Source organism: Brenneria uluponensis (assembly GCF_032395385.1).
GTDB lineage: Bacteria > Pseudomonadota > Gammaproteobacteria > Enterobacterales > Enterobacteriaceae > Prodigiosinella > Prodigiosinella aquatilis.
On the sequence record NZ_CP135917.1, the window covers coordinates 3,225,231 to 3,282,901 of the forward strand.

The window sequence follows — 57,671 nt, forward strand, 5'->3', positions numbered from 1 at the left end:
AACCAATGGATGTGCGGTGACGACACCACGCGGGATGTGCTCTGCGCGGGAATCCAGTAACAGGGTGTTATCAGCAAATACCTGCTGTTCAGCCATGAATTTCTGCATTGCGTTACCTCATCGACGGAAAAATATCTGTGCTTATGTAATAAGCGCATTCTGCTGACGATCGGGATCACCGTATCAACAGCATTACCTATTGATTTCAAGGGTATTTGCGTAGGTTATTTCAGAGCACACTGCACGAATGGAGCCGATGACAGTGGCAGATCAACGGCTAATATCCCTGTTGCCGGTCAATCAGCCCGACCATCGTTTCACCTCGCTCAAAACGGACGATATTCTCCAGCAATGCCTCAACCGCTCCTTCAGCCTGAGTCTGACTGGCAATATGCGGCGTCAGCCATAATGCCGGGTGGGACCAGAAAGGATGTGCGGCCGGCAAAGGTTCAGGATCCGTCACATCTACCACCGCCGCGCGCAAATGGTGGCTATCCAGCGCCCGCAATAAGTCCTGATGATCAAGCTGTGCCCCCCTTCCCACTTGAACCAGCGATGCCCCTGCGGGAAGTTGTGCAAATAATTGGGCATTCAGCATGCCAGTCGTCGAGGATGTTAACGGCAGCAGGCAAACCAAAATATCCGTACGTGCCAGAAACGTGTCGAGTTCAGCTTCACCACACCAGCAGCGCACGCCTGGTAACGCCTTCGGCGTACGGCTCCAACCGCCACAGTCAAAACCGAACTGTTGCAACTGCGCCAGCACCGCTTTTCCCAGTATGCCCAGCCCCATCACGCCGATGCGGCGTTGCGGCGCAGGAATCAATTGATGTTCTTGCCAGCGAGCTTCACGTTGTTGTTGCAGATAACGCGGCATGTCACGGTGCAATCCTAAAACCGAAAACGTGACATATTCCACCATTCCACGGGTAATGCCCGGTTCGACCATACGCACCACCGGTAATGACCGCGGCAACCTGTGAAAATCGAATTGATCGGCCCCCGCCCCCACTGAAAACAGCACGTTGAGATTCGGTAAACGCGCAATCAATTCTGCTGGCGCATCCCAGGCCACCAGATATTCCACCGCGGCGGGATCCGGGATCTCCGGCCACTGACGAAAGATCGCTGTTGGCTGTTGTTGGGCAATTAGCGCCGCCCATTGCCGACCACGTTCCGGCGTGGATTTAAACAGAATGTTCATCAGGACAACGCCTGCGTCATCAGAGCAAAAGAGTGCATGCCCGCCAGTGTTGGCCGCCAGGGCGTACCACGATTCATAATCACCGACGTATCCACCTGTTGCAGACCACAATCCCTTAACCAGCTTCCCAGACCCAGTGTTGGATCGCTGTCGATGCGCACAAATTCCCCGCGCCGTGATGACATCAAGGCACTGATCAGCTGTTGCGCCGCCATCGCACTATCAGCGATAACTGGGCCGATCACGCATCCGCGGCCGAAATGGTGTATGGCCGCGAAACCCACGGTTTTGCCATCCTGCACCAGCATTATCACTCTGGCCGTCGCCAGCAAATGCTCAAACAGCGCCGGGCGATACAACCCATGAGCTTGCTGATCCAGCGAGGTCAATAACGCTGTGTCATCAGGTAACGCCAGACGCAATTGTTGCCCCGGCAGCAGTGGGATCGCCGCTATCGGCCTCAGTCGCGAACATTGATACTGGTGAATTTCTCCAGTGGCAGCGAATCCCAGCCGGGCATATAGCGTCTGACCCGCGACAGTCGCATGCAGACGGACATTGTATCCCGGTAACCCATCCAACAGTCCGTCCATCAGCAAACGTCCAATCCCCTGCCCTTGTCGTGCCTTATCCACCACCACCAGACCGATAGTGGCCCGTTCATTCCCCCAGCGCCAGCACAGTGCGGTGCCGACGGGTTGACCATCCGCTTCCGCCATCAGACCCGAACCAAGCTTCAGCGCATCCTGCCAGTCTTCCCGGCGATGCGGCCAATCCATCTGCTGTGTTAACCCCCAACCACAGTCAGCATCTGCGGTAGTCATCGTGCGCAATCTCAGACTCATTTTTTCCTCACATCATGCCCGGTGCATCAAGCCCGGAACCATCCACCAGTCGTGAATAACGAAACGGGGCCGGGTCAACAATCGGCGTATCACCCGCGATCAAGTCCGCTGCCAGGCGCCCGGCACCAGGGCCGATACCAAAACCATGGCCACTGTAACCAGCCGACAGTAACAGACCCGGTAATTTTTCCACCGGAGAAATAACCGGAATGGCGTCCGGCGTGCTGTCGATCATCCCGCCCCAGGCTTGTACCGCCCGTACAGTAGCCAACGCAGGATACTCTTTCCGCATCGCTGCCAGACCTTCCTGCACCATCGACATATCCGCCGCCGGATCAAGGATACGCACATTTTCAAACGGTGAACGTGCATCAAATTGCCAGGATGTGAAAGCTTCCGGGCCAGTGAAGAACGGCCTGAACCCGATACGGAGTGAAAGATTTTTGCGGCGCGACTTGAATGTTGGATAGAACTGTCGGGCATAGCGCAAGCTCTGGATGCCCGGTTCCAATCTGCCCCGACCAGAAACGGAGACCGTATAGCTGCCATCCATCTGTGGTCGACAGGCAAATGCCGCGGTATAGAAAGGCATGCTGATCACTTGTTCAATCGGCGCGGTACGAAACGCGGTCCCGATGACGTTGCCCAGCGGCAATTTGATACCGTGACGGTGGCAAAACATTGAGGTCCACACGCCACCTGCACAAACCACACGGGTAGTTTTAACCAGCCCGCGCTCCGTCCACACCCCACTTACCTTGCCTGCGGAAATATCCAGCCCGCGCACCGCGCACTGCTGGATAACATCGGCACCCAGACGTTGTGCAGCGATCACCAGTCCGGCACAGGCCAGCGCAGGTTCAGCATAACCGTCCGTCGGCGATGACACCCCCCCTAACCAACGAGTGGTGCTGCCCGGCGTCATGGCTTTGGCCTGCTCGGCGGTCAGAATATCGCTGTGTACACCATAGGCTTTAGCCATTTTTCCCCAACGATCCCAGGCATCAATCTCAGTCTGATCCTGCGTGGCATACAGTAAACCAGAGCGACGGAATCCCAGTTCCTCGCCGGTTTCATGCTGCATCTCTTCCCAACGCTGCAAAGCATAGATAATTAACGGCAACTCCCGCTCATCCCGGTTCTGCTGTCGACACCAGCCCCAGTTACGGCTGGACTGCTCCGCCCCGACCAACCCTTTCTCCAGCAACAAGACACTGATCCCTTTTTTGGCCAGTTCGTACGTCGCTGCGGCACCGGCAATGCCGGCACCAATCACCACCACATCCACGGCTTCCGGTAAGTGACCGCTATCCTGAACATATCTGATCGGTGCTGGCATCTGTTTTCCTCTGTTTAACCTGTCTTGCCCGGTATGCGGGCTTATTGCTGTAAGGTAGTTGTGTCATCCGACACTATTCCGCTTTTAAAATCTCGATAGGCAGTGCTTCGTGCTCTTCCAGCCAGCCTTGTCGTAATTCCGGCACCGCCCGTTTCAATCGCTCATAATACAAATCAGTAGAGGGTTTATCGTAATCGGCCCGCACTACCTGCGTCACTTTGCGACCACCCTGCATAACAATAATCTCATCGCACACGGCGCGTACCGCATGCAGATCGTGGCTGATAAATATCACCGTCAACCCGAGTTCCCGACGCAGGTCGGTAATTAAATCCAGTATGGCGGCGGCCACCACCGTATCCAGCGCCGAAGTGACCTCATCACACAAAATCAGATCAGGTTCGGCAGCCAGCGCCCGCGCCAGATTAACTCGCTGTTTCTGACCACCGGACAGCGCGGCGGGACAGCGATGCAACACATCATGCGGCAGCTTGACCAGATCGAGTAATTGCCGCACCCGCCGTTCCAGCGCTACACCGCGCAGCCCGTGAAAAAGCATCAACGGGCGTTTGATTATGGTGCCAATGGAGTGTGCCGGATTCAGCGCTGTATCCGCCATCTGGAACACATACTGGATGCGCCGCAGCTCATCCTGTGAACGTTGTGACAAGCTGGCGGCAATGTAATGACCATTAAACAGAATGTGACCGTCACCCGGCACATTGATACCGGCAATCGCATGTGCCAGCGTGGTTTTCCCCGATCCGGATTCACCGATAATCCCCAGTGCCTGACCGCGATATAGCCGGAAATTAAAATCGTCCAGTATTTTGACCCGCGGCTGCCCATCCGCCCCCGTTGGCCCATAACCTGCTACCAAATCACGCACTTCCAGCAGTGGCTGCACCGTTGATTCTTGCGGCTGCCATACGCTTTCACGTTGATGTTGTCGGGCCGCCGCCAGCAAGGCGCGGGTATATTCCGCCTGCGGTGCCGTCAGCAATTGGTTGGTGGTGCCATATTCCGCGATATTGCCATTGAGCAAGACCAGAATACGGTCTGCCATCTGGGCTACCACCGCCAGATCGTGACTGACGTAAACCGCCGTCATGCCGCGCTGGCGCACCACACGCCGGAACACTTTCAGCACCTCCACTTGCGTGGTGACATCCAGCGCGGTGGTGGGTTCATCCAGAATCACCACCTCCGGATCACTCATCAGGGCCATCGCCGTCATCAACCGCTGCAACTGGCCGCCGGACACCTGATGCGGATAGCGCTGACCAATACTTTCCGGTTCAGGCAGCGCCAAATCGCGGAACAGCGTCTGTGCTTTGGCTTGTGCCTCTTTACGCCGCATCAGACCGTGGATCAGTACCGGCTCAATCACCTGTTCCATAATCCGCATCGCCGGATTAAACGCCGCAGCGGCGCTCTGGGGAATATAGGCCACACGGTTGCCACGGAACTGACATAACCGGGATGGCGTCAACGAGCGGACATCCGTACCAGCAACGTGGATGTTACCGTCGGCAATCCGGCAACCGTGACGGGCATAGCCCATCAGCGCCAGTGCGATGGTAGTTTTGCCGGAACCGGATTCGCCAATCAGCGCCAACACTTCGCCTTTCTGTACCGTAAAGCGAATATCGGAGACCAGATTCACCTCCTGTCCCTCATCAGTCTGAGCGACAATACGCAGGTTCTCTACCGAAACCAGCGGCCGTGCCGTATGCGCTGTCACGTTCATGCACTCCCCCTGGCCAGCGTAAGTGGACGCCGTGTTTGCAGACTGTCAATAAACAGATTGGCGCCGATGGTCAGGCTGGCGATAGCGATGGCAGGCATCAGCACCGCCGGAGCACCATCAAACAGTCCTTGCATGTTTTCCCGTACCAACGTACCCCAGTCAGCATAAGGTGGCTGCACTCCCAGCCCGAGGAAACTCAACCCACTGAGCAGCAGGACGATATAGACAAAGCGCAGACCCAGATCAGTCAACATCGGGTGCAGCATATTCGGCAGGATATCGTGCACGGCGATATACCAGCGACTTTCCCCCCGCAAGCGGGCCACCTGTACATAGTCCATTGAGCGCAGACTGCTGGCCATCGCGTAGGCAATACGATAAGCACCGGGCCAGTAAGTCACCACCGCAGTGAGAATCAGCATCGGTAGCGACGATCCGAACACCGCCACCAGCATCAAGGCCAGAATCTTGCCGGGCATAATCAGCATCGCATCATTGATGCGGCCAATCACCTCCTCCAGCCAGCGTCCTGCCAATGCGGCAAACAACGCCAGCGCCGTTCCCAGCAGACTTGCCAGCAACGCGGCCATCAGTGCCAGCCCGATGGTATAACGCGCGCCATACAGAATCCGGCTTAGCATATCCCGGCCGAGATAATCGGTACCCAGCCAGAAGTGGCGGCTAACGTCGCCGAACAGATCGCCACTGCCGATATCCTCCAGACTGTGCGGAGCCAGGCTGTTGCCACACAGCGCCATCAAGATCCAGAACAGGGTGATCGATAAACCCACCCGTCCGGCGATCGACAGTGATAAAACAAAGCGCCACGGTAACAGGAGTTGGTTCATCAGCCCCTCCACTTAGGATTGAACGCAATAGTGATGATGTCCGCCACCAGCAACAACGACAGATAACAGACCGAGAAAAACATCACGCAGATCTGTACTACCGGCAGATCACGGTTGCTGACCGCATCCACCATCTGGCTGGCCAGACCGGGATAGCTGAAAATGGTTTCAATGATCAGCACCCCGCCGAACAGATAGGACAGACTGAGCGAGACGGCGTTGGCAATCGGCCCTACTGCGTTGGGTAAAGCATGACGCAGGATGGCGCGCAGCGGTGAAACCCCTTTGAGCAACGCCATTTCAAGATAAGGGCTGTCCATCTGATTGATGATGGCCGAACGCGTCATCCGCGCCATCTGTGCCACCAGCACACAACACAGAGTTATCACCGGCAGCGCGTAGGTACGTAAAAACCCCGCCAGATCCTGATTCGGCGACCCCAGAGACATAGCGGGAACCCAGTGTAACTTCACCGCAAAAATCAATACCGCTACCGTCGCCACCAGAAACTCCGGCACGGCTACTACGGACATCGTGCCGATCATCAGTACGCGATCCAACAGAGAACCACGTTTCATGGCCGCAGTAATACCAATCACTAGCGACAGTGGGACAGATACCAGTGTGGTAACGGCTGCCAGCTCAAACGTGGCCGGAATACGTTGCGCGATCAATTGCGTGACCGGAACATTACTGGCGAAAGAGGTACCAAAATTCCCGTGCAATATACCGGTAATCCACAAGATATAACGTACCGGCAAGGGCTGATCTAACCCCAGTTGCTGACGCAGCGCTGCCACAGTTTCCGGCGTGGCGGACTGCCCGAGAATCATCTGGGCCGCATCCCCCGGCAACAGACTGGTGATGAAAAACACCAGTGCCGAGATAATCAGTATCATCAACAGACCAGCGCCACAGCGCCGGGCGATCAGTGTCAACATGTACCGGTTCATTACGCTTCTCCTTGATCAGGCAGACAACCAGGCAAATTCATGGAAGCGATATCCCATCAGCAGACCTGACGGCCAGGCTTCAATTCCTTTCACCTTACGGCTGTAACCATCAAGAGAACTGATGAACAACGGAATGAGTGTGCTGTTATGCTCATAAATCAGCTTCTGCATATCACCGTACATCTGCTTGCGTTTTGCCGTATCACGCTCACTGCGCGCTTGCATCAGCAACTGGTCAAACTGCACATTCTTCCAGCCGGATTCATTCCACGGCGCATCAGAGCGGTAAAACTGAGAGAACAGCATATCCAGCGTCGGGCGCGGATTAATGGAGCCGTAACCGATGGGATCTTTCATCCAGTGTGCTGACCAGTAGCCATCATAGGGTACGCGTCGTACCTGCAAATTCATCCCCACCGATTTCCCAATTTGTTGTAATAACTGACCGCCTTCCACCGCCCCTTCAATATTCGGCGTGGTAACAATTTCGGCTTTGATGCCCTGTAGACCAGCCTTTTTCAGATGAAAGCGGGCTTTATCCAGATCGTAGGGCCGCTGAGGCAGATCCTTGTTGTACATCGGATGCCAGGGGGGAACCGGCACATCGTTGGCAATGTCGCCATAGCCCTGCAACACGGTTTTCAACAACATTTCTCGCGGTTGCATGTACTTCATGGCCAGAACAAAATCAGGATTGTTTCCCGGCGCATGATCAGCGCGGATGATCAGGTCACTGTACATACCGGACTTACTTTCCAGAATGCCGAACTGATTGCTCTGGTTGAGGCGTTTTACATCCCGGGCCCCAATGGTCGCCACGACATGCAGGTCGCCAGACAATAGTGCGTTAACGCGGGCCGCCTGATCAGTCACGCCCAGCAGTTCGACCTCATCCAGATGCGGCAGTCCCGGTTTCCAGTAGTTTTTATTGCGGATCCCCACTGAACGCACACCCGGTGAAAATTCCTGACAGACATAAGGGCCAGTGCCCACGGCTTTGGTGAAGCTTTTGGTGCCGTCCTGCAGGATCAAGAACGGGCTGGTGGCAAGGATGGATGGCAAATCAAAGTTGGGCTGTACCAGCACAATCTTTATTTCTGTCGGGCTGATCGCCGTTGCCAACTGAATCTGATCCACCAGCTTGATAGCCACTGAACCGACTGCCGGATCTTTATGCCGCAGCAGGGAATAAACCACATCCTGTGCTGTCAGCGGCTTACCATCGTGGAACGTGACGCCGGAACGCAGTTTGAACTGCCAGATGCGACCATCGGTAGTTTCAATACTTTCTGCCAGGGCTGGCTGAGGGATCAGGTGTTTGTCCAGCTCGGTCAACCCACTGTAAAACATGAACTGGCGTGTGTAGTCGCCATTATTACTGCCTTTAGCCGGGTCGAGGGTATCGGTAGCCGAGGCATTGGACACCGCTGCGCGCAGTTTTCCGCCGTTGACCGGGGTTTCGGCGGCGAAGCTCAGATCCGGGAAACCGAACAGCCCGGTACTCATCACCACACCAGCGGACAGCAGCTTGATGACGCCCCGTCGGGAAAACGACACATCCGTGATGGCTTGCGTCAGCGGCGAAATTTTTACCTGGTTATCTTTATCAAATTTACTCATCTGTCTACCCTCAAAATGATAACGTTGTAGAACTCAGGAGAACCGATCCCTGGCTTTGTAGTAGAGACCCGCTAGTGGTAAAAACCAGGGCTTGCCGAAATAACCGGGTATCGCTGGCCAGTGCTTGCGCATCCACGGGTTATCGCCGGTATGGCCAGTAACACAGTTCGCCATAACGTTTCCCATCCATACCGACATCTGGGTACCGTGTCCGCTATAACCTACCGAATAGAACACGCCATCATGTTCACCAGCCCGAGGTAAACGATCGGCGGTCATATCTACCTGCCCCCCCCAGCAGTAATCAATCCGGGCCTCTCGCAATACGGGGAATAGCGCACTCATGCCCGCTTTCAGTACCTCGCCACTGCGCTGATCCGAGGTCGGGTTGCTCATCGCAAAGCGAGCACGGCCGCCGAAAATCAGCCGTTGATCTGCCGTAGTACGAAAATAATTGCCGATATTCATCGACGTCACATAAGTGCGTGTCGTCGGAAACAGCGCGGCCAACAGCCCGGCATCCAATGGCTCCGTAGCCACGATAAAACTGCCTACGGGAATAATGCGGCGCTGGAACCAGCGGAACGGGCCGTGATTAGAACAACCGGTCGCCATCAATACCCGGTCGGCATCGATTTCACCACGCGGCGTTATTACCCGGTGGCGATAGCCTTCCACCCGATGCAGCCCCGTCACGGGAGTCTGTTCAAAAATACGTGCGCCATGACGAGCCGCCACATTCGCCAACCCAATGCCAAACTTGCCCATGTGCATCTGTCCGCCACGGTGTTGAATCAACCCGCCATGAAAACGGTCGCTACCGATTTCATGGCGGACATCCGCCGCACTCACCAGCTCAACGTCTGGATCAACCGTGTTACGCATCATTTCCCAGGCTGCCTGCAACGCCGGGAAATGAGACGGTTTACTGGCCAGTTTCAGCTTTCCGCAGCGCAGGAAATCACACTCGATCTGCTCTTCCACCACCAGCCGCTGCACATAATCGACGGCATCGGCATAAGCACGGTAATAGCGACTGGCCTGCTCCAGCCCCTGACGGGCAACCAGTGAAGAAAAGTTTTGCGCCACACCGGTATTGCAATGCCCCCCGTTGCGACCTGACGCCTGTCCCAGCACCGTTTCCGCTTCTAACACCACGACTTGCTGTCCGCTGCGGGCCAGACTTCTCGCCGCAGACAACCCGGTAAACCCGGCACCGATCACCACCACATCAGCCTGTGACGGCAGTGCATCCTGATCCCCGCCAGTGAAAGCCGGTGCTGTTGCCTGCCAGAAGGATTCCAGTTTCATTACCCGCCCCTTTTCGTTACGGCGTAATTTGCGGTTTAAAGCCCGACGATGGCAGCCAGCCCACCGATATTGCTAATTTCGGTGTAGCCATAATATGGATTGGCGGCATCATGCCCGCGGTTTACAAAAACCTTATGGGTAATCCCCATGTCGTGGGCAGTCATCAGGTCATAACGCAGGCTAGAAGAAACATGCAGGATCTCTTCCGGGCCACAGTTGAGCTGCTCGAGCATATATTCAAAGGCCCGCATCTGCGGTTTATAAGCGCCAGCCTGCTCGGCGGTGAAAACCTTGTGAATCGGCGCGCCCAGGCGCGGCACGTGATATGTGATCAAGTCATCCATAGAATTGGTCAGCAGCACCAGCGGGAATTCACGTGCCACGGTTGCCAGCCCGGCGGGAACATCCGGATGCGGTCCCCAGGTGGTGACAGCGGTATTGATGGTGTCACAGTCACGTTCGTCACAATGGATATGCCATTTGGCACAGGTGCGTTGAAGCGCGTTACCCACTACCTGCGAATAGGGTTTCCACGCGCCCAACACTTCATCCATACGGTAGGCCGAGAAATCGCTGATGAATCCAGGCATATCCGTTTCGCTGACCCGATCAGCAAATCTGGCGGCAGCAGCACCGGCCATATCAAATTTGATCAGAGTGCCATAGCAATCGAACGTGATGTATTTCGGTTTAAACACAGCCATTTGCTACCTCAAAAAGTCAAAAATGGAAAACACCGTGATGATTCAAAAATCAATCAATACACTTTTATCGCGACGACAGCTTTCAAATGCCTGGCGACCTAAATCCTTGCCAATCCCCGAGCCATGAAAACCACCAGTAGGAATAATGAAGTCACCGGAACGGCCATAACGGTTGATCCACACTGTGCCCGCAGCGATACCCCGCATGGCACGTAAGGCTCGCTGAATATTCAAGGTATGCACTCCGGCACACAGGCCGTATGTCGGATGCGCCGCCAGCGCCAACCCCTCATCTTCATCGTCGAACAGTTGCACCGTGAGCACCGGACCGAAAATCTCTTCAAGGACTGCCGGGTTATCCGGCCGCACGCCAGCAATCAGCGTCGGTTGCCAGAAATAGCCATCACCGGTGGCGTCAAAACGGGCCCCACCCACCAGAACGTCTCCCCCTTCAGACCGGGCCGCCGACACCAGTTGTGCCACCTTCTGCGCTTGCCGGGCATCGATCAGCGGAGAATAACGGCTGCTCTCCAGCCAGGTCGCACCGGGACGTATCCTCTGACAACCGGCAATCAGCTTTTCAAGCAATGGACCCGCGATACCGCGCTGTACAATCAAGCGGGTTCCGGCCACACAAACCTGACCGCCGTTGGCGGTAAATCCTCGCAGGATGCGCCCAGCCACCTCGTCAACGTCCCCGGCATCATCAAATACCAGTTGCGGGCTTTTGCCGCCCAACTCCAGCGTCACCGGCTTCATACCGTTGAACGCAGCGTCGCTCATGATGCGCGCGCCGGTCCGGGTCGAGCCGGTGAACGAGACTTTGCGGACCAGCGGATGTGCTACCAGAGCAGCGCCGGTGACCGCGCCGCTGCCCTGAACGATATTCAGCACACCGGGTGGCAAACCCGCTTCCAACGCCAGTTCAGCCAGACGTACGGTGGAGAAAGGTGTCAGCTCAGACGGTTTCAGCACCACCGCATTACCTGCCGCCAGCGCCGGACCACATTTCCAGGACGCCATCGACAGGGGAAAATTCCACGGTGTGATAGCACCAATAACCCCATAAGGTTCAGGTACCAACATGCCAAGACTGGCGTCGCGGGTAGGAAACAGATCACCGCTATACTTGTCGGCGCACTCGGCATAAAAACGGATGGCTTCGGCAGTAAAAGGAATTTCGTGCTGATGCGCATCAGTAATAGGACGGGTTGAGCCCACCGCTTCAAGCTGGCCCAGATAATCTGCATCGGCTTCGATCAAGTCGGCCCAGCGCCGTAATACGACAGCACGCTGACGCGGCGGACAACGACTCCAACCACTCTCCTTCAGCGCGCTATCCGCCAGCGTAACGGCCTCATCCACCAGTTGGGTATTCGCTTCATGTAAATCTGCATAAGGCTGACCATCTGACGGACGCATCACCGTGATTGAGTTGCCTTGCCCCACCCGTTGCCGCCCGTCAATAAAATGACTGGCAGGCAGTGCGACACTCTCGGGATTGAAACTCAACATAACTTGCGCCTTATATTTGAATGCACTGTTTATAGTCACCATTTTTCAAGATGACGGTGTGGTAGCGTCGTTGAAAAATATGTTCAATTATCAGATAAGTTTTAATTAGTTAAGTCACATCGCAGCGTTAACCTATCCGCAACCTTACGTTAACTCCGCTTTTAATTTCTGTTTTGACTAATGCAGAAAGTATGCCAGCCGATAAAAAATAATAATGCGTAAAAACGGAGCCAAAAAAATTTTATGCCGTTATGAACGGTAAAATTTTCCAGATACGCCGACCAACTAATTACATGATTTTAATAAAAAATAAATGCACTATCACAATGCAATCAATTCACTACTTGCACCATTTAGGACCAGTTGATTCTCGCGGACAATACGCTGAAGACATGTGGGGAAAAATAAAAGGGAAGAAACGCCAATCTGGATTAATTCTGTCGGCGTTTTAACAATTACATTAATTAGGGCAATAAATAATTAATAAAACTTATCTGATAATCCACCGAATTTACAACCAGTACTGCCTGAACCTGCCGTCACATCTCGCAACAAAAAATCAATATTTATTCATTATCTCTAAACCCTTTCTGATAGCCGAATAATACGAGGTCGCCACACTGAAAAGGATTTCAACCACAGAAGGTCACTATCATGCTATCAAGAAGACGCATATCTCGACTTGGCTACCGACCAGACCTGCCGGATATCCGCGATCACCACTACGCACCTGCTCTTGCTGTCCTGCATAGTCTGCCACCTGCAATGGAGCTGACTGTCGATTTTCCAGCTTATAATCAGGGAGAACTCGGTTCCTGCACCGCCAATGCACTGGCCGGTGCAGTACAGTTTGATCGGCGTAACTCCCATGAATCCCCCGATTTCATTCCTTCCAGACTGTTCATCTACTACAACGAGCGCACCATTGAAGGTGACGTGAAACACGACTCCGGTGCCACGCTACGTGACGGCATTAAAAGTCTACACAAACAGGGCGTATGCCCAAAGTCTGACTGGCCTTATGACTACACGCGCCCTGACAGTGAAAGTGGCGCCTTTCCCCCCGGTGCGTTGGCCGCCACCAAACCACCAGCAGATTGCTATAAAGAAGCACGGCAGTATGTCATCACCAATTACCAACGCGTAAATCAAGATCTGTCGCACCTACAAGGATGTCTGGCAAGCGGATTTCCATTTGTGTTCGGTTTTGTTGTGTACGACACCTGGCTGGAACACCCTAAGCCACCGACGGTAGTCCCCATGCCCTCAGATAAAGACAAACCAGAAGGAGGACATGCCGTACTGTGTATCGGTTATGACAACAGCACCAACCTATTCAAAATTCGCAATTCCTGGGGAGTTGACGTCGGGGAACAAGGCGACTTCTACATTCCTTACGATTATCTGTTGGATAAGAAACTTTCCAGCGACTTCTGGGTGATCAATACGGTGAAAAATTGACGTTTTCTGCTTAACCCACACTCAGTCGACGGTAGTATTTGGCCCGTGATAGGTTCACGGGCGCTTCTCAACATCGCCATTACAGCGGTTCAGCCCGGTACAGCGCGGATGACTGTTCCCTGGCGCCCGACAGGGTAAACACAGAAACCAGTGTGATACTCAACACTATCCCGCCCAGGATAAGATACGTGTCCTGAAACCCGATGCGATCGTACATATTGCCGGCAAAGGCAGAAAGGAAAATAGCCGCCAACTGTTTGGCAAACTGAAAACCGATCAGATAAATGGTGGCAGACAAACGCGTGTCGAACGTCGTAGTAATGTATTTAAACGCGCCCACCAGCAGGAATGGGACTTCCAGAGCATGCAGCATCTTCAGCGCCACCACTTCTATTGCCGTGGTGGCAAACGCGGAACCGATAATACGCACCGTCATAATCAGTCCGGCCACCAGCAATGTGTTTTTAGCCCCGATACGATTAATAATCCACGGTGAGCAAAACATGATGATGGCATTCGCCAGCTCGCCCAGCGTAGTGGCAAAACCGAAGATTTCATTGCCCTGTTGCGGCGAGGTAAAAAAGGATTTGAAAAAGGTGGCAAACTGCTGATCGAACACGTCATACACACAGGCCACCCCGACAACATACAGCACGAACATCCACAGTTTAGGCAGACGGAATAGACCAGTGACCATGCGTAGCGTCAGTTGGGGTTGGTTGGCACCCAGCGCATCCATCACCTCTGCGGTCTGATTTTTCTCTGGATGGGCCAGCAGCAGCAAAATAAGCAGAATCACCGCCGCACCGGAACCCATCCAGAACACCAGCGCCGGATTGACATTAAACAACACACCGGCGGTAGAGGCACACAACCCCCAGCCAAGGCAGCCAAACATCCGCGCCTTACCATATTCAAACCCGCTCTGACGGCTGACACGCTCAATATAAGCCTCCACCGCACCGGAACCGGCTGAAAACACCAGACCGATATAAATCCCCCCTGACAGTGCACCCAACAAACTGTTCACTTTCAACAACGGGGCAAACACATACAAGAAAAAGGGAGCGAACAGAAACAGCAGTATGGTAATGATCCATAACAGATGTTTTTTCAGCCCCAGTTTGTCAGAAATAATGCCCATCACCGGCTGGAACAGAATGGCGAACAGCGAGATACAGGAAAAAACAATCCCAGTTTGGGTTTTGTTCAGGCCAATGACATCCGACAGCCAAATGGGCAAAAACGGAAAACAGGTGGCCATGATAAAGAAATAGAGAAAGAAAAAAGTACCAAATATCCAGAAGTTACGGTTTTTTTTGTAGGTACATACGCGTTCGATCGTGCGACTGGTATCCATGTTCTTATCCTCGCGATGCGATAAAGGAGAGGAGCTGCCTCTCCCGGCGGCATTACAAACGTTCTAATCCTATCAGCAGCGCAGTTTCCGGATTCATGATCGGCAACCGAAGTCCGGCCTTCATCAACCACTCCCCACTAAACTCAGCAGATTGCACTATCCACGACGGCAACCGACGCATGGTGCTACCACCGTCGATTACCGGTTTCAAGTCGGGGTGGTCAAGAACCGTCAACCGATAACATGCTTGAGGATTTAACCCTGGCAACCGCAGTACACCAGCCAGTGAGTAATCTGGCATCGCTAACTGCGCCACCAGAAATACCGCCTGATCCTGTAGCTGGCTGATCACGCCCTGAACCTGCGTAGTGCGATCCGGCATGTCCACTCGCCACAGATTGCCGGTATGCAATAGCGAACGCAGCTGTTTGTGCAAGGCCACATAGCGTTGAAAACCAGCCTGCTCCTGCGCATCCGCCGTGACCGGATCCAGTTCGATACCCATATGACCGAACAGTGCGGTCAAACCGCGAAAGGCGATGCTGTGTTGACGCCCGGTGGCGTGGCAACAATGGTGGCCGATGTGCGCCCCCATCACTTCCGGCGGGAAGAAATAACTCATACCACGCTGAATAGACTGGCGTTCCAGCGCATCGTTATTATCCGAAGCCCAGAAACGATGACAGCGTTTCAGCACTTCATAATCGATACGTCCACCACCGGAAGCGCAGGACTCGAACTCCACTAGCGGGAAACGAGCATGCAAGGTATCCAGCAGACGATAGAAATGCAGTGTTTGCGCATGGGCGACGGCTTTGCCTTGATGAGCCGGCTGCACCAGCTCACGGTTCATATCCCATTTGACATAGTCAACTGGATGTTCACCCAACAGCCAGCTCATGCGCGACAGCAGGTAATCGAACACCGCCGGATTCGACAGATCAAGCACGTATTGATAGCGCCCGGTGGGGGCGTCATAACCAGGAAGGGCCAGCAACCAGTCAGGATGTGCGCGGTAGAGGTCGGAATCCGGATTAATCATTTCCGGTTCCACCCAAATGCCGAACTCCATCCCCAGTGATTTGACGTGCTTGATCACCGGCATCAGCCCCTGCGGATATTTCTTCTCGTCAATATACCAATCCCCCAACGCCGCCCGGTCATGATCACGCCCGTGAAACCAGCCATCGTCGACAATGAAGCGTTCCACCCCTAGCTGTGCCGCCCGATCGGCCATCCGCATGATGTAATCCGGGTCATGGTCGAAATAGATCCCTTCCCAGGTATTGAGATGGACCGGGCGCGGATTATGGTGTGGGAAGTGGATAATGTTCCGTCGCAAAAAACGGTGGAACTGTTGGCTCATGCCATTCAGCCCGTGCTCGGCACAGGTGGCGTACAGCCACGGCGTCGTCAGTGTTTCCCCCTCTGCCAGCGCCACTTCCCCCGGCAGATACAATGCTTCGGCCTGAATCACCCGGCGACCATCCGTTTTCACTTCCGCCTTCATACGGTGATTACCACTCCAGCCGAGATGCGCGCCCCATACCGCCCCCGTCTGTTCACAGAATCCCGGTTCGCCACAAACCAACGCCGGGAAATATTCATGGGACGTTCGCCCCCGGCGGTTTTCCTGTACCAGACTGCCATGTTCCAGCAACACCCGATGCGGCTGAAATTCACGAATCCAGCGACCATGAAACGCCATCACTTCCGCCGCCTGTTCCGGTATCGGCAACGTAACCGCCAGGCGGTTTACCTGCCAGGGTTGATGATGCAGATTGGTTAGCTGATGGCGGATTTGCAGTACGCCGCTGTCGGCATGCAGTTGCAGCTCACTGACCAGGCGTAACCCGGCCTGTGGGTCTTCGGCCGTAATGGTGAGATGGTCAGCCTGTTGCACCACATCGCGGGTAACAAACACCGGAGACGCATCCAGCCCGTTGCGGTGTCCCTCAATGCCCGGGGAACCAAATAGTCCACGGCCAGTTTCAGCCGCCAGCGTCACCGGGGTATCCACATCCAACCGGCCATTGGCTATAGGACGTTGCAGACTTTGCGTATCCTGCGGGGAAAAACAGTCAAGATGCGGCCCCCAGTAGAGAATTTCGGTTGCCGGAGAACAACGGACAATCAAGTCGGCCACCGAACTGGTTAAACGAATGACGGTAGAATCCATAGTGATATTCCTGCGTGGGATTTCCATCATTCTTAATCCGAAACGTTTCGGAATAAAACCGAAACGTTTCGGATTCGTGATCGACTTAAAGAGTAATCGTCGTTATCTCAGTAGGAAGGCAGATTATCCGTGCTGCCAAGACATAGCTGTGGTTGCCATAATACCTGTAATGTCGACACATCCTGCCCGGCAATCAGACGAAAAACCATCTGCGCTATTTGCCGCCCTACTTCAGCACGAGTTGCTTGGGTGATAGCCGTCACCGGCGTATCAATAATCGAGTCACCAGGCAGGCCGTCATAGATGATCAGCGATATCGCATTCTCCCCCTGTAAGCGGCCACATTCCCGCAACGCCAGCGCCGCACCCTCACCTTGCGTGCTGCAATCAGTCACTATCGCGGTCGGCGGTTCCGCCAGAGCCAGTAAAGCCAGGGTCGCCTGATAACCAGCACGGCGAGAAGGTTCGATCAGACAAAAATAGGCTTCCCGAAAGGCCAGCCCAGCTATCTGCAACGCCGCCAGATAACCTTCCCGGCGCTGAATAATGAACGATTCAGGATTGTTTTCCCCCAGAAAAGCAATGCGTTGGTGGCCCAGACTCACGAGACGGTCAGTCGCCAGCGCGACACCGGCCTGGTTATCAAAATCAAACCAGGCATACGGAGACGGCAAATTGCTACGTCCCAGCGCCAGAAAAGGGAAATTAAGTTCCTGTAGACAATGCAGACGTGCATCATCAGGCAGTGTGTGGGCAATGATCAGCGCATCCACGCGGCGACTCTCCACCATCCGTAGAAATGCGTGATGATCCGTGGTGTCTTCATCAGCTATCAGCAACAGGTCAATTTCCTGCGTTGCCAACTCATGGCTGATTTCCGCCACCATGCCCATAAACGTATAGTTGCTCAGCGGCGCAGCCCGAACAGGAAATACCAGTCCGACAGCGTCTATTTTGCCCATTTTCAGACGGCGGGCAAAGGTATTGGGGCGATAGCCGCGACGTCTGGCCTCCTCTTCCACTCGCAGGCGAGTTTCCTCGGCCACATCATCATAACCATTCAGCGCACGGCTGACGGTAGTAACAGATAGCCCCAGCTTTTTTGCAATCACCTTCAGTGACATAGGTATCCGGTAATATCAGACGGGTAAGCAGATAGCCTATCATAAACCGGATGCCGACCGAGATGCATCCGTACAGCACAATGCGGGTTACACAAACCACCATCACTCATTGGGAATCAACATCAGCAGGTCAGTGGACCCGATATCAATACCTTCTTGTGATAATAGGGTTGTGACTTGTCCCCGGTGATGGGTTTGATGATTAAAAAAATGGACCAGTAAAGCAAAAAAGGGTTTGTTTGAAGCAATACCCTTAGTGTTTGAATATCTTAACGTGCTATCAAGATCCGCCTCGGTTAACAAACAGCTCCATTCACGGATAGTGAGATCAAGCTGTTTGCGGTGTTGCCACAGGCTCTCTATATCGGCGAATAATATTTGCGCCAATGCTGTCGGCATGGGTTGAACCAGGACAAAATCCAATGCCGGGTTGTTGGGCAGATGATTGGCAAAACGTTTAAGCCACAAGGTATCAGCCACGACCAGGTGATTAAGTGTCCCCAGGATAGAGCCAAAGAAAGCTTTTTTGTCCTCACTCAGTTGAGTGGGCGATAAACATCTGGCAGCCTCATAGATCTTGGTGTTCATCCACTGGTTGTATTCCGTCAATAGTTGGATATGTCCGGTTCGCGTCATTGTCATCTCCAAAGACAGATGTTAATTAAACGGTCAGCTCATAGGGTCAAAGGCATCATCCGACCCTCTATTTTTAACCCATTCATGGCCTGTTCATGTGAGAACAAAGCTCACCACCCATCATTTACCATCCACATCAGGCATTGACCACCCGCACACATTGCCGGGTGCGCAACATGTGAGCATGCTATTTTTGAACTTTACCATAGCTTATCGACTGAAGATAAATACTGGACAGATGATTCCCGGAGGCTGTATGTCGAACCAGACCGTTGACCATTATTCTGCTGAAACCGGGCGATTTTATAATCCTCGAAAAACCACCGCGCCGCGCCTGAGTCTGAGAGAAAGCCTGTCGTTACTCTTCAAACTGGGGTCCAATAACGCCTCACGCGTCCCGGCTGGCAAACTCCCCGACATCCAACCGGATATGACTGCCTTTCTGACACCGGCAGACCACCTGAAATTTATCTGGTTTGGGCATTCCACACTACTGCTGAATCTGGAAGGGAAAATCATGCTTGTCGATCCGGTGTTTTCTGCCACCGTTTCGCCTTTCAGTTTTATGTTTCAACGGTTCCAGCCAGCGGCAATAACGCTGGATGAACTACCAAAAGTGGATATCATCCTGATTTCCCACGATCATTATGATCATCTGGATAAGAAAACCATCAGGTTCTTCCTCAACCAGGAAACCGTATTCATCGTGCCGCTCAAGGTCGGTAAACATTTACAGAAATGGGGGATTGAGCGCTCACGCATTCAGGAGTTCGATTGGTATGACACCCTGAGCTACGGCAATCTGACATTCACCGCCACCCCTGCCCGTCATTTTTCCGGCCGTAGTCCCTTTGCGCATAACAAAACTCTGTGGGTTTCCTGGGTGATCCAGAGTCAGTCCGAACGGATTTTTTTCAGTGGCGACTCCAGCTATGACACCCACTTTAAAGACATCGGCGAACGTTTCGGCCCGTTTGACCTCGCCTTCATGGAAAATGGTCAATATGACCGGCGCTGGCCGGATGCGCACATGATGCCGGAAAATACCATTCAGGCGGTGCAGGATATACAGGCAAACGTGTTTGTGCCCATCCACTGGGGGATGTTCACCCTCTCATTCCATCATTGGTCAGAACCAGTGATTCGCACCAGCCAGTTGGCAAGCGAGCGACAGCTCACTATGCTGACCCCACGACTGGGTGAGATTGCCACCAAACATCTGTCCCCCGTCTCACCGGCCTGGTGGGAGAGGGTACAGCACGCTGATGGCGTATTGGAAACCGCTGTGCCTTCACAGGAAACCCAGGTGGAATAGCCCGTGATGTCGATGTATTCCTGCATGCATCAATGATCTATCCAGTCGTTGGTTTTGCCCGATAAACCACAAAACCAACTATCGAAAAAATGACTAGCCTGATAGATCAGCGCGGTTTTAAAGGCGGCGCGCTATCTGTCTGACGCGGCCCGGTGAGAAACGGTTTTTCCTGATACAACGCAATGGGCAGACCAATGATATAACGCTGGCGTAACCGGGAAGAGAGGTAATCCATTAGCATGACTACCACGACCAGAATCAGGGTGATAAACATCACCACATCCCAGTTCCACAACCGCATGTTTTCAGCGTAAACCAAGCCGACACCGCCCGCGCCCACAAAGCCCAGGACAGCGGCCGAGCGAACGTTAGATTCCATCTGATAAAGGCTAAGCGCCAGTAAGGTAGGAAAGGATTGTGTGAAAATACCAAAGCGATGCTTTTGCAGGCTATTCGCCCCCACCGCCGTCAATCCCCGACTGGGTGAGCGCTCCACGGCTTCATGACCTTCGGCGTACAGTTTACCCAGCAGGCCGGTGTCCTGCATGATGATCGACAACACGCCAGCCAGCGGCCCCATTCCGACGGCGCGGACAAAGATCAACCCCCAGATAGCCATATCAATGCCACGTAATGTATCCAGCACCCGTCTCACCAGTATTGCCAGCGGTCGTTGCACTGGCGTTATCATCACATTGCGGGCGGCCAAAAAAGAGAGCGGCAGCGCCATCAAGGTCGCCGTCAACGTACCGACAAACACAATGGCAAGGGTGATCAGTATCTGCATCAAGTAATAGCCAAAAGGCCAGTTAAGAAAATCGTGCCAGACAAACATACGCAGGAAATAGTGACCAATTTCACCGCTTCCCTGTAACCACTGTGCCCAGCTGATACCAAAAAAGACAAAAAAATAGAGGTAATAGAGCACGATAGCGACAGCCAACAGACCCAAACGGAACAAGTAACGCCGTTGTATGCTAAACAGTTCGTGGTGTTGCTGTTTTACTACGGACAACTCCATCTGCGGCAGGTTTGTCAGCTTCATTTTTCCCCCTCCACCACTCGACGGCGCAACTTGCCGGAGAGCGCGTCCAGGACGAAGACCACCAGCACAATCTGTAGCATCGTCATACTGACCTGATCATAACGATCCAGTTTAATGTTGGTCATGAGTTCCTGCCCAATACCGCCCGCCCCCACCAGACCGAGAATGGTGGACTGACGGAAATTGATTTCCAGTCGCATAAAGCTGTAAGACAGAAAAACCGGCTTTACCTGCGGCCACATCCCGAAACGCATACGTTGCAGGACACTGGCCCCACAGGCTGCCAGACCTCGTACCGGTTTGCCGGATGCAGTTTCAATCGCTTCATAAAATAGCTTGGTCAAACTACCGACAGTGTGCAGCGCCAGCGCCAGAAAGCCCGGTATGGCGCCGATGCCAAACGCCATAACAAACATCACCGCCCAGGCCAGTTCCGGCATGGTACGTAGAAAAGCCACCAGAGTGCGGACAGTAAAACGCACCCCCGGTGGACTTTGCGTGTTATTGGCCGCCAGAAATGCCAGCACTGTCGCTACCATCACCGAAAACACAGTGGAGGCCAGCGCCAGTTGCACGGTTTCCCAAATCAACGGCAGTTGGATTGGCAGACGATAACCCCAGTAGGCCAGCGACCCCTGTGTATGACCATCCGCCAATAGCAGCTTCCAGTGCAGCACCGGCAGCGTCTCTGACAGATAATCCAGAAAATGAGGAAACGCCACCAGAATGGTACGCGGATTAAATTCCGCTATATGACCCGCGCCCAGATACAGCAGAACCAGCATCAACGACCAGAGTAGGGAATCACGCGTCTGCCGCCCGCGTATCTGTTGGTAATAGTGTTCAAAGTCAGGGTTCAACATGCTGTCATCGCCTGTTATCAGGCCGCCCATCCAGGTGGCGGCCTGTATTCACCGTTCTGTCAACGACCGCCGCTGATCAGTTCGCGTTTCAGTTCGATGATCGTTTTATAGTCATCCAGCGTGGCATCGCCAATGTGCTGCTTGCCACCCATCGCTTTCACGAAACAGGCATGGTCTTGCTTATCCAGCGTTTTTACCGCGGCAATCAATTTGGCTTTGAACGCTGCCGGCAGCGCATTGCTCACCAGTATCGGACCGTTAGGGATCAGCGGCGATTCCCAGATAATGCGGATCTGTTTCATCAAATCCGGGTGATCCATGCGAATCAGGCGAGTAAAGGCACCGCTGGAATACCCGGTGTTATAATTACCCACCATTGATGTCCAGGTCACCGCACCAGCAAACTGGCCATTCAGCACGCCCAGAATGTCCTGCTCATGTCCGCCCGAGAATGTGGTGCTGGAAAAAAAGTGGTTATACTGATTATCCATCGTGCCGCCAAATTCCTTTTTGAACGAATGGTTAGGGATCAGGAAGCCAGAGGTGGAATCCGGGTCGGCAAAACCAAACGCCTTACCTTTCAGATCTGTCAGTTTCTTATAGGGACTGTCAGCCTTGACAATAACCACTGAGTGGTAACCGCGAGACTGATCAGTGTCATCCACCGCAATACCCGCGATATCCACCGCTTTTGGATCTTTGATGTAGACCGAAGCAAACGCTGACGGTGACATACTCAGCACCAGATCGATTTTCTTGCCCAGCAATCCCTGAATTACGCCGGAATAGTCGGATGCGTTGCGCATCTTGGTATCCACATTCAATGTCTTGTCCAGAAAATCTTTGACGCACTGATTGTCGCCAATCTGCTGCGTGGCATTCTGCCCACCCAGAATACCCAGGTTAAGCTCTCTCGGTGCATCGGCAGCAAAAGCGTTGGCCGCAAACATTGCAGCTAACATCGTGGTCAAACGAACAATTTTTTTCATTGGTTCTCGCCTATATGTAGTCATGTCAAAGATAGTGGTCATGCCAAAAGTGGCGTTATTAGTGGAGTTGATTAATCTCATCGCCATAGAGAGTGTGAAGCAAAGCGTCGGTTAACTCAGCGGGATGGCCGTCAAACAGAATGCGTCCTTTAGCGATGCCGATCGCCCGCGTGCAGTACTCTTTTACCAGTTCAACGGAGTGGAGATTCACCACCACGGTGATGCCGTTGTCACTCACCTGACGCAGGACATCCATGATGCGTTGGGTATTTTTGGGGTCGAGCGATGCGACCGGTTCATCGGCCAGCAGAATGTGGGGGTTTTGCATCAGCGCACGGCAGATGGCGACACGCTGCATCTGTCCACCGGAGAGATTTTCTGCCCGCTGCAACGCATGGGGTAGCATACTCATCCATTGCAGCAGGCCGATGGCATGCGCACGATCTTCATCAGAAAAGCATTTGAAAAAGGATTTAACAGGGGACGTCTGGCTCAACCGGCCAAGCAGGACATTGGTAAGCACATCAAGCCGCGGCACCAGGCAAAAATCCTGGAAAATCATCCCGCATTCACTGCGCCACTGCCGCATCTGGCGGCTGTTGAGTTGTGTGATGTCCTGTGTATCGCCATTGTCGCGGTAGTGCAGGATCTGGCCTTCACTGGCCGGGAGCGTACCATTCATGACATGCAACAGTGTTGACTTCCCTGCCCCAGAACGGCCAATCACCGCCACCATTTCACCACTGTGCAGATCAAAATTGAGGTCATCCAGTACCCGTTGCTGCGCCGTATAAGCCTTACTTAACTGGCGGACTTCCAGCACTTTCTTCTGTGTAATCGGCTGGGAATGAACGTGCAGATAAGTCTCAGATTCCAACAGTACCTGTGTCATAGCTGTGCCATATCTCGTCAATCAGTGAACGGAATAGCTGCTATTAAGGGCATCACAGATGAAAGCTTCATGACAGATTAATGATTAAAAAATGAACATAGTGGAGAACGTGTCATGATTGGTGCCAATTAAGATGTAAAACACCGCCAATTTGCATCAGGCATGCAGTATCAGACCATCCTCGGCGGTAGCTACTCTATCCGGTAGGGTATGCATCATTAACCAACTGTCCATTTCATGACTCAGGTGTGTCAACCAGGTCTGCGCTGGGTTAAGCGCCTCATGAATGGCCAGTGCCCGGGTCAGGTCATTGTGATTTCGGGGCGGCGGTTCGCAAGGGGCGGCGGAGCAATCGACAATCAGATGAGTCAGCGCCCGTTCGCTCAGATAACGAAACGTCTCCGTCGGCAACCCGATCGTGTCCGTCAGGTACGCCAGCGTCTGGTGAGTATCTTCCAGCAAATAACCGAATGTCGGCCGCGAATGATTAAGTGGTAGCGGTGTCACGCGAAGTTCGCCTAATCGCAGCATCTGGAACGGGGTCAGAAACGGTTTAAAATCCAACATCCCCGGATGCTTGTAGAGATCGTCGCAGCCCTGCATATCTGGCGGGCCATATACCGGGATTTTCTCCCCGATCCCCCAGCGTAGCGAAAACAGTCCCTGAACATGATCCATGTGGTAATGGGTTAGCACTATATGACTGATTTCGCCCGGACTGAAGCGCTGTTCCAGTCGCGGCAGCCCGGCATCCAACAACGTCGTTTCGTCGCCACAACGAATCGACGCGCTACAGGGACCGCGTCGGTAACGGTATTCACGCTGCGCCCGAACACACGCAGGACAGTCACAGCCAAACACCGGCACTTGCCGAACATCGCCGGTTCCCAGAAAAGTAAACTCCATCACGTTTTCTCCAGCAGTTGGCAAAATGCCAGCAGGGTGTGTGATAACGGTCCATCATTCATCAATTGCTGACAATCGGCCGGCACCACATTATTGGCACGGCGCAGTCGTTGCTCAATCTCAGCAGCGCTCTCCCGTCCGCGTTGACGCAACCGCTGAGCCAACACCGAAGTAGAAACCTGTAGACACACTGGCAGCAGTTGTGCGCCATAACGCGCCTGAGCCTGATGCAGGGCAAACCGCGAGCCATTAGCCACCACATCCAGCCCTTGGCCCAGCCAGACATCAATCTCAATTCCCAGACCGTAATAGTGCTGATGCGCCTGCCAGTGCAGCGCAAACAGCCCGTTGACCTGACGACAGATAAACTCCCTCTCACTAAGAGCGACATGATTCTCGCCCCCGGCATCGGCAGGACGGGTGATATAACGATGAGCCACCAGCAGGTCATCCAGTGCCTGCTGGCGTAGAGCCGCTAGTAATGAGTCCTTGCCAGAACCGGACGCACCCATCAGCCAGATAAGCCGTGCCATCAAAACACCTGTCGCCCTTGCGCCCACACATGCTGCACCCGCACCTGACCATGCGGCGCATGCGCCAGCACCAGGTCCGCCCGCTTTCCCTCGGCAATCTGACCGCGATCCGTCAACCCGATGGCCCGGGCCGGATTAGCAGAGACCAACGCCACTGCCTGTGACAGAGTGAATCGGTTACTGTCATCGTCGGCGATACGGAATACCGCATCCAGCATACTGGCGGGATAATAGTCCGACGACAGAATATCCAGCAGGCCCAACGCAGCCAGATGATGCGCCGACACATTGCCGGAATGCGAACCGCCGCGCACAATATTCGGCGCCCCCATCAATACCTGCATACCGCATTGGTGAGAGGCGTGGGCCGCTACTTCGGTGGTGGGAAACTCCGCAATCATACTGCCCAGCCCATAGGACTCCTCGACATGTTCAGCCGTGGCGTCATCATGACTGGCCAGTGCGATACCCCGTTCACGACAGCAAGCGGCAATCGCCAACCGGTTCGGTTGGGACCAACGCCCCGCCAGACGACGCTGATCCGCGTCAAACGCATCCATTTCATCATCATTCAGATGATATTTTCCCTGATAGTATTCGCGGTATTTTTCTGGCGAGGCGAACTGACGCTGCCCCGGCGAGTGATCCATCAGGGATACCAGCGACAAATTCTGCGTATCGATCAACGTCTCAAACAGCGGTAGCGTTGAATCATGTGGTAACTCGCAACGCAGATGAAGACGATGTTCCGCCCGGTTCACACCCTGCTGTTGACTATGAACAATAGCGCCAATCATCCGTTGCAGGTTATCCAGCCGGTGGCCGCCATCGCGTACATCACCAACCGCCACTGCATCCAGCACGGTGGTAATACCGCTGGCGACAATCAGCGCGTCGTGACTGCTCATGGCAGAATGTGCCGGCCAATCAACCTTCGGGCGTGGCATGAAAAATTTGTCCAGGTTATCGGTATGCAACTCCACCAGTCCCGGCAATAACCAGCCATTCTCCCCGTCCAGTGCCTGCGGCAGCCGGCTGGGAGTATCGGAAATCGCACAAATCACGCCATCCCGGCATTCCAACGAACCGCTGACCACCTCATGGTCCAGAACCATCCGTACATGATTGATAATCATAGCGCTGGCTCCTGTATCACCGGATCCATCACATACAGACGATCGGCTACTCTGGCGCGCACTTGCGCATCATGAAATATCCCCACTATGGCAGCGCCACGTTCACGTGCCGCTTCGATTAGCATCACCACCGCGTCGCGGTTGGCATTGTCCAGTGAGGCAGTCGGTTCATCCAGCAGTAACACCGGATAATCCGCAATAAAGCCACGCGCAATATTCACCCGTTGCTGCTCTCCGCCGGAAAAGGTGGACGGCGCCAACGACCACAGATGGGATGGCACATTCAGGCGCGACAACAGTGTCCGCGCCCGCGCTTCACACTCGCTGCGTTCCACTCCCCGCTCCAATAGCGGTTGCATGACCACCTCCAGTGTCGGAATACGTGGGATGACCCGTAAAAACTGGCTGACCCAACCAATGGTTTCCCGCCGTACTGCCAGCACCTCGCGGGCCGGGGCCGTCACCAGATCGACCCACTGTTGCTGATGGTGTACCCAGACATGGCCGCTGTCCGGTTGGTAATTGGCATACAGTGAACGCAGCAAGGTGGATTTCCCGCTACCGGAATGACCATGCAGCACCACACACTCCCCGGCCGCCACCGTCAGACTGGCATCATGCAGCACTGGCAATTGGATGCCGTGCTGATTATGCAGCACAAAGGTTTTACACAGATTTTCGACGCGAAGCTGAATATTCATGGTTTTTACAACCTGTAGAGAAACATTATGGGTACCCGCGATATTGGTTCGGGCAAGCAAAACGACTCGTATCTATAGACACCTGATGAAGTTCGTGTGAATGCTAGTTCAGCACCGATGACACCAGCAGTTGGGTATAGGAATGATGCGGATCATCCAGCACCCGATCAGTTAATCCGCTTTCCACCACTTCACCTTGACGCATTACCAGCAAACGATGGGCCAGCAACCGGGCGACACCGAGATCGTGGGTCACGATCACCACCGACAGATTCAAATCCCGGACCAGATTGCGCAGCAGATCAAGTAATCGCGCCTGTACCGACACATCCAGGCCACCGGTAGGCTCATCCATAAATACCAGCCGGGGATGCGTCACCAGATTGCGGGCAATCTGTAGGCGTTGCTGCATACCGCCGGAAAACGTGGTCGGCAGATCATCCAGTCGGGAAAGTGGAATTTCCACATCCGACAGCCATTGCCCGGCCTGACGACGGATATCGCCATAATGCCGCTGTCCCATCGCCATCAGTCGTTCTCCGATATTTCCCCCGGCGGATACCTGCGGACGCAGACCGTCCATCGGATTTTGGTGCACCACACCCCATTCGGCGCGCAACAGCCGACGACGATCGCTCTCGCTCATGGCATATAAATCGCGTCCCTGATAAAAAACGTCACCGTGTTGTGGCGTCAGACGCGCCGACATCGCCTGTAACAACGTGGTTTTACCGGAACCGGATTCGCCAACAATACCCAGCACTTCACCGGGATAAATCTCCAATGACACATTGCTGAAACCCTTCCCCGGCGCGTAAAGATGGGTGAGTTGTCGTACTGTCAGCAATGGTTGTTCGACAGTCTCGCTAGTGTGAGTCATGGCGCTGGGCCTCCTGACGTTGCTGGCAATAATCGGTATCAGAACAGACAAACAGTCGGGTGCCCTGGTCATCCATAACCACTTCATCCAGATAACTCTCCTGCGAACCGCATAGCGCACACGGCTGCTCCCAGCGTTGTACGCTGAACGGATGGTCATCAAAATCGAGGCTTTCCACTTTGGTATAAGGCGGTAAGGCGTAGATACGTTTCTCTCGCCCGGCGCCGAACAACTGAAGCGCGGGCATCATGTGCAACTTGGGATTATCAAATTTCGGGATTGGCGACGGATCCATAACATAGCGGTCATTGACCTTTACCGGATACGCATAGGTGGTGGCAATATGACCGAAGCGGGCAATATCTTCATACAGCTTCACCTGCATAATGCCGTACTCCTCCAGGGCGTGCATTTTGCGAGTTTCCGTTTCCCGCGGTTCGATAAAACGCAGCGGCTCGGGGATCGGTACCTGATAAATCAGAATCTGATCTTCACGCAGCGGGGTTTCCGGAATGCGGTGACGGGTCTGAATCAACGTGGCTTGCGTGGTACGTTCAGTAACGGCAGCGCCACTGACACGCTGGAAAAAACGCCGGATAGACACCGCGTTGGTGGTATCGTCCGCGCCCTGATCGATCACTTTCAGTACATCCTGTTCGCCGATCAGACTGGCGGTCAGTTGAATACCCCCCGTGCCCCAGCCGTAGGGCATCGGCATTTCCCGTCCGCCAAACGGCACTTGATAACCAGGTATGGCCACCGCCTTGAGGATCGCCCGGCGCAGCGTGCGCTTGGTGTGCTCATCCAGATAGCCGGGGTTATAGCCGTTCAACGCTTTCATCCTTTCCCTCCTGATGTGCCTGACGTAAACGCCGTAACAGTTCCAGTTCAGCCTGAAAATCCACGTAATGCGGTAATTTGAGATGTGAAACAAAACCGGCGGCTTCGACGTTATCCGCATGTGACAGCACGAACTCTTCATCCTGCGCCGGGCTAGTCACGCGCTCGTTATACGCTTCAGCCTGCAAGGCACGATCCACCAGCGCCATCGCTATCGCTTTACGTTCAGCACGGCCGAATACCAGTCCGTAACCACGGGTGAAATACGGCGGCTCCTGTTCCGGCACCGTGAAACCGTTCACCATTTCGCATTCCGTCAGCAGGATCTCGCCCACCTCCAGTGAGAACCCCAGTTCTTCCGGCTCAATCTCTACCGTGACATAGCCAGTACGAATTTCACCGGCAAATGGATGAGTGCGGCCATAACCCCGTTGGGTGGAATATCCCAGCGCCAGCAAAAAACCCTCATCGCCGCGTACCAATTGTTGCAGGCGTGCGGAGCGGGGGGCGGGATACGAGGGAGGATCACGGGTAATGTCCTGCGGTTCGCTGCCATCATCTTCTTCCCGGGCGGCAATACCTTCCGACGTCATCAGCGCAAACATCGGTGGACATGGCTCAATCAGCACATTATCCGACGTCGACGTCGATGGAGTCGCACCTTCCGCCAACAGAGCAAAATCCAGCAGGCGGTGGGTGTAATCATAAGTGGGGCCAAGCACCTGCCCACCAGGCAGATCTTTGTAAACCGCCGAAATACGTCGTTCCAGACGCATCTGACTGCTGTCGAGCGGCACGCTGTCCGCCAGACGCGGCAAGGTCGTACGGTAAGCACGCAGCAGGAAAATAGCTTCCACCAGATCGCCACTGGCCTGTTTAATCGCCAATGCCGCCAGTTGTCGGTCATAAATCCCGCCTTCGGTCATTACCCGATCCACCGCCAGACTCAGTTGCTGTTCAATTTGCTCTACCGACAGTTCCGCCTGGTCGCTCGTTCCCCGGCGTAACTGCGCCTGTAACTGGTGGGCAGCGTCGATCGCCTTTTCGCCCCCTTTGACCGCAACGTACATCAGGACACCTCCACATGTGTGGTGCGCGGCAGTGCCATCAGCGACTCACCACTGGTGAAAATAAAGTCAAATCCCAGCGGAAATGGGTGCGGCCGCTCACGCAAATAATGCAGCACACTTTCCGGCAGTTGCGGCGCGACACCGCGCGGTTCCGCCATTCCCGGCCCGCTAATTTCCAATGGAAGTCCTCCGCCCAGACTGGGCACCTCCACAATGATCGAGGTGCTTTTTTCCGGTGCCAGTGCATCGCCGGCGGAAAAACCCGCCAGTGAAACCTGTGGCACTGACAGCAATAGCGCAAAATCCGCCTGCGCACGTTCAGTAACCAGTGCGCCAGTATGAAAGCGCAGATTAGTGAGCAGGGTTTCATCCTGTAACGCCGGATCCAGCCATAGCGGCGTTTCACGATCGACCAACGTCAGCAGAACCGCGGTCGCGGCCGGCGAAAGCGCGCCCCAACGCGGCGAATGAAGGAGAGAAACAATCACGCCCGGTTCGCTCATGGCCTTTAAAATACGGCGGAAGGCGTATTGCGCGTCCCCGAACGGATGGGTAAAGCCAGCAAGTAGCGTCATTCATTGTCTCCACGAACCAAAGTAAAGAAATCCACCTTGCTACTGGCAATTTCCTGTGCCCGCTGCTGCAATTGCTCTGCGCGGGTTGCCGCCAACGGTACGATTAGCTGCTGATAAAGCGGTGTATCGGTACCCTGTTTTTGCAACAGGGCATCCACCAACGCACACAGCTCGGCGTGCGGTTTGTTACGTCCGGTCACGTAGCTGTAACCACAAGTGCCATCATCCAGCCGTACCACTGCGCGAGTAAGGGTGACATCTCCCAGTACAAAGCGTTTTCCGGTGCCCCCCATGCGCCCTTGCACGCGCGCCAGTCCGGTCTCTGGTGTACGCAACACCTGATAGCTATAGCGCAAACCCAGCTGTTGCCAGTGTTGTTGCATGACGTCCGGATCGCTGTGCGCCAGTATCGACATCCAGCGTTGTCTTGCCGTTTGTATTGCCATCTAGTGCTCCATGGTCAGTTCAATCATCTCTGCCCGAACCAGGCTGACGGAATACTCCGCCACGCGATCACTGTCGGTACAGATATTCAGGGTACGGATGCACAGCAGTGGCGATTGCGCCACCGTTTCCAGTAGTTGCCGCTCTTTCGCCTGCGCCGGACGGGCACTGATGCGGGTTTGGCGACGGGTTAACGGCTGATGCAGTTCGCGGGCGATAAAGTCGTGCAGCGACCCGCTCTGGAATTGCTGTAGTGCGGGCCACCAGTTGAGTTCCGGCAAATAATGGTCGATCACGCTGACCGGTACAGCATTGACCCGCCGCAGGGTACGCAGGTGAATCACCGGTTCCCCTTCCTGACAGCCTAGTGCAGAGGCCACGTCGCTATTGCAGGGCCGCAACACGGCCAACAGACGTTCACTGGTGGGATGGCTGCCCTGCTCCATCAGATTCTGACTGAACCGGGCCTGGGCATGCAGCGGATAATCATAAGGACGCATCAACACCAGGATACCGATGCCTCGACGACGCTGAACCAGCCCTTTATTCACCAGTTCGTCCACCGCACGGCGTAGTGTATGGCGGTTCACTGAATAGCGATCCGCCAATTGCTGCTCAGAAGGCAGGTAATCACCACTGTGATATCCCTTGCGTAGTTCTTCTTCCAACTGCGCGGCAATGGCTTGATATAGAGTGGTAGGATGTCTAGATAACTGAATCATTCAAAAAATCCCGTCATTGTCAGGTGAAAAACTCGTATCAGAAGAAAATCCATCAAATTGCATGAAACAAGAGCGAATACGCAGGGGAACAACGGTGGTTGGCATGACACTTACCTTCTATGGGCAATGGGTAACATGATGCGGGCTGACTGTGACACTGAGGTGAAGGATGCATTGCGGGATAATGAAGAGATGTAACGGAGGGAAGACAAAATAAATATCCTCCGGCATAGCCGGAGGTTTTTCATATGCGCCTATAAGGCTCTGTTACCAGCCGCGCCCTAACAGGCGCATCGCGATCTGACATTTGCATCTATGGATTACTTACGGCCCGTAAACGGGCTACCCGGATATGGGATCGAGAGTTGCTCACCCAACTTATCTTGCTCCAATTGGTGCTTTATGTATTCTTGTATCTTCGATGTATTCTTTCCCACCGTATCTACATAATACCCTCGACACCAGAATTCTCGATTTCGGTATTTAAACTTCAAATCGCCAAATTGCTCATAAACCATCAGGCTACTCTTACCCTTCAGGTATCCCATAAAACTCGACACACTCATCTTCGGCGGGATCTCCAGAAGCATATGGATGTGATCCACACAACATTCTGCCTCCACGAGGTTCACGTTTTTCCATTCACACAACTTTCTTAATATGCCGCCAATTGCCCTACGCTTTTCTCCATAGAACACCTGCCTTCGGTACTTCGGCGCAAAAACGATGTGATATTTACAGTTCCATCGGGTGTGCGCTAAGCTCTTTTCGTCCCCCATGGGACCCCCTTTCAATTTTTTGCTTAACTTTTGCAGTTGCCAGACCGCAAGGTGTTTTAACAAATCGAAAGGGGTTTTTATAACCGACTTATAGCTGAAAGCTTTACGGAACCCCCAGCCTAGCTGGGGGTTTTCTATAGACAAAAAAAGCCAGTCAGATTACCGGACTGGCTTGTCACATCGTGACAACACGACGTTGACAGAATTTCGCTGGTTTTTCACTGTATCGAAAGTTCCTCATCGATAAATTCTGGTTTAACCTCTGCCCGCTGCGTTTTCCATAATTTCTCCAGCGCCCGTTCTGCTTCAAGCAGAACATGGCAACATTGTTCATGGGTGATAGTCAGCGGCGGCTCAATACGGATCGATTTGGCATTGTTCAGCGTACCGGCCACCAACACTCGGCGTTGGAACAGTTCACTGGCAAAAGCATAACCGATCTCGTTCTTTTTAAACTCAATAGCCTGCAACAATCCCCGTCCGCGAACCTCGGCCACCAGCTCTGGATAACGTACCGCCAGCCGTTTCAGCCCGGACAGCAGGAAGCTGCCTTGCTGCGCCGCCTGTTCAGGCAGATTGTCCCGCAGCAGCACATTTATCGTTGCCAGCGCCGCCGCACAAGCCAGCGGATTGCCACCAAACGTAGTGGTATGCAGGAACGGATTATCAAACAGCACCGAGAATACCGCTTCGGTTGCCACTGTCGCGCCAATCGGCATCACACCCCCGCCCAGTGCCTTCGCCAGACAAAGAATATCGGGCTGGACACCATAATGCTGGCAGGCAAACATTTTTCCAGTACGTCCCATACCGGTCTGAACTTCGTCCAGAATCAGCAATGCCCCAATCTCGTCACACAGTGCACGCACCGCAGGCAAGTATTGATCCGGAGGCAAAATCACCCCACCTTCACCCTGAATCGGTTCCAGGATCACGGCGGCAATGCCTTCACCGTTACTTTGGCATTGATGAATCTGCTTTCTCATGGCGTCAATGTCACCAAAAGGCACATGATGGAACCCCGGTAACAGTGGCATGAAAGGTTTGCGGAATATCGGTTTGGCGGTAGCGGAGAGAGAACCCAGCGATTTACCGTGGAACGCCCCATGAGCGGCGATAAAACTGAATTTCCCTTTTGGACCCTGATACGCTTTCGCCAGCTTCAATGCCGCTTCCACTGCTTCCGTGCCACTGTTGGATAAAAAGCTGTATTTCAGGTTACCCGGCGTAATCGCCGCCAGCGTTTTTGCCAACATACCGCGTAGCGGGTCCAGCAATTCCTGGCTGTGCAATGGCTGTTTGGCAAGCTGTTTCTCAACGGCAGCCACCACGGTAGGGTTACGGTGGCCAACATTGAAAATGCCATAACCACCGAGACAGTCGAGATATTCATTACCTTGGGTATCGAGCAGGGTATTCAGGCCGCTGGCGCGCCACTCTACTGCGCCATAGCCACCGCCGCTGGTAACTGATTTCCGGTATTCGAGGAAACCAGGATTGACATATTCACGGAAGGAATTCAGTGTTTCCTGATTCAGTGTCTGTGCATCCTCATCGGATAACACATCACTCATAATCCATTTAAGCGCCTGCTGAGAACACTCTAGCGGGTTGAGACAAGTCGGCAATCTGGACAAAATAGACTCCTTGCTTAACGGGTATCATGTGATACCAGTTTAAGTAATGCACAGAACACGCCAGTTGCCCATCAAATTTTGAAATAAAAACTTTTCGCCTCCGGATAGATGCTTTGTAAGATTAAATAAACAGGAACAGTGTGGAACAGAGATAAAAACCCATATCAATATTCTTCAGGATCAAATACCGCAAAACACCCAGACCAAATGCACCATTAGTGGGCATACTGCCCACTAAAACGCCATTATTCATCGACAACACTATTCATCAATAACAATGGCGCTGGTTCTGAATCAATGGCGGAACATAATATGGCGCACCACGGTGTAATCCTCCAGCCCGTACATGGACAGATCTTTGCCATAACCGGAAAGCTTTTGCCCACCGTGGGGCATTTCACTCACCAGCATGAAATGCGTGTTTACCCAGGTACAACCATATTGCAGACTGGCCGCGATACGATGGGCACGGCCAACATCTTTCGTCCATATCGACGAGGCCAAACCATAGCCGGAGTCATTGGCCCATGCCACGACCTGGGCTTCATCATCAAATGGGGTGATGGAAATCACTGGACCAAACACTTCCTGCTGCACGATTTCATCGTCCTGACGGGCATCGGCCAGCACTGTCGGTTGAAAATAGTAACCGCCGCCTGATACACGCGCCCCGCCGGTAATGACCCGAATATGCGATTGAGCTTTGGCCCGTTCCACAAAACCAATCACACGTTCCAGTTGTCCGGCTGTGATCAGCGGCCCCAATTCAGTATCGTCATCCTGCGGATCACCCATATTCAGGGTGGAAACCGCTCTACCCAGCGCCGCGACCACTTCCTCATAGACTGGACGTTGCACATATAACCGACAGGCCGCCGTACAATCCTGACCCGCATTATAGAAACCAAAGCTCCGGATCCCCTCCACGACCTGCGCCAGATCGGCATCCGCAAATACAATGACTGGTGCCTTGCCGCCCAGCTCCATATGCGTGCGTTTAACACTGCCAGCGGTATGAGCCACAATATGAGCACCGGTGGCGATGGAGCCCGTAAGCGATACCATGCGCACCAATTTATGACCGGTTAAAGCATCACCGATATCTTTCCCCCGACCAAACAGGATGTTGACCACACCCGGCGGGAAAATATCTGCCAGCAGAGTGGCCAGATAAAAGGTGGTCAGCGGTGTCTGCTCTGCAGGTTTCATCACTACACAGTTGCCGGCGGCCAGCGCTGGAGCCAACTTCCATGCGGCCATCATCAGCGGATAATTCCAGGGTGCGATAGACGCGACAACGCCCACCGGATCACGGCGGACCATCGACGTGTGTCCTTCAAGATACTCACCGGCGGCCGACCCACTCAGGCAACGGACTGCGCCGGCAAAAAAGCGAAAGACATCGGCGACGGCCGGGATCTCATCGTTCAGTACCGCATGGTAGGGTTTACCACAGTTCAGCGATTCCAGTTTCGCCAGGGCTTGAGCATGCATTTCAATCGCTTCAGCCACTGCCAGCAGCAGTGCGGCACGGGTTTTGGGTGATGTACGTCCCCAGTGGACAAAGGCCGCGTCCGCCGCGTTGACCGCATCATCGACCTGCGCCAAATCAGCCTGTGGAATAGCGGCGATCTCTTCGCCGGTAGCAGGGTTGTACACCGCCAGATATTCGCCGTTTCCCGCAACCTGTTTACCATCAATAAGTAATTTGTCGTACATAACACTCTCCCTTTGAGCAGAAATCTATCGGTGATGGACTAGCAAAATAGTTGCCACATTCAAAAAAGATGGCGACCAGTCACTGACCAGCATCGGTGTTTGTTGGCCACGTTGCCTTTACGCCCAAGATCCCCAGGGATACCGCGCCTAAGGTCACTCCGGCGGCTTACACCGCTACGCCCACCGACGCACACGCCCTGATATCTGAGATATCTGAGATATCTGAGATATCTGACTTTGTCAGCAGTCTGCTGATTCCGACCACTGGCTGACCGACGTTTTTCGCATATATCTTGTATAGCGCTGCACTGCGCATTTCACCAGATATTACTCTAGGTTCGATAATCAGATGAGAGGGGTCAGATGAAGGGAAAGTAACAGCGGCGGCAACGGCAAACCGGCAAGGTCATATTGCAGAGGACGGAGCATGAAAGTACGGTGATTTTTACATACTAAACGGTTATCAAAACACGTCTATACCCGTCATACTTCAAGTTGCAGGTGTGTTGGCTGCGTTCGCTCACCCGAATCACTTACCTGAGTAAGCTCATCGGGATTCGCTCACTTGCCGCCTTCCTGCAACTCGAATTATTTTGGGCTTATACCGCTATTTATTGTCCATATTATACTAATAAGTTTTATATTATCTTCATTTTAATAACTAAAGATACTATTGAGTTTTCTAACCATCATCCATGGAAAAATGTGAATCGCCCTCACATACCGGCACAACGAGTTGAATCTGTCGCAATCGCTAATCATTATCATCTGTTGATGAGATAATAAAGCGCGTTAATATTGACATTAATATTAATAAAGCGAACAATAAAGAAATAATCTAAAATTATCATGTTTATCAATTGATTACGTTAATTACCATAGGCTATCCATTTCAGAAGTCATTTAGATTAAGACATTTATGAGTATTAATCGTCAATAAAAAACAAACAAAGAACCTTATTACAACAAAAACAAAACAATAATATAAACAAAAATCGACAACAAAGCCAAAATCAAACCTGAAAATAGCGCTTAATATTTAAGATTATTTAATAAACTAATTTTATAATTAAGAAACTAAAAAAACCAATAATTATTTATTATTGCAGGGGAGTTCTTTTATTTAAGATAAATTTAAGACAAATTAAAGAAACATTAAAAATAATAGACTCAGATCAAGAAAAAAAATGGTCAATAATATCTATAGTAGCCGTGACGAAAGTAAGCCAATCTTAATTAATTAACTCGTCATTATGAGTAATGGGGAATCTATGGACTTTATCATTCAGCTTATCATTGTCCTGATATGCCTGTTTTATGGCGCACGTAAAGGTGGGATCGCGCTGGGTTTATTAGGCGGTATCGGGCTTGTAATTCTGGTTTTCATTTTCAAACTTCCACCAGGAAAACCACCAGTTGATGTAATGCTGGTTATTATTTCTGTAGTAGCCGCATCCGCAACACTGCAAGCATCTGGTGGTTTGGATGTCATGTTGCAAATGGCGGAAAAAATGCTGCGCCGTAATCCGAAATATGTTTCGATTATTGCGCCGTTTGTCACCTGTATCCTGACCATTCTTTGTGGTACTGGACATGTGGTGTACACCATTCTGCCCATTATCTATGACGTGGCAATCAAAAATAATATCCGCCCTGAACGTCCAATGGCGGCCAGTTCTATCGGTGCCCAGATGGGGATTATTGCCAGCCCGGTTTCTGTCGCCGTGGTATCGCTGGTTGCCATGTTGGGTAACTTTACCTTTCAGGGTAAACATCTTGAATTTCTGAACTTACTGGCAATCACAGTTCCGTCAACCTTACTGGGTATTCTGGCTATCGGGATTTTCAGTTGGTTCAGGGGTAAAGATCTGGATAAAGACCCCGTTTTCCAGAAATTTATTTCCGTACCGGAAAACAAAGAATACGTCTACGGTGATACCGCTACGCTGCTGGATAAAAAACTGCCGCGCAAAAACTGGATAGCCATGTGGATCTTTCTGGCGACTATTGCGGCTGTAGCGTTGATGGGGGCAGTACCCAGCCTGCGTCCGGTATTTAACAACAAGCCGTTGTCCATGGTGTTGGTCATTCAGATGTTCATGCTACTGTCTGGCGCCATCATCATCATAGCGACGAAAACCAATCCCGCGTCTATTTCTAAAAACGAAGTGTTCCGCTCAGGGATGATCGCTATTGTCGCGGTGTATGGTATTGCCTGGATGGCGGAAACCATGTTCGGCGCCCACATGTCGCAAATTAAAGATACACTGGGCGCATTGGTAAAAGATTACCCCTGGGCTTACGCGTTGGTCTTGCTGCTGGTTTCCAAATTCGTCAACTCTCAGGCCGCAGCACTGGCTGCCATTGTGCCTGTAGCACTGGCGATTGGTGTTGATCCCGCCTATATCGTGGCATCAGCGCCAGCCTGTTACGGTTACTACATTCTGCCGACTTACCCCAGCGATCTGGCTGCCATCCAGTTTGACCGCTCCGGTACGACCCACATTGGCCGTTTCGTCATTAACCACAGTTTTATTTTGCCAGGATTGATTGGCGTGAGTACATCCTGTGTCTTTGGCTGGATTTTAGCGGCACTGTACGGCTATTACTAACCGCGCGATGCGCCGGATGGTTCAGGGAAATCCGGCGTTAACGTGAAAAAGGTTTTCAATCGTCAAAAAACCGGGCTATGCCCGGTTTTTTTATAGCGACGTTTCCTGACTGGCGGGCCGAGCCTCAAGTCCGATCAGTTCACGCTCGTAAGCCCGTGCTTTCTCCTCGTCAAACTGACCTTCCCATTTGGATATCACCAGCACCGCCAGTGAGTTACCTACCACATTGAGCGCGGTACGCGCCATATCCAGAATACGGTCAACCCCGGCGATAAACGCCAGGCCTTCCAGCGGAATCCCGACACTGCCCAGCGTCGCCAACAACACCACAAAAGAGACCCCTGGTACACCGGCGATACCCTTGGACGTCAGCATCAGCGTCACCACCAGCAACAGCTCCTGGCTAAGAGAGAGGTCAATACCATAGAGTTGGGCGATGAAAATGGCGGCGATACTCTGATACAAAGTAGAGCCATCCAGATTGAAAGAGTAACCGGTTGGCACCACAAAGCTGGTGATGGCTTTCGGCGCACCATACGCTTCCATTTTTTCAATGATCCGTGGCAGTACGGTTTCCGAACTGGCTGTGGAATACGCCAGAATCAGTTCATCTTTCAGAATACGGATCAACATTGTCACGCGCAGACCACTCACGCGTGCCACCAATCCCAGCACCACCAGCGCAAAAAACAGGATGGCGACATAAACCAGTATCACCAGTTTTGCCAGTGGCCACAGTGAAGCAAAACCGAAATTGGCCACGGTGACAGAAATCAGCGCAAACACCCCCACCGGAGCATAACGCATGATCATATGTGTCACCTTGAACATGGTCTCCGATGCACTGCGGAACACATTCAGCAAAGGTTCACGCTGTTCTCTCGGTAGCGAGGACAAGCCCAGCCCAAACAGTACCGAGAAAAAAATCACCGGCAGCATATCCCCTTTAGCCAATGCGGCAAAAATATTGGAGGGGATCAGCGACAGAATAGTACCCACCAAACTGTGAGTACCGCTTTGTACTTGTTGCGTGGTTTTTTCATACTGGGAAATATCCACCGAGGTCAGCGTCGACATATCGATGCCGTAACCAGGATGAAAAACATTCGCCAACGTAATACCGAGAATAATTGCCAATGTCGTAATGATTTCAAAATAGATGATGGTCTTTAAACCGATGCGCCCCAATTTCTTGGCATCACCAACACCGGCAATTCCCACCACCAGCGTAGTGATAACAATGGGGACCACAATCATCTTGATTAACCGTATAAATATATCCCCTGCCGGACTAAGGATATTACTGATTAGCCATTGCTTGTCATTGGGATACTCATGTAAAAGCGCGCCGACAACAATACCGATAATCAGTGCGATGAGGATTTGCCAGGCAAGACTAACTTTCTGTTTTTTCATAGTGATAATCCATGTTTATGCTCCCTGCGCTAACCTGTGACAAAACGACTGCCAGCAATCAATTCAGCTCAAGCTGAATTGATAAAACGAGGGGAGATTACGGAGATAAAATGTTGTTATTATCGTGACAAGCCATTTCATTCCAGCAGGCCACATACTTGAAAATCACATAGTTATTCATAAAAAACGAACAAGTATTTGATTACAAAAATAAAACATATGCCATAAGTTATTGTTATCGCCGTAAATGCTACTATCCAGAACAGATGAGATCAAGAAAATCGTGAAATTGATAGTTCATAACTATGCTGAATGGCACTCCATAATGGTCATCATATGCGTTATACCCGATCGCAAAAAAGGCAGCCATCTCGCGGATATGGCAGCTCACACCGGATCAGGAAGAGAGAACCGCATATTAGCCACTTCGGCCAGGTTGTAATGGCAATGTGAAGATTCACGGATAACTTTTTAACTGCTGAAAGTTCACACCTTACTTCAAGTCAATTATGCTAGTGGCCATCATCAGTACAAAGTTTTGCTATTCCATACCAATACATAATTTGATTCTTTTATGGTTTTTCTATCACAAGTATTTCGGTTAGCAGGATCACCGCTCCCCTTGGATATTTTTACTACAGAACAGGAAGGCTAATGTTAACCGGTATCGTGTTTGCGCTATCCGCAGGCTTGATGTGGGGATTGATATTTATCGGGCCGCTACTCATACCCGACTACCCAGCCGCCTTACAGTCTACCGGGCGTTACCTCGCGTTTGGTCTGATTGCCCTGCCGCTGGCCTGGAGTGATCGCGCCCGTCTGACGCAGCTAACCCGTCAGGACTGGCTTGAGGCACTGAAGCTTTCGACGATCGGCAACCTGCTGTACTACCTCTGTTTGGCCAGTGCCATCAAGCGAACTGGCGCACCGATTACTACCATGATTATCGGAACGCTGCCGGTGGTGATCGCTATAAGCGCCAACCTGCTTTATGGTCGTCATGATGGTCGCTTATCATGGCGACGCCTGACACCCGCGCTGGGGCTGATTGCTGTGGGGTTAATCCTGGTGAATATAGCGGAGATCACCAATGCGTCGGCACCGCTATCGTTATGGAACTACCTCAGCGGCATGGCATTGGCCCTGCTGGCTGTTGTTTGCTGGACCTGGTATCCATTGCGCAATGCTCGCTGGTTACGCCAGCATCCGGATAAGAATCCGGGTACTTGGGCTACTGCACAAGGTGTAGCGACATTACCACTGGCACTGGTGGGATACCTGCTGGTTGGTGGTTATCTGGCGTTGACCGAGCCGCGCTTCGCACTCCCTTTCGGCCCACGACCGGAGGTATTTATTACGTTGATGGTGATCATCGGCCTGTTCAGTTCCTGGCTCGGCACGCTGTGTTGGAACGAGGCGAGCCAACGCCTGCCCACCGTATTGGTGGGGCCACTGCTGGTATTTGAAACGCTGGCGGGTCTGGCGTATACCTTTTTGCTGCGCCAGTCCTGGCCGCCATTACTGACATTGTGTGGAATTATCTGCCTGATCAGCGGCGTCATTTATACCATGCGGATTAAACTCAAACCGATGGTTTCCGCCGTATCGCCCTCGCCGGTGACTGACCACGAGCATGGTTGAAGCCGCGCCAGAACAGATCAAACAGGCGATTGGCTCTGCGGAGGCACATTATTATATGAAACCCCGTATCTGGGGTGACAGTATTATCCCCGCCGCGTTGTCATCTCGATAAAATGAGTGCGGGATGGCAGGCTAGCGGCATCTCCGTCAGGTTCTCAGAAACACTGTCACGTCCTGTTCTACTTCTTCCATCTGTCGTAATGCGTCCAACGTATCACGGGCCTCACGTTCGTCGAGACGGCTCATGGCAAACCCGACATGAACCAGAACCCAACTGCCGATTAACGGTTGCTGATCGTCATCACCCACGATCAATGCCACATTGACCTCACGCTTTACGCCACAGACATCCACCCACGCCAATTGGCGATCCACTGACGCCCACTCCACGACCTGACCCGGAATACCAAGACACATATCCAGCTCCTCTCGATTGTCGACATAAAAAAGAATGAAACAGACTAAGCAAATTTAATGCCAGCGATCTTGATTACACCCAACTGAACCATAAAAACAGCGCTTATGACGATAATTTACCCTTTGATTCCCACTGCTTCGGCGAAAAACGCATCATCTGCCCCTTTCCGGTGTTTTATCCAGAATGAAAAAATCTTTTGCTGTCGATAGTGACGAGATTACCTTCATTATCGGAAAGAACCGTCGTCACTAATGTCGAGCGACGTTTTTCACGTCACCCACTTTTCAGAAAAAAAATAGATCAACACATTGATTTAAAATAACTAAATGAGAACTTAACTCATGTGGCATGGAATATGCTTTCCGGCGATGGACTACTTCATCATGACCCCGGAGGGTATGGCTATGAACCGCTTCGTCATTGCGGAGCCAAAACGTTGTATCGGATGCAACACCTGTATGGCCGCCTGTACACAGGTACACCGCCAACAGGGACTACAGACACATCCGAGATTGACGGTCGAGCGCGATGCCGGTGGCACCGCTCCGGTACTATGCCGTCACTGTGAGGATGCGCCCTGTGCCAAGGTATGTCCGGTCAATGCCATTACGCATCAGGATAATGCGGTGGTACTGGATGAGAATACCTGCATCGGTTGCAAGCTTTGTGCTATCGCCTGTCCATTTGGCGCAATCACTCCATCAGGCAGCAAGCCGCTGTCTATTCCGGAAACGTTTGATCAGCATATTCCGCTGTCCATGCTCTCTGACGTGCCGGTCAGCGTTTCCTCTATTCATCCGTTCCTGTCATGGAATGCCGGTGTTCGCAGCATTGCGGTGAAATGCGACTTGTGTGACTTCCTGGAAAATGGCCCGGAATGTGTGCGTGTCTGTCCGACCAACGCCTTGTATCTGGTCGATGACCAGAGCATGGAAAACGCTATAGCCGCCAAGCAGAAACAGGCGATGGAATGGCCAACCGGTAATATTCCTTTCCCGCCAACGGAAAATGAACGGGAGCCAAAATTATGATGACTGCATTGCAATGGCTGAGTCTGTCACTGGCATTTTATCTGGCGGGCGCACTGCTTTCCCTGTGTCTGTCGCGTCAGGAGTCGCTGGCTATCCGCCTGAGTGGGCTCTGTTCGTTTGTCGGCGGTTGCGCCGGCGTCGCGGCGGCATTACCCCTACTACTCGGTGGCCCGGTCGTCACTGCCATGTTTAGTGGTCCATTTGATGCCTTCGCTCACCTGACCTTACGTCTTGATGCCCTGGCGGCATTTATGGTGATGGTGATTTCCCTGCTGGTGATGATGACATCGCTCTACTCACTGGCTTATCTCCAGGAATACCGCGGACGCGGCGCCTGGGCGATGGGGTTCTTCATGAACCTGTTTATCGCCTCGATGGTAGCGCTGGTGGTGGTGGATAACGCTTTCTACTTCATTATTCTGTTTGAAGTGATGTCCCTTAGCTCCTACTTCCTGGTGATTTCCGAACAAAACGAAGAGGCGGTCAGCGCTGGTCTGCTCTATTTCCTGATTGCTCACGCCGGTTCGGTGCTGATCATGATCGCCTTCTTCCTGCTCTACCGGCATAGTGGTAGCCTGGATTTTGCGGATTTCCGAAAGGCATCGCTGTCTGCACCACAGGCTTCCGTTGTCTTCCTGCTGGCGTTCTTTGGTTTTGGTGCCAAAGCCGGGATGTTGCCGTTACACGGCTGGTTGCCACGTGCTCACCCGGCAGCGCCGTCACACGCTTCCGCGTTGATGTCCGGCGTCATGGTGAAAATCGGTATCTTCGGGATCATCAAAGTCGGCATCGATCTGCTCGGTGCCACCGAAACATGGTGGGGCGTGGTGGTACTGGCGTTTGGTGCGGTGTCTTCGGTACTGGGTGTGCTGTATGCGCTGGCCGAGCACGATATCAAACGGCTGTTGGCTTACCACACGGTAGAGAACATCGGCATTATTCTGATGGGTGTCGGCGTTGGCATGATTGGCATTGCCACGCATCATCCGCTGCTGGCGATGCTGGGTCTGCTTGGTGGCCTGTATCACCTGCTTAACCATGCCGTGTTTAAAGGCTTGTTGTTCCTCGGGGCCGGGGCCGTCATTTATCGTCTGCACACTAAAGATATGGAAAAAATGGGGGGTCTGGCTCGCCTGATGCCACGTACCGCACTGGCGTTTATGGTCGGGTGTATGGCTATCTCCGCGCTGCCGCCACTAAACGGTTTTGTCAGTGAATGGTTTACCTATCAATCGCTGTTTAGCCTCAGTCACGACGGCAGTTTTGGCCTGCGTCTGGTGGCACCGATTGCCATCGTGATGCTGGCGATTACCGGTGCGCTGGCAGCCATGTGTTTTGTCAAGGTTTACGGTATCAGTTTCTCTGGTGCGCCACGCAGTGAAAAAGCCGCTCAGGCCCGGGAAGTCCCATGGCCGATGACCACCGCCATGTTGTTGCTGGCGTTACTGTGCGTGCTGCTGGGTATCGGTGCCAGCGAGGTCGCTCCCGTCATTGCACAAGTGGCCGCCAGTCTGACCCACAATAGCGCCCCGACTGTGGCACTGGGTATGCAGGTATTCCCTGGCAATCCGCAACAGACCTCGCTGAACACCCCCTTGATCTTCATTCTGTTGCTGGCATTACCGCTGCTGCCGCTGCTGCTTTACGTCGGCTGTCGCGGTGCTCGCCTGAACTTCCGTCAACGCGGCACGCCGTGGGCTTGTGGTTATGGTTATGAAGCCTCGATGGCGGCATCAGCAGGTAGCTTTACCCAACCGTTACGCGTGATGTTCGCACCACTGTACCGGATGCGTAAAACCCTGGATCCCGCCCCGGCGATGCAAAGCGCACTGGAACATACCACCCAGGCGGCAGGATACGTCGAACCGGTGTGGGACGACCATATCGTGGGGCCATTAGTGCGGGGCGTACAACGTCTCGGCCGCGCCGCGCAGTGGATTCAGAATGGTGACTTTCGGGTCTACTGCCTGTATGTGGTCGCCGCGCTGGTTATTCTGATACTGGCGACAATGGCCTAAGGAGAACAGGATCATGACTCACGTTTCCGTATTTACCCTGATCGTCTGTGCCCTGTTACAGGCCGTGCTGTTACTGGCTATTGCACCGCTGATGTCTGGCATGTCGCGGGTCATCCGCGCCAAGATGCACTCTCGCCAGGGGCCGGGCATATTGCAGGATTACCGTGACCTCTTCAAACTGCTGCGCCGGCAGGAAGTGGCGCCGCAGCACAGTGGCGGTGTCTTTCGTCTGATGCCGTTTGTGTTGCTGAGCACCATGATGGTGGTCGCGATGACGTTACCTATCGTCACCGATGCCTCTCCGTTCGGGGCCGGCGGCGACATTATCACCCTGCTCTATCTGTTTGCGGTGTTTCGTTTCTTCTTCTCGTTATCCGGTCTGGATTCCGGCAGTAGTTTCGCCGGGATTGGCGCCAGCCGTGAGCTGACACTCGGCGTGCTGGTGGAGCCGATTCTGATTCTGGCACTGCTGGTGGTAGCACTGATTGCCGGATCGACCAATATCGGCAACATCAGTCAGCAATTGGCCAACGGCCATTGGGTTTCACCGACCGCAACCGTACTGGCGCTGCTGGCCTGCGCCTTCGCCGTTTTCATCGAGATGGGCAAAATCCCGTTCGATGTAGCCGAAGCCGAACAGGAATTACAGGAAGGCCCGCTGACCGAGTATTCCGGTGCTGGCCTGGCATTGGTGAAATGGGGTATCAGCCTGAAACAGGTGGTGGTTGCCGCGCTGTTTCTGTCAATTTTCATCCCGTTTGGTAAAGCCGCCAGTGTCTCGCTGGCGGGCATACTGTGGGGTTCACTGACCTTTGTCATCAAGCTGGGAGTGGTATTTATCGTTGCCGCCCTGATTGAGAACAGCCTGGCCCGTGGACGTTTCCTGCTGACCGGACGAGTTACCTGGCTGGGCTTCGGCGTTGCGGCGCTGGCGTTCGTTTTCTATCTGACTGGTCTATAAGGAGTAAGCATTCATCATGGAGACTTTTGCAATAGAGAATGTTGCCCTTGCGACCATCCTGCTGCCGTTCTTCGGCGCACTGTTGATCGCTTTTATGCCGCAGCGACAGGCCAAAATCCTGTGCAGTCTGTTCGCATTGCTGGCGACGCTCGGCATTGCCTGGCTGGCCTGCGCCTATTTCAACAGCGGGAAGACGGACGTCACCTTCACCCTCTACCGCTACGGCCAGACTGAAATCTTCGGATTCATACTGGACCGAATCAGCCTGCTGATTGGCTTTGCCGTGGTGTCCCTCGGCCTGCTGGTGAGCATTTATTCCTGCGGTTACCTGACGCTGGGCAACCGTGAACATCCCCATGAAGGAACCAACCGTTATTACGCGTTCCTGTTGGTGTTCATCGGTGCGATGGCCGGGCTGACACTCTCTTCCACCATTCTGGGACAGTTGCTGTTCTTTGAAATCACCGGAGGATGTTCCTGGGCGCTGATCGGCTACTACCAAACCCCCAAGTCGCTGCGCTCGGCGATGAAAGCACTGTTGGTAACCCACGTGGCCTCCATCGGGCTTTATCTGGCGGCGGCGTATCTGTTCGTCAACACCGGCACCTTTGCGCTCAGCGCGCTGTCGCAGTTGGATGAAACCGGCAAGATCATCGTGTTCAGCGGAATTCTGTTTGCCGCCTGGGGGAAATCCGCCCAGTTCCCGTTACACGTCTGGTTGCCGGACGCGATGGAAGCACCCACACCGGTCAGTTCGTACCTGCACGCCGCGTCAATGGTGAAAGTGGGGGTTTACATTTTTGCCCGCGCCATTCTGTCTGCTGGTGAGGTTCCGCACGTGATTGGCGTCGTCGGTATCGTGATGGCCACCATTACCCTGGTGTATGGCTTCCTGATGTATCTGCCGCAAAAAGATATGAAACGTCTGCTGGCCTACTCCACCATCACCCAGCTGTCTTACATCTTCTTTGCGCTGTCACTGTCGATCTTCGGCTCACGCATGGCCTTTGATGCCGGTATTGCCTACATCTTCAACCATGCTTTCGCCAAGAGTCTGTTCTTCCTGGTGGCGGGCGCGCTCAGCTACAGCAGCGGTACCCGTATGTTACCGAAGCTGAAAGGGATCATGCGCAAGATGCCGCTGCTGGGCGTGGGATTCTGCGTCGCAGCGCTGGCGATCACCGGGGTGCCGCCTTTCAATGGCTTCTTCAGTAAATTTCCGCTGTTTGCCGCCGGTTTTGCGCTGTCCCGTGAACAAGTGTGGTTGCTGCCACTGCTGATCATCACGCTGATTGAATCGGTTGGCAGCTTCGCCTGGTTCCTTTACTGGTTTGGCCGCACCGTACCGGGCGAACCTTCGGAGGAAGTGGCTACCGCGACACCAGTGCCCCGCTCCATGCAGGCGGTGCTGTTGGTACTGATTGGGATGTCACTGTTTTCCAGCGTCATTGCCGCCCTGTGGCTGAAATAAGGAACGATCATGACTGGATCACTTATCGTAAATAACCTGGCCGGACTGCTGATCATCACTTCACTGCTGGTGATCGGCGCCAGAAAGCCCACCACCTCAGCTTGTCTGTACGCACTGCAATCGTTAGTGCTGGTGCTGATTTTCATTTCACTGGCCAATACCTTGCACGCACCGGAGTTGTACTGGTGGTCCATCAGCGCCTTTATCACCAAAGTGGTGCTGGTGCCAACCATCATGTACCGCTCCTTCCGTAAGCTGGCCGACCCGAAAGCCGATGGCGGCGTGCTCAGCCCGGCGATGATTATTCTGATCGCCACGGTGATTGTGGTGCTGAGCTACTTCGCGGTGGCCCCGGTGCAACTGCCGATGGTCAGCGAACTGAAACCAGCGCTGGCAGTATCGCTGGGACATTTCATGATTGGCCTGCTGTGTATTGTCAGCCAGCGCAACATTCTCAAACAGGTATTTGGTTACTGCCTGATGGAAAACGGTGCGCATTTGACGCTGGCGTTGCTGGCAAACCGCGCACCGGAGCTGGTGGAAATCGGTATCGCTACCGATGCCATTTTTGCGGTCATCGTGATGGCACTGATGGCACGCAAAATCCATCGCACACTTAACACGCTGGATGTTCAGCAACTGACAGCGCTGAAAGGGTGAATAACATGAGTAATATCGATCTCTTTCTCATCCTGCTGGGTTCGCCGCTGGTGGTCGCCCTGTTGGCCTTTGCCTGCCGCTTTACCGGCGGCGCGGCGCGCGGGTTGGTCAACCTGTTGCACTTGCTGGGTATCATCGTGCTATTGGTTGTCACACTGTTCGCCGTGTGGACCGTCTACCAGCACGGCGAGTTGCTGGCCGCCAACCGCTGGTTGCATCTGGATAGCCTGAGCGCCCTGTTCCTGGTCATTCTGGGTATCATCGGCTTTATCACCGGCCTCTATTCTATCGGCTATATGCGCCATGAAGTGGACAGTGGTGAAATCACCGTGACCACATTGTGCAACTACTACGGTTTCTTCCACCTGTTCCTGTTCACCATGCTGTTGGTGATCACCAGTAACAACCTGATCCTGATGTGGGCGGCGATTGAAGCCACCACGCTCAGCTCGGCGTTTCTGGTGGGGCTGTACGGTCAGCGTTCCTCGCTGGAAGCGGCCTGGAAATATATCATTATCTGTACCGTGGGTGTCGCGTTTGGTCTGTATGGCACGGTGTTGGTGTATTCCAATGCCGCCAGCGTGATGGCTAACCCTGGCGACGCCATTTTCTGGACTGAAGTGATGAAACACGCCAGCCAGCTAGATAGCACGCTGATGCACCTGGCATTTATCTTCATCCTCATCGGCTTTGGCACCAAAACCGGCCTGTTCCCGATGCACGCCTGGTTACCTGACGCACACAGTGAAGCCCCCAGCCCGACCAGTGCGCTGTTATCAGCGGTACTGCTGAACTGTGCATTATTGGTAATAATCCGCTATTACATGCTGATCAGTGCCGCCATTGGCCCCGAGTTCCCACAACGGCTGCTGATTATTTTCGGCACAATGTCGGTCGCCGTGGCCGCGTTACTGATTCTGGTACAGCGTGACATGAAGCGTCTGCTGGCCTATTCAAGTATGGAAAATATGGGGCTGATTGCCGTGGCGATCGGTATCGGCGGCCCGCTGGGCATACTCGCGGCGTTGCTGCATACACTGAACCATAGTCTGGCGAAAACCCTGTTGTTCTGTGGTTCCGGTAATGTGCTACTGAAATATGGCACCCGCGACATGGATGCGGTGAAAGGTATTCTGCGCGTGATGCCGCTCACCGGCGCGCTGTTCGTAGGGGGTGCGCTGGCGCTGGGCGGCATGCCGCCATTCAATGTGTTCCTGAGTGAATTTCTGACCGTTGTTGCCGGTATTCACGGCGGACATCTGGTGCTGGTGATAGTGCTGCTGGTGCTGCTAACCGTGGTATTGGCTGGTCTGGTACGCATGATAGCCAGTACCGTACTGGGCAGTCGCCCAGAAGCGGTCAGCAAAGGTGAACTGGGTTGGTTGACCACCGTCCCGATGGCGGTTCTGCTGATACTGATGCTGGTAATGGGCACCCATATTCCACAGCCGGTTACCCACCTGCTGGAAAACGCCACCACCATCGTACTGAACAACGGCAAGCCAGCCGAAACGCAGCCATTTTCCTTGTCATGGCAGTCATTGTTTCATCGTCAAACGGCGATTACCACCACCGCAACGGACGCTGCGCCGCTGGCTGAGCATTCATCGTTAACCCCTTCCCGTCAGGAGATGTACCGTGATTAATGAAACCCCTGTTGCCAACCTGGACAAACTGGGTGCTGGCTATGTCGCCCGCGTCAGAGAGAAATTCCCGGCGACAGTCCTGGAGGAGGAGTGGCAAACCCACAACCAACTGACCCTGACCGTCAAACTAAACATGCTGCCGGAGGTAGTGGAATTTCTGTACTACCAGAATGGCGGCTGGTTATCGGTGTTATTTGGTAATGATGAACGCTCACTCAACGGTCACTTCGCGGTCTACTACGTGCTGTCGATGGAAGAAGGCGAAAAATGCTGGGTGGTAGTGAAAGCCCTGGTGAATCCTACCGTACCGGAATTCCCGTCCGTCACACCACGCGTACCGGCTGCCGTCTGGGGTGAGCGCGAAGTGCGCGACATGTACGGACTGATCCCGGTGGGTCTACCGGATGAACGCCGTCTGGTGTTACCGGATGACTGGCCGGACGAACTCTATCCGCTGCGTAAAGATTCAATGGATTACCGCCAGCGCCCGACACCAACCTGTGACGACGAGTCCTATACTTTCGTCAACGAAGCCACTGGCGACACCCGTGTGGTGCCAATTGGTCCGTTGCATATCACCTCGGACGAACCGGGCCACTTCCGTCTGTTTGTCGATGGTGAACAGATTATTGATGCCGATTATCGCCTGTTCTATGTCCACCGCGGCATGGAAAAACTGGCGGAAACCCGCATGGGTTACAACGAAGTGACTTTCCTGTCTGATCGGGTATGCGGCATTTGTGGTTTCACCCACAGCGTGGCCTATACCTCGTCGATTGAAAACGCGCTGGGCATTCCGGTACCGCCTCGCGCCCATGCCATCCGCAGCGTGCTGTTGGAAGTGGAACGTCTGCACAGTCATTTGCTGAATATTGGGTTGTCCAGCCACTTTGTCGGCTTTGATACCGGCTTTATGCAGTTCTTCCGGATACGTGAAAAATCCATGCAGATGGCGGAGATGCTGACCGGCGCACGTAAAACCTACGGTCTGAACCTGATTGGTGGCGTGCGCCGCGATATTCTGAAAGACAGCCGGTTAAAAACCATCAAGCTGGTGCGGGAAATGCGTGAAGAAGTCACCCAACTTACCGATATGCTGCTCAATACCGCCAACATGGGACAACGCACCCAGGGTATCGGTATCCTGGATCGCAAAGTGGCGCGTGACTACAGCCCGGTCGGGCCGATGATCCGCGCCAGCGGCTTCCAGCGTGATGTGCGTATCGATCATCCGTTTGCCGGTTACCTTGACCTGCCGATGGAGCTGCATCATCTGGATGCCGGCGACGTCTATTCGCGGCTGTTGGTGCGCGTGCGTGAAGTCTTCACCTCACTGGCGATGATTGAATTCGGTCTGGATAACCTGCCGGAAGGCCCGCTGCTGAACGAGCATTTCACTTATCAGCCGCATAAATTCGCACTGGGCTTCACCGAAGCGCCACGCGGTGAAGATATTCACTGGAGCATGACCGGCGATAACCAGAAGCTGTTTCGCTGGCGCTGTCGTGCCGCCACCTACGCCAACTGGCCGGTACTGCGTTACATGCTGCGCGGTAATACCGTTTCCGATGCGCCGCTGATTATCGGCAGTCTCGATCCGTGCTACTCCTGTACCGACCGGGTAACACTGGTGGATGTGCGTACGCAGAAAATCACCACCGTGCCTTATAAAGAAATGGGGCGTTACGGTCTGGAACGCACCAACTCGCCGCTTAAATAGAGAGATGCATTATGTTGAAACTGTTTAAAACTATCCTGAAAGCGGGCAACAGCACGGTGAAATACCCGTTTGCCCCGCTTGAAGTTGCGGCGGGTTTTCGCGGTAAACCCGAGTATGACCCGGAACAGTGTATTGCCTGTGGCGCCTGCACCATGGTCTGCCCAGCGAATGCACTGACCATGGAAAACGACGTGGTGAACGGTACCCGCACCTGGCAGTTGTTTCTTGGCCGCTGCATCTTCTGTGGGCGCTGCGAGGAAGTGTGTCCCACCCGCGCCATCGCGCTATCGCCGGAGTTTGAAATGGCGGTCAGCAATAAAGCCGACCTCTATCAACGGGCAACGTTCAAATTGCTGGACTGCCATGTCTGCCATCGTCCGTTTGCACCGCAAAAAGAGGTGGAATATGCCATGGCGCTGCTGGTGCAATCCGGGCTGACGGAAGCTGAAGTAGAATCTCAGCGCAGCCGTTTTGAAACCTGTCCCGAATGTAAACGTAAACAGAATATGAACCAACGGGGTAACGTGATGTTGAGTCAGCATCTGTCCGCCCCGACGACCAGAGAGGGAGAGCGCTCATGAGCATGCTGCCTGATGGTGTCGATCACTATCGCACTACGCCTATCACCCTTGATGAGCAGGCGATTAAACTGAAAAAAACGCTGCTGAAGGACATTCAGCGTTCTGCCTATGTTTACCGCGTGGACTGTGGCGGCTGTAACGGCTGTGAAATCGAAATTTTTTCCGCCATTACGCCGCTGTTCGACGCCGAACGCTTCGGTATCAAGGTAGTGGCTTCCCCTCGTCACGCCGATATCCTGCTGTTCACCGGCGCGGTCACCCGCGCCATGCGCACACCAGCGCTGCGTGCCTATGAATCGGCGCCGGATCCGAAAATCTGTATCTCGTACGGTGCCTGTGGCTGCGGCGGCGGTATCTTCCACGATCTGTATTGCGTGTGGGGTGGTAGCGACAAAATCGTGCCGATTGACGTGTACATTCCCGGATGCCCGCCAACCCCCGCCGCCACTATCTATGGTTTCGCCGTGGCGCTGGGCCTGCTGGAGCAAAAGTTGCACGGCAGCGACCATACTCAGGGTGATAACGAAAAAGCGACCTTGATTCACCCGGATGTTCCACTCGATTTACGCATTCTGTTGGAGCGTGAAGCCCGTCGTATGGCCGGTTACTGGCAAGGTCGGGAAATCAGCGACAGCTTTTTGGCCTTGCTGGAAAACCAGCCGCTGGAAGGGCTTGATCAACGTATCAATGCCTACCTTCAACAACATAACGATCCGCGATTAACGGAAATCTTCGGCCAGTTGCAACAGATTTATCTGTCGTTACTTAATGGGGAGCGTTTGCGATGAATACGCGGGTCATTTTCTATGCCTTGAATCAGAAATTTCTCGATACACAGGACAAGATCCCGGAGCAGGCGCAGCAGGTCATGTACTACTCGCTGGCTATTGGTCATCACGTCGGGGTCATTGATTGTCTGAAACGGGTATTGGAATGCCCGCTGACAGAGTACGAAAGCTGGATCGATCAACTGGCGGAGGGTGAAGCCAAACGAAAAATGGCCGGTTTGATGAAATTCGGTGAAATTACGATTGATAGCACTCACACCACCCTGTTGGGTGGTGCTTTCAGCACACTGGACAGCACGCAGGACCACTACGCTGAATGGACCCGCACCCTGATGGACTATCTGGGGGCGATTGACCGTGAAACGGCTCTCTACCTGATGGTGAAACGCGTTGATTACTGAACGTCCACTACGAACTGAAAATATGGTGCTTACCGTCGGTAATACCATGATGGGCGACGATGGCGCGGGTCCGTTGCTGGCCGAGCGCATGACGCAACAGCCGATTGATGGTTGGTCGGTGATTGATGGCGGCGCCATTCCAGAAAACACGGCGCACACGCTACGCGAACTGTGTCCACAGCGCCTGCTGGTGGTGGACGCCACTGATATGGGTCTCAACCCTGGCGAAATCCGCATCGTCAATCCTGATCGTATCGCCGAAGATCTGTTGATGAATACCCATAACCTGCCGCTAAATTTCCTCATTGATCAGTTGAAGGAAGACATTCCCGAAGTGATTTTTATCGGCATTCAGCCAGCACTGGTGGCGTTCTATTTTCCCCTCGGCCCGGAAGTCACTCAGGCGGTAGACACGTTGTACCAGCGGCTGGCGACCTGGGAAGGCAATGGCGGGTTTAGCCCGTTGGAATGATTACCCCACCCTAACCCTCTTTTCGGCAAAAGCGGCCCCTTGATCAGAGCGTCTGATCAAGGGGCCGTGTCAAGGTGAAGGCCGGATGGAGATGGCCCCTCTTACCGCATTTTTTCGCTTGTGCCCCAAAAAATTTGGCTCTATTTTATGATGCATCATATATCTGGAGTAACCCTGATGACAGATCATAAGACACTGTTGTTAACCGGTGCCAGCCGGGGGATCGGCCACGCGACGGTCAAACATTTCCATGCCGCGGGCTGGACCATATTTACCGCCTCGCGGCAAAGTTGGGTGGAAGACTGCCCTTGGGCTGAGGGATTACTCAATCACATTCATCTCGATTTGGAGGACATCGACAGCCTGAGCGCGGCCATACCGATGATTAAAGAGCGTCTCGGTGGACGACTGCATGCACTGGTCAATAATGCTGGTGTTTCTCCCAAAGGGGCAGACGGCAGTAGGCTGGGCGTGCGTGAAACCGACTATGCCACCTGGATTCGAGTATTTAACGTCAATCTGTTCTCCACGGCGATACTTGCCAACGGCTTGTTTGACGAATTGCAGGCCGCCCAGGGAAGCATCATTAATATCACCTCTATCGCCGGTTCCCGCGTACATCCGTTTGCCGGAGCGGCTTATGCCACTTCAAAAGCCGGGTTATCCGCGCTCACTCGTGAGATGGCATGCGACTTCGGCAAACATGGTATTCGCGTTAACGCGATTGCGCCCGGCGAAATTGACACCGCCATTCTTTCACCCGGAACACAGGAGATGGTGGAGCATACCGTCCCCATGAAACGGCTGGGAAAACCGGAAGAAGTGGCGTCGCTGATCTATTTTCTCTGTACGGCGGGCGCCTCCTATGTCAACGGAGCGGAAATTCACGTCAACGGGGGACAGCATGTCTGATCCTCATGTCCTGTTCACCACCGATGTGCCATTGGTATCGCTCGCGCAGGCACATCACGCTTCCCGTGAACGTTATGGTGTTGAAGGCGATATCACGCCACTACCGGGTGAACGTGATGCCAATTTCTATCTTTGTACGGAAAAACAGCATGGATACATGCTGAAATTTATCAATCCGGCCGAAGAACTGGCCGTCAGTGATTTTCAGAGCGCCCTGCTATTACATATCGAACAACAACATACCGATTTGCCTGTTCCCCGCGTCCTTGCTGACCAACACGGAAATAGGGCTCCGGTCGTAGATCTTGCCGGACAAACGCTACAGACCCGTCTGTTTTCCTGGTTATCTGGCACACCATTACATCAGGTTACGCCGAATCCGCAACTGGCTCACCATCTTGGGCAAACCCTGGCGCAACTTGATATCGCATTGCATTCATTTACCCATCCAGCGGCAGAGCGGACGTTACTGTGGGATATTACGCACATGGAACGGGTAGCGGGATGGCTGGATTATGTGGAAGATCCGGAGCAACAGATATTGATCAAACGTGGGTTGTCGCAGTGGGAAAACAGCGTTGCGCCCGTTATTCATAAGCTGCGTAGGCAGGTTATTCACAATGATCTCAATCCGTACAATGTTTTCACCACCCCACAGGCGGACTGGCAAATCACCGGCATCATTGATTTTGGCGATGCCCTGTACGCGCCGTTGATTAATGAGCTGGCAACCGCCCTCGCCTATCAGATCAGCGAGAGTGATGACCCGCTGCTATGGATTACGCCTTTTGTTTCGGCCTACCATACCCATCTGCCGTTAACCGAGCAGGAAGTCTGCCTGCTTCCCCGGCTGATCGTGGCTCGTCTGACGCTGATCCTCTCAATTACGCAATGGCGCAGTGCGCTCTATCCGGAAAACCGGGAATACCTGCGGCGGAATCTTCACCGTGCATGGCGTAGTTTGCAGAATCTCAGTCGTTTCCCGCTGACACAATATGAAGATCGACTCCTGACCACCTGTAGAAAGGGCATCCAATGACCCCTCACTCTGAGCGAGATTTGCTGGCACGGCGCAAAAAATTGCTGGGTGCCGGCTATCGGCTGTTTTATCAGCAACCGCTTCACGTTGTCCGCGGCGAAGGCGTCTGGCTGTATGACAGTGACGGCAACCGTTACCTGGATGTCTACAACAACGTGGTGTCTGTCGGTCATTGCCATCCAGACGTCGTCGCGGCGATCGCCACCCAGTCAGCGCAGTTGAATACCCATACACGCTATCTTACTGATGCCATTCTGGAATTTGCCGAGGACTTTTTACAGGAATTTCCTGATGAACTGCAAAATATCACCATGACCTGTACCGGCAGCGAGTCGAATGATTTAGCCTTGAGAATCGCCCGACAGGTTACTGGCGGAACCGGCATATTAGTCACTCGCTGGGCGTATCACGGCGTGACTACCTTGCTGTCCGGCCTATCCCCGGCGCTGGGCGCTGGCGCACCCCGTGGTGACAACGTCTGGTTGATTGATCCGCCCGACACATACCACCATGCTACTGGCAGTATGACCACCAGCGTCGTCCGGGCGCTTGAAGCGATGCAGCAGGCTGGTGCGCGCCCGGCAGCGTTGTTGTTTGATACCATTTTTTCCAGCGACGGTGTGTTCAGTGGTGAGATGCAAGACGTTCAGCAGGCCGTCAGGTTGGTACGCGACGCGGGCGGGTTGTGTATTGCGGATGAGGTGCAGGCCGGATTTGGTCGCACCGGTTCACACCGTTGGGGGTTCGCTCGCTATGGCATCACCCCCGATCTGGTGACGATGGGGAAACCGATGGGTAATGGCCATCCTGTGGCGGCGGTGGTCGGGCGACCGGCGTTATTTGATGAATTCGGCCGCCGTCAACGTTATTTCAATACCTTTGGCGGCAATCCGGTCTCCTGCCAGGCCGCTCATGCCGTACTGAACATACTGCGACGGGAACGATTACAGGAAAATGCATTACAGGTGGGCCATTATCTTGAGGTGGGTTTACGTAAACTGGCAGCACAACATGATGTGATTGGCGACATCAGAGCCTATGGTTTGTTCATTGGCGTCGAACTGGTGAACAACGCCAGTCGCCAGCAACCGGCAAGCGCTTATGCGGAACGGGTGGTTAATCTGATGCGGCAAAAACGGGTGCTCATCAGCACGACCGGGCCGAATGGCAATATCCTCAAAATCCGCCCTCCGCTGGTTTTTCAACCTGAACATGCCGATATCCTGTTAAGTACGTTGGGTGAGGTGCTGACTATGCACCCTAACAGTTAACGGTCAGGGTTTTCTCCCCGTGGGTTGCCTGCGTTGCGCTTTCACCGATTTGATCGGCAACACGTTGTAATGTTGATAAATATTTCTGCGCCGCCTGTTCTATGGTCATTGCCTTGGCAATATAGATTAAACTCAGGCAGCCAATGAGTCGCTCATCATGACGAACAGGCACCGCAATAGCCGCGATGCGAAATTCACTCTCCCAATTCTGATAGTTTTCCCCATAGCCATTCCGTTGTGCGCGGCGCAAAATTTCTGCAAGCCTCACCGGTTCTCGCGCCAGACGGTACTCATCGCCTTCACGCCCCGCCAACATCGTAATAATTTGCTGTCGTTCATTCTCCGGGCAAAATGCAAGGTATGTCAGACCGGAAGCCGTCAATAACAATGGCAGCCGTCGCCCGACCATAGCCCGGTGAAACGACAGTCGACTGAAACGATGGGTAGTTTCTCTGACCACCATCTCATCCACATCAAGTGTGGTCACATCCGTAGGCCACACCACTTCCCGCAGTAAGTCACCCAGCAATGGGGCAGCAAGAGCGGAAATCCACTGTTCGTCACGAAATCCTTCACTTAACTGACGCACTTTCAATGTCAAGCGATAGCTATCATCGAACGCGCTACGGCACACATAACCCTCCTGCTGAAGGGTTTCAAGCAAGCGCCTGACCGTGGTGCGATGTAAACCGGTCAATAATGAAAGCTGGTTGCAGTT

Annotated in this window: 54 protein-coding genes (2 of these 54 cut by a window edge); 18 read left to right on the top strand and 36 right to left on the bottom strand. The window is 53.4% G+C overall.

The annotated features are described in order from the left end of the window. From gabT to RS889_RS15155, 11 genes are all read right to left on the bottom strand, one after another. Positions 1–108 carry the 5' portion of a 4-aminobutyrate--2-oxoglutarate transaminase gene (gene gabT / locus RS889_RS15105; RefSeq protein WP_315707860.1) on the bottom strand. The gene continues 1,209 nt to the left of window position 1, outside the view, so only the first 108 of its 1,317 coding nucleotides appear in the window; the start codon lies at positions 106–108; the stop codon falls past the left edge of the window. Between the two features lie 169 nt (positions 109–277). After that, positions 278–1,204: a 2-hydroxyacid dehydrogenase gene (locus RS889_RS15110; RefSeq protein ID WP_315707861.1), complete on the bottom strand. Its 927-nt coding sequence runs from the start codon at positions 1,202–1,204 to the stop codon at positions 278–280. Next, positions 1,204–2,049, bottom strand: a complete 846-nt coding sequence (locus tag RS889_RS15115) for a GNAT family N-acetyltransferase (protein WP_315707862.1) — start codon at positions 2,047–2,049, stop codon at positions 1,204–1,206. The genes RS889_RS15110 and RS889_RS15115 overlap by 1 nt, the downstream gene beginning before the upstream one ends. 7 nt (positions 2,050–2,056) lie before the next feature. Then, the gene (locus tag RS889_RS15120; protein ID WP_315707863.1) at positions 2,057–3,388 is read right to left on the bottom strand and encodes an NAD(P)/FAD-dependent oxidoreductase; all 1,332 of its coding nucleotides are present in this window, start codon (positions 3,386–3,388) and stop codon (positions 2,057–2,059) included. A gap of 73 nt (positions 3,389–3,461) precedes the next feature. Continuing rightward, positions 3,462–5,138 carry an ABC transporter ATP-binding protein gene (locus tag RS889_RS15125; RefSeq protein ID WP_315707864.1) on the bottom strand — a complete coding sequence of 559 codons (1,677 nt, stop codon included), beginning with the start codon at positions 5,136–5,138 and terminating at the stop codon, positions 3,462–3,464. Further along, a complete protein-coding gene (locus RS889_RS15130; RefSeq protein ID WP_315707865.1) occupies positions 5,135–5,986 on the bottom strand; it encodes an ABC transporter permease in 852 nt (283 codons plus the stop codon). Before RS889_RS15130 ends, RS889_RS15125 begins: the two co-directional genes overlap by 4 nt. Continuing rightward, positions 5,986–6,939 carry an ABC transporter permease gene (locus RS889_RS15135; protein ID WP_315707866.1) on the bottom strand — a complete coding sequence of 318 codons (954 nt, stop codon included), beginning with the start codon at positions 6,937–6,939 and terminating at the stop codon, positions 5,986–5,988. The genes RS889_RS15130 and RS889_RS15135 overlap by 1 nt, the downstream gene beginning before the upstream one ends. 15 nt (positions 6,940–6,954) lie before the next feature. Continuing rightward, positions 6,955–8,559, bottom strand: a complete 1,605-nt coding sequence (locus RS889_RS15140) for an ABC transporter substrate-binding protein (protein ID WP_315707867.1) — start codon at positions 8,557–8,559, stop codon at positions 6,955–6,957. A 33-nt stretch (positions 8,560–8,592) separates the two neighbouring features. Further along, complete coding sequence (locus tag RS889_RS15145; protein ID WP_315707868.1) at positions 8,593–9,870, bottom strand: NAD(P)/FAD-dependent oxidoreductase; 1,278 nt, start codon at positions 9,868–9,870, stop codon at positions 8,593–8,595. Positions 9,871–9,905: 35 nt separating this feature from the next. Beyond that, a complete protein-coding gene (locus RS889_RS15150) occupies positions 9,906–10,574 on the bottom strand; it encodes a haloacid dehalogenase type II (RefSeq protein ID WP_315707869.1) in 669 nt (222 codons plus the stop codon). A gap of 42 nt (positions 10,575–10,616) precedes the next feature. After that, positions 10,617–12,089 (bottom strand): aldehyde dehydrogenase family protein, encoded by a 1,473-nt coding sequence (locus tag RS889_RS15155; protein ID WP_315707870.1) that lies wholly within the window; start codon positions 12,087–12,089, stop codon positions 10,617–10,619. Positions 12,090–12,743: 654 nt separating this feature from the next. Between RS889_RS15155 and RS889_RS15160 the strand changes: the two genes are divergently transcribed. Continuing rightward, on the top strand, positions 12,744–13,550 hold the full coding sequence (locus RS889_RS15160; protein WP_315707871.1) for a C1 family peptidase: 807 nt from the start codon (positions 12,744–12,746) through the stop codon (positions 13,548–13,550). Positions 13,551–13,629: 79 nt separating this feature from the next. Here RS889_RS15160 and RS889_RS15165 read toward each other — a convergent pair whose 3' ends face one another. The 4 genes from RS889_RS15165 to RS889_RS15180 all read right to left on the bottom strand — a co-directional run bounded on the left by RS889_RS15165 (position 13,630) and on the right by RS889_RS15180 (position 18,849). Continuing rightward, the gene (locus RS889_RS15165; RefSeq protein WP_315707872.1) at positions 13,630–14,910 is read right to left on the bottom strand and encodes an MFS transporter; all 1,281 of its coding nucleotides are present in this window, start codon (positions 14,908–14,910) and stop codon (positions 13,630–13,632) included. Positions 14,911–14,962: 52 nt separating this feature from the next. Beyond that, entirely contained in the window at positions 14,963–17,089 is a 2,127-nt protein-coding gene (locus RS889_RS15170) for an alpha-galactosidase (RefSeq protein WP_315707873.1), read from the bottom strand. 107 nt (positions 17,090–17,196) lie between these two features. After that, positions 17,197–18,213 (bottom strand): substrate-binding domain-containing protein, encoded by a 1,017-nt coding sequence (locus RS889_RS15175; RefSeq protein ID WP_315707874.1) that lies wholly within the window; start codon positions 18,211–18,213, stop codon positions 17,197–17,199. 102 nt (positions 18,214–18,315) lie between these two features. Continuing rightward, positions 18,316–18,849, bottom strand: coding sequence for a DinB family protein (locus RS889_RS15180; protein ID WP_315707875.1), 534 nt, complete (start codon positions 18,847–18,849; stop codon positions 18,316–18,318). Between the two features lie 256 nt (positions 18,850–19,105). Here RS889_RS15180 and RS889_RS15185 point away from each other — a divergent pair, with 256 nt between their 5' ends. Further along, positions 19,106–20,164 (top strand): MBL fold metallo-hydrolase, encoded by a 1,059-nt coding sequence (locus RS889_RS15185; protein ID WP_315707876.1) that lies wholly within the window; start codon positions 19,106–19,108, stop codon positions 20,162–20,164. Positions 20,165–20,270: 106 nt separating this feature from the next. Here the strand turns inward: RS889_RS15185 and phnE (RS889_RS15190) are convergent, their stop codons facing one another. The 18 genes from phnE (RS889_RS15190) to patD all read right to left on the bottom strand — a co-directional run bounded on the left by phnE (RS889_RS15190) (position 20,271) and on the right by patD (position 35,895). After that, positions 20,271–21,209 (bottom strand): phosphonate ABC transporter, permease protein PhnE, encoded by a 939-nt coding sequence (gene phnE, locus RS889_RS15190; RefSeq protein ID WP_315707877.1) that lies wholly within the window; start codon positions 21,207–21,209, stop codon positions 20,271–20,273. After that, the gene (phnE, locus tag RS889_RS15195; RefSeq protein ID WP_290183174.1) at positions 21,206–22,069 is read right to left on the bottom strand and encodes a phosphonate ABC transporter, permease protein PhnE; all 864 of its coding nucleotides are present in this window, start codon (positions 22,067–22,069) and stop codon (positions 21,206–21,208) included. The genes phnE (RS889_RS15190) and phnE (RS889_RS15195) overlap by 4 nt, the downstream gene beginning before the upstream one ends. Positions 22,070–22,131: 62 nt before the next feature. Continuing rightward, positions 22,132–23,061 (bottom strand): phosphonate ABC transporter substrate-binding protein, encoded by a 930-nt coding sequence (gene phnD, locus RS889_RS15200; protein ID WP_315707878.1) that lies wholly within the window; start codon positions 23,059–23,061, stop codon positions 22,132–22,134. Between the two features lie 58 nt (positions 23,062–23,119). Then, entirely contained in the window at positions 23,120–23,953 is an 834-nt protein-coding gene (gene phnC, locus RS889_RS15205; protein WP_290179539.1) for a phosphonate ABC transporter ATP-binding protein, read from the bottom strand. Between the two features lie 156 nt (positions 23,954–24,109). Further along, entirely contained in the window at positions 24,110–24,859 is a 750-nt protein-coding gene (gene phnP, locus RS889_RS15210; RefSeq protein ID WP_315711068.1) for a phosphonate metabolism protein PhnP, read from the bottom strand. Continuing rightward, a complete protein-coding gene (gene phnN, locus RS889_RS15215) occupies positions 24,859–25,392 on the bottom strand; it encodes a ribose 1,5-bisphosphokinase (RefSeq protein ID WP_021015316.1) in 534 nt (177 codons plus the stop codon). Before phnN ends, phnP begins: the two co-directional genes overlap by 1 nt. Continuing rightward, on the bottom strand, positions 25,392–26,528 hold the full coding sequence (phnM, locus tag RS889_RS15220; RefSeq protein WP_315707879.1) for an alpha-D-ribose 1-methylphosphonate 5-triphosphate diphosphatase: 1,137 nt from the start codon (positions 26,526–26,528) through the stop codon (positions 25,392–25,394). Before phnM ends, phnN begins: the two co-directional genes overlap by 1 nt. Continuing rightward, entirely contained in the window at positions 26,525–27,229 is a 705-nt protein-coding gene (gene phnL, locus RS889_RS15225; RefSeq protein WP_315707880.1) for a phosphonate C-P lyase system protein PhnL, read from the bottom strand. The genes phnM and phnL overlap by 4 nt, the downstream gene beginning before the upstream one ends. A 103-nt stretch (positions 27,230–27,332) precedes the next feature. Continuing rightward, the gene (phnK, locus tag RS889_RS15230; protein ID WP_021015313.1) at positions 27,333–28,109 is read right to left on the bottom strand and encodes a phosphonate C-P lyase system protein PhnK; all 777 of its coding nucleotides are present in this window, start codon (positions 28,107–28,109) and stop codon (positions 27,333–27,335) included. Then, positions 28,096–28,950, bottom strand: coding sequence for an alpha-D-ribose 1-methylphosphonate 5-phosphate C-P-lyase PhnJ (locus tag RS889_RS15235; RefSeq protein ID WP_315707881.1), 855 nt, complete (start codon positions 28,948–28,950; stop codon positions 28,096–28,098). The genes phnK and RS889_RS15235 overlap by 14 nt, the downstream gene beginning before the upstream one ends. After that, complete coding sequence (locus RS889_RS15240) at positions 28,928–30,019, bottom strand: carbon-phosphorus lyase complex subunit (protein ID WP_315707882.1); 1,092 nt, start codon at positions 30,017–30,019, stop codon at positions 28,928–28,930. The genes RS889_RS15235 and RS889_RS15240 overlap by 23 nt, the downstream gene beginning before the upstream one ends. Beyond that, positions 30,019–30,594, bottom strand: coding sequence for a phosphonate C-P lyase system protein PhnH (phnH, locus tag RS889_RS15245; protein ID WP_315707883.1), 576 nt, complete (start codon positions 30,592–30,594; stop codon positions 30,019–30,021). Before phnH ends, RS889_RS15240 begins: the two co-directional genes overlap by 1 nt. After that, entirely contained in the window at positions 30,591–31,040 is a 450-nt protein-coding gene (gene phnG, locus RS889_RS15250) for a phosphonate C-P lyase system protein PhnG (RefSeq protein WP_021015309.1), read from the bottom strand. Before phnG ends, phnH begins: the two co-directional genes overlap by 4 nt. Further along, on the bottom strand, positions 31,041–31,760 hold the full coding sequence (gene phnF, locus RS889_RS15255) for a phosphonate metabolism transcriptional regulator PhnF (protein WP_021015308.1): 720 nt from the start codon (positions 31,758–31,760) through the stop codon (positions 31,041–31,043). A gap of 320 nt (positions 31,761–32,080) precedes the next feature. Beyond that, positions 32,081–32,539, bottom strand: coding sequence for an IS200/IS605 family transposase (gene tnpA / locus RS889_RS15260; protein ID WP_315707820.1), 459 nt, complete (start codon positions 32,537–32,539; stop codon positions 32,081–32,083). 218 nt (positions 32,540–32,757) lie between these two features. Beyond that, the gene (gene ygjG, locus RS889_RS15265; RefSeq protein WP_315707884.1) at positions 32,758–34,176 is read right to left on the bottom strand and encodes a putrescine aminotransferase; all 1,419 of its coding nucleotides are present in this window, start codon (positions 34,174–34,176) and stop codon (positions 32,758–32,760) included. A gap of 121 nt (positions 34,177–34,297) precedes the next feature. Then, positions 34,298–34,429: a hypothetical protein gene (locus RS889_RS15270; RefSeq protein WP_315707885.1), complete on the bottom strand. Its 132-nt coding sequence runs from the start codon at positions 34,427–34,429 to the stop codon at positions 34,298–34,300. A gap of 41 nt (positions 34,430–34,470) precedes the next feature. After that, entirely contained in the window at positions 34,471–35,895 is a 1,425-nt protein-coding gene (patD, locus tag RS889_RS15275) for an aminobutyraldehyde dehydrogenase (RefSeq protein WP_315707886.1), read from the bottom strand. 1,271 nt (positions 35,896–37,166) lie between these two features. Here patD and RS889_RS15280 point away from each other — a divergent pair. After that, positions 37,167–38,507, top strand: a complete 1,341-nt coding sequence (locus RS889_RS15280) for an anaerobic C4-dicarboxylate transporter (protein ID WP_037380791.1) — start codon at positions 37,167–37,169, stop codon at positions 38,505–38,507. Positions 38,508–38,597: 90 nt separating this feature from the next. Here RS889_RS15280 and gltP read toward each other — a convergent pair whose 3' ends face one another. Further along, positions 38,598–39,923 carry a glutamate/aspartate:proton symporter GltP gene (gene gltP / locus RS889_RS15285; RefSeq protein WP_315707887.1) on the bottom strand — a complete coding sequence of 442 codons (1,326 nt, stop codon included), beginning with the start codon at positions 39,921–39,923 and terminating at the stop codon, positions 38,598–38,600. A 654-nt stretch (positions 39,924–40,577) separates the two neighbouring features. Between gltP and RS889_RS15290 the strand changes: the two genes are divergently transcribed. Next, complete coding sequence (locus tag RS889_RS15290) at positions 40,578–41,564, top strand: DMT family transporter (RefSeq protein ID WP_315707888.1); 987 nt, start codon at positions 40,578–40,580, stop codon at positions 41,562–41,564. 147 nt (positions 41,565–41,711) lie between these two features. On the opposite strand, the gene hypC is transcribed toward RS889_RS15290, so the two are convergent. Then, entirely contained in the window at positions 41,712–41,981 is a 270-nt protein-coding gene (gene hypC / locus RS889_RS15295) for a HypC/HybG/HupF family hydrogenase formation chaperone (RefSeq protein WP_021015302.1), read from the bottom strand. Positions 41,982–42,386: 405 nt separating this feature from the next. On the opposite strand from hypC, the gene RS889_RS15300 reads away from it, so the two are divergent. The 14 genes from RS889_RS15300 to RS889_RS15365 all read left to right on the top strand — a co-directional run bounded on the left by RS889_RS15300 (position 42,387) and on the right by RS889_RS15365 (position 56,953). Beyond that, entirely contained in the window at positions 42,387–43,013 is a 627-nt protein-coding gene (locus RS889_RS15300; protein WP_315711070.1) for a 4Fe-4S dicluster domain-containing protein, read from the top strand. After that, positions 43,010–45,031, top strand: coding sequence for a hydrogenase 4 subunit B (gene hyfB, locus RS889_RS15305; RefSeq protein WP_315707889.1), 2,022 nt, complete (start codon positions 43,010–43,012; stop codon positions 45,029–45,031). The genes RS889_RS15300 and hyfB overlap by 4 nt, the downstream gene beginning before the upstream one ends. Positions 45,032–45,044: 13 nt before the next feature. Continuing rightward, positions 45,045–45,992 carry a respiratory chain complex I subunit 1 family protein gene (locus tag RS889_RS15310; protein ID WP_315707890.1) on the top strand — a complete coding sequence of 316 codons (948 nt, stop codon included), beginning with the start codon at positions 45,045–45,047 and terminating at the stop codon, positions 45,990–45,992. Between the two features lie 16 nt (positions 45,993–46,008). Continuing rightward, positions 46,009–47,463, top strand: a complete 1,455-nt coding sequence (locus tag RS889_RS15315; protein WP_315707891.1) for a hydrogenase 4 subunit D — start codon at positions 46,009–46,011, stop codon at positions 47,461–47,463. A 9-nt stretch (positions 47,464–47,472) separates the two neighbouring features. Then, positions 47,473–48,123, top strand: a complete 651-nt coding sequence (hyfE, locus tag RS889_RS15320) for a hydrogenase 4 membrane subunit (protein WP_021015297.1) — start codon at positions 47,473–47,475, stop codon at positions 48,121–48,123. 5 nt (positions 48,124–48,128) lie between these two features. Continuing rightward, positions 48,129–49,769 (top strand): hydrogenase 4 subunit F, encoded by a 1,641-nt coding sequence (locus tag RS889_RS15325; protein WP_315707892.1) that lies wholly within the window; start codon positions 48,129–48,131, stop codon positions 49,767–49,769. After that, on the top strand, positions 49,762–51,489 hold the full coding sequence (locus RS889_RS15330) for a hydrogenase large subunit (protein WP_315707893.1): 1,728 nt from the start codon (positions 49,762–49,764) through the stop codon (positions 51,487–51,489). Before RS889_RS15325 ends, RS889_RS15330 begins: the two co-directional genes overlap by 8 nt. Before the next feature lie 11 nt (positions 51,490–51,500). Next, positions 51,501–52,070 (top strand): hydrogenase 4 subunit H, encoded by a 570-nt coding sequence (gene hyfH / locus RS889_RS15335; RefSeq protein ID WP_021015294.1) that lies wholly within the window; start codon positions 51,501–51,503, stop codon positions 52,068–52,070. Further along, positions 52,067–52,858: an NADH-quinone oxidoreductase subunit B family protein gene (locus tag RS889_RS15340; RefSeq protein ID WP_021015293.1), complete on the top strand. Its 792-nt coding sequence runs from the start codon at positions 52,067–52,069 to the stop codon at positions 52,856–52,858. Before hyfH ends, RS889_RS15340 begins: the two co-directional genes overlap by 4 nt. Continuing rightward, the gene (locus RS889_RS15345) at positions 52,855–53,259 is read left to right on the top strand and encodes a formate hydrogenlyase maturation HycH family protein (protein ID WP_021015292.1); all 405 of its coding nucleotides are present in this window, start codon (positions 52,855–52,857) and stop codon (positions 53,257–53,259) included. The genes RS889_RS15340 and RS889_RS15345 overlap by 4 nt, the downstream gene beginning before the upstream one ends. A 22-nt stretch (positions 53,260–53,281) precedes the next feature. Beyond that, a complete protein-coding gene (gene hycI / locus RS889_RS15350; RefSeq protein ID WP_021015291.1) occupies positions 53,282–53,731 on the top strand; it encodes a hydrogenase maturation peptidase HycI in 450 nt (149 codons plus the stop codon). A 177-nt stretch (positions 53,732–53,908) separates the two neighbouring features. Next, positions 53,909–54,643 carry an SDR family NAD(P)-dependent oxidoreductase gene (locus tag RS889_RS15355; RefSeq protein WP_315707894.1) on the top strand — a complete coding sequence of 245 codons (735 nt, stop codon included), beginning with the start codon at positions 53,909–53,911 and terminating at the stop codon, positions 54,641–54,643. Further along, positions 54,636–55,682, top strand: coding sequence for a phosphotransferase (locus tag RS889_RS15360; RefSeq protein ID WP_315707895.1), 1,047 nt, complete (start codon positions 54,636–54,638; stop codon positions 55,680–55,682). Before RS889_RS15355 ends, RS889_RS15360 begins: the two co-directional genes overlap by 8 nt. Then, positions 55,679–56,953, top strand: a complete 1,275-nt coding sequence (locus tag RS889_RS15365; RefSeq protein WP_021015284.1) for an aspartate aminotransferase family protein — start codon at positions 55,679–55,681, stop codon at positions 56,951–56,953. Before RS889_RS15360 ends, RS889_RS15365 begins: the two co-directional genes overlap by 4 nt. On the opposite strand, the gene RS889_RS15370 is transcribed toward RS889_RS15365, so the two are convergent. Beyond that, positions 56,943–57,671 carry the 3' portion of a DNA-binding transcriptional regulator gene (locus RS889_RS15370; protein ID WP_315707896.1) on the bottom strand. The gene runs 81 nt beyond the window's last position, so only the last 729 of its 810 coding nucleotides appear in the window; its start codon lies off the right edge, out of view — the gene reads right to left on this strand; it ends in the stop codon at positions 56,943–56,945. The two genes, RS889_RS15365 and RS889_RS15370, sit on opposite strands and share 11 nt — an antisense overlap.

Excerpts from the sequence above, each read along its gene's own strand:
- RS889_RS15165 (WP_315707872.1), bottom strand. The coding sequence starts at position 14,910 with ATGGATACCAGTCGCACGATCGAACGCGTATGTACCTACAAAAAAAAC.
- phnK (WP_021015313.1), bottom strand. The coding sequence starts at position 28,109 with ATGACTCACACTAGCGAGACTGTCGAACAACCATTGCTGACAGTACGA.
- phnP (WP_315711068.1), bottom strand. The coding sequence starts at position 24,859 with ATGGAGTTTACTTTTCTGGGAACCGGCGATGTTCGGCAAGTGCCGGTG.
- RS889_RS15365 (WP_021015284.1), top strand. The coding sequence starts at position 55,679 with ATGACCCCTCACTCTGAGCGAGATTTGCTGGCACGGCGCAAAAAATTG.
- RS889_RS15180 (WP_315707875.1), bottom strand. The coding sequence starts at position 18,849 with ATGACGCGAACCGGACATATCCAACTATTGACGGAATACAACCAGTGG.
- RS889_RS15160 (WP_315707871.1), top strand. The coding sequence starts at position 12,744 with ATGCTATCAAGAAGACGCATATCTCGACTTGGCTACCGACCAGACCTG.
- phnC (WP_290179539.1), bottom strand. The coding sequence starts at position 23,953 with ATGACACAGGTACTGTTGGAATCTGAGACTTATCTGCACGTTCATTCC.
- phnN (WP_021015316.1), bottom strand. The coding sequence starts at position 25,392 with ATGGCACGGCTTATCTGGCTGATGGGTGCGTCCGGTTCTGGCAAGGAC.
- RS889_RS15110 (WP_315707861.1), bottom strand. The coding sequence starts at position 1,204 with ATGAACATTCTGTTTAAATCCACGCCGGAACGTGGTCGGCAATGGGCG.
- RS889_RS15240 (WP_315707882.1), bottom strand. The coding sequence starts at position 30,019 with ATGTACGTTGCGGTCAAAGGGGGCGAAAAGGCGATCGACGCTGCCCAC.
- RS889_RS15345 (WP_021015292.1), top strand. The coding sequence starts at position 52,855 with ATGAATACGCGGGTCATTTTCTATGCCTTGAATCAGAAATTTCTCGAT.
- RS889_RS15170 (WP_315707873.1), bottom strand. The coding sequence starts at position 17,089 with ATGGATTCTACCGTCATTCGTTTAACCAGTTCGGTGGCCGACTTGATT.
- phnH (WP_315707883.1), bottom strand. The coding sequence starts at position 30,594 with ATGACGCTACTTGCTGGCTTTACCCATCCGTTCGGGGACGCGCAATAC.
- hypC (WP_021015302.1), bottom strand. The coding sequence starts at position 41,981 with ATGTGTCTTGGTATTCCGGGTCAGGTCGTGGAGTGGGCGTCAGTGGAT.
- phnF (WP_021015308.1), bottom strand. The coding sequence starts at position 31,760 with ATGATTCAGTTATCTAGACATCCTACCACTCTATATCAAGCCATTGCC.
- hyfB (WP_315707889.1), top strand. The coding sequence starts at position 43,010 with ATGATGACTGCATTGCAATGGCTGAGTCTGTCACTGGCATTTTATCTG.
- patD (WP_315707886.1), bottom strand. The coding sequence starts at position 35,895 with ATGTACGACAAATTACTTATTGATGGTAAACAGGTTGCGGGAAACGGC.
- RS889_RS15150 (WP_315707869.1), bottom strand. The coding sequence starts at position 10,574 with ATGGCTGTGTTTAAACCGAAATACATCACGTTCGATTGCTATGGCACT.
- hyfE (WP_021015297.1), top strand. The coding sequence starts at position 47,473 with ATGACTGGATCACTTATCGTAAATAACCTGGCCGGACTGCTGATCATC.
- RS889_RS15355 (WP_315707894.1), top strand. The coding sequence starts at position 53,909 with ATGACAGATCATAAGACACTGTTGTTAACCGGTGCCAGCCGGGGGATC.
- RS889_RS15360 (WP_315707895.1), top strand. The coding sequence starts at position 54,636 with ATGTCTGATCCTCATGTCCTGTTCACCACCGATGTGCCATTGGTATCG.
- phnE (WP_315707877.1), bottom strand. The coding sequence starts at position 21,209 with ATGAAGCTGACAAACCTGCCGCAGATGGAGTTGTCCGTAGTAAAACAG.
- RS889_RS15130 (WP_315707865.1), bottom strand. The coding sequence starts at position 5,986 with ATGAACCAACTCCTGTTACCGTGGCGCTTTGTTTTATCACTGTCGATC.
- RS889_RS15155 (WP_315707870.1), bottom strand. The coding sequence starts at position 12,089 with ATGTTGAGTTTCAATCCCGAGAGTGTCGCACTGCCTGCCAGTCATTTT.
- RS889_RS15185 (WP_315707876.1), top strand. The coding sequence starts at position 19,106 with ATGTCGAACCAGACCGTTGACCATTATTCTGCTGAAACCGGGCGATTT.
- RS889_RS15115 (WP_315707862.1), bottom strand. The coding sequence starts at position 2,049 with ATGAGTCTGAGATTGCGCACGATGACTACCGCAGATGCTGACTGTGGT.
- tnpA (WP_315707820.1), bottom strand. The coding sequence starts at position 32,539 with ATGGGGGACGAAAAGAGCTTAGCGCACACCCGATGGAACTGTAAATAT.
- phnD (WP_315707878.1), bottom strand. The coding sequence starts at position 23,061 with ATGAAAAAAATTGTTCGTTTGACCACGATGTTAGCTGCAATGTTTGCG.
- RS889_RS15120 (WP_315707863.1), bottom strand. The coding sequence starts at position 3,388 with ATGCCAGCACCGATCAGATATGTTCAGGATAGCGGTCACTTACCGGAA.
- phnM (WP_315707879.1), bottom strand. The coding sequence starts at position 26,528 with ATGATTATCAATCATGTACGGATGGTTCTGGACCATGAGGTGGTCAGC.
- hyfH (WP_021015294.1), top strand. The coding sequence starts at position 51,501 with ATGTTGAAACTGTTTAAAACTATCCTGAAAGCGGGCAACAGCACGGTG.
- RS889_RS15340 (WP_021015293.1), top strand. The coding sequence starts at position 52,067 with ATGAGCATGCTGCCTGATGGTGTCGATCACTATCGCACTACGCCTATC.
- hycI (WP_021015291.1), top strand. The coding sequence starts at position 53,282 with ATGGTGCTTACCGTCGGTAATACCATGATGGGCGACGATGGCGCGGGT.
- RS889_RS15235 (WP_315707881.1), bottom strand. The coding sequence starts at position 28,950 with ATGAAAGCGTTGAACGGCTATAACCCCGGCTATCTGGATGAGCACACC.
- RS889_RS15270 (WP_315707885.1), bottom strand. The coding sequence starts at position 34,429 with ATGAATAATGGCGTTTTAGTGGGCAGTATGCCCACTAATGGTGCATTT.
- RS889_RS15300 (WP_315711070.1), top strand. The coding sequence starts at position 42,387 with ATGAACCGCTTCGTCATTGCGGAGCCAAAACGTTGTATCGGATGCAAC.
- RS889_RS15145 (WP_315707868.1), bottom strand. The coding sequence starts at position 9,870 with ATGAAACTGGAATCCTTCTGGCAGGCAACAGCACCGGCTTTCACTGGC.
- phnL (WP_315707880.1), bottom strand. The coding sequence starts at position 27,229 with ATGAATATTCAGCTTCGCGTCGAAAATCTGTGTAAAACCTTTGTGCTG.
- RS889_RS15135 (WP_315707866.1), bottom strand. The coding sequence starts at position 6,939 with ATGAACCGGTACATGTTGACACTGATCGCCCGGCGCTGTGGCGCTGGT.
- RS889_RS15280 (WP_037380791.1), top strand. The coding sequence starts at position 37,167 with ATGGACTTTATCATTCAGCTTATCATTGTCCTGATATGCCTGTTTTAT.
- RS889_RS15290 (WP_315707888.1), top strand. The coding sequence starts at position 40,578 with ATGTTAACCGGTATCGTGTTTGCGCTATCCGCAGGCTTGATGTGGGGA.
- RS889_RS15125 (WP_315707864.1), bottom strand. The coding sequence starts at position 5,138 with ATGAACGTGACAGCGCATACGGCACGGCCGCTGGTTTCGGTAGAGAAC.
- RS889_RS15315 (WP_315707891.1), top strand. The coding sequence starts at position 46,009 with ATGGAGACTTTTGCAATAGAGAATGTTGCCCTTGCGACCATCCTGCTG.
- gltP (WP_315707887.1), bottom strand. The coding sequence starts at position 39,923 with ATGAAAAAACAGAAAGTTAGTCTTGCCTGGCAAATCCTCATCGCACTG.
- RS889_RS15175 (WP_315707874.1), bottom strand. The coding sequence starts at position 18,213 with ATGTCACTGAAGGTGATTGCAAAAAAGCTGGGGCTATCTGTTACTACC.
- RS889_RS15140 (WP_315707867.1), bottom strand. The coding sequence starts at position 8,559 with ATGAGTAAATTTGATAAAGATAACCAGGTAAAAATTTCGCCGCTGACG.
- RS889_RS15325 (WP_315707892.1), top strand. The coding sequence starts at position 48,129 with ATGAGTAATATCGATCTCTTTCTCATCCTGCTGGGTTCGCCGCTGGTG.
- phnG (WP_021015309.1), bottom strand. The coding sequence starts at position 31,040 with ATGGCAATACAAACGGCAAGACAACGCTGGATGTCGATACTGGCGCAC.
- RS889_RS15310 (WP_315707890.1), top strand. The coding sequence starts at position 45,045 with ATGACTCACGTTTCCGTATTTACCCTGATCGTCTGTGCCCTGTTACAG.